We start from the raw sequence: 47,317 nt of genomic DNA on the forward strand, positions 1-47,317 counted from the left end.
GGTGCCAATGAACAGAATCTGCAGCGCCTGGCTGCAGAGGTGGTGCACTAAATGGGAATAAAACCAACCCTCTGTGCCATCGCGCTATTCCTGATGTGCAGCTTGGCATGTGCTGCACCCACAGCAGCCCCGGTGCGGGCAGAAATCGATGCCCTGCTGGGCAAACTGCAAGCCAGCGGCTGCCAGTTCAACCGCAATGGCTCTTGGTACAGCGGCGCAGAGGCCAAAGACCATTTGCTGCGCAAGCTCGCGTACTTCGAAGACAAGGGCACCGTGCTAACCACGGAACAGTTCATTGAGCTGGCTGCGTCCAAAAGCAGTTCGTCAGGTAAGGCCTACCAAGTGAAGTGCGGAACGGAAGCTGCCGTGGACAGTGCGCAATGGCTGACCCGGCAGCTCGCCGCCCTTCGCGCCCGTTAAGCTGTCCGCCACCCCATCCACAGCGTCCACACCGCCGTCAGCACCAGCAGCCCGCCCAGCCAGTGGCTGAAGGCGGTCTGGCTGGCGGAGCTGCCACGCAGCCAGATGCGTAGCTGTGCAGCGGCCAGCGCCACACCGCCATACACCGCAATTTGCGCCGCAGCAGTGATGGCACCCAAGGCCACAGACTGTGCGGCGATGTTGCCCAAGTGAGGCCGTATGAACTGCGGAAACACGGCCAGCATGAAGATGTAGGCCTTGGGGTTCATCAGGCAGGTGAGGGCGGCTCGCACAAAGGTTTGATGCAGCGACCGCGAGGGCTGGTCCTGCACCTCCGAAAGCGCCTGCGTATTGCGCAGCAGGCCATAGCCCATCCACGCCACATACAGGCTGCCGGCGAGCAGCAAGACGTTAAAGGCCAGGGGCACATGCTGCAAGAGCAGGCCCACGCCCAGTGCGCCCATGGCGGTGTGCACCATGCCGCCCAGCACAATGCCCGCCACGGCTGCCGTGCCGGAGCGCTTGCCATCCACCAGCGTGCTGGCCAGCACAAAGGCCATGTCCATGCCGGGCAACACCACGATGCCAAAGACCAAAACTGCGTAGAGCCAGAGGTGTTCCATATCCATTCCTTTTTCAGTGTGTGAAGACGGAATGGAGTGTGTATAGCAATAGCTGCCATCGAGTGTCAGCTTTTATGAGTACCATGCAACGATGCGTGCCAGCCGCCTCCTGACCATCCAGATGCTCCTGCAGACCCGCGGGCGCATGAGTGCGCAGGCGCTGGCCGAGGTGTTGGAGGTATCGGTTCGCACGCTATACCGCGATGTGGACCAGCTCACTGCCGCCGGTGTGCCCATCTATGCAGAGCAGGGGCGCAACGGAGGCTTTCAACTGGTGGAGGGCTGGAAGACCACGCTGACGGGCTTTACCGCCTCCGAGTCGCAGGCCGTGTTCATGAGCGGGCTGGCCGGTCCGGCCGCCGAGTTGGGCCTGGGCCAGCAGGTGGTGGATGCGCAGCTCAAGCTCATGAGCGCACTGCCCGCGCACCAGCGCGGCGACGCGCAACGCGTGCAGAGCCGCTTTCATTTGGACCCGGCCGACTGGTACCGTGAAGCCGACCCCGTGCCGCATCTGGCCACGGTATCTGCCGCTGTATGGCAAGACCGGCAGTTGACCCTGCGTTACGACAGCTGGAAGGCCGAGGTGCAGCGCACCGTGCACCCGCTGGGCCTGGTGCTGAAAGCCGGCGTCTGGTACCTGGTGGCCAGCAGTGACGCCAAACCGCGGACCTATCGCATCTCCAACATTCTGGGTGCGGAGCTGCTGGACAGGCCGAGTACGCGGCCCAAGCGCTTTGACCTGCCGGCGTACTGGACCGAATCCATCCAGCGCTTTGAGGCCGGGCTGTACCAGGGCCACGCCGTGGTGCAAGCCACAGCCGGTGGCGTGAAGCAACTGCGCCAGCTCAGCAGCGCCGTAGCCAAGGCCGTGGCGGCGCAGATGCCCCTCGCGCCAGTGGATGGCAAGGTGCGGATCAAGATACCGATTGAAACGCTGGAGAACGCCAGCTACCAGCTGCTGCGCATGGCGCCGGACGTGGAGGCGCTGTCACCTGTGGCCTTGCGCCGGGCCATCGTTCAGCGCTTGCAGGCCATTCAGGCTTGTTACGCTGACGATTCACAGTGAAATTGGCCTCTAGCCCTCGTCAATAGTGCGCGAGAAGCTATTGATTCGATAGCAAATGGCTCAGCGCAGTCCCGCACCTTCCGCAGCTTCCGCCCGTTGGATCAGCTCGATCTTGTAGCCATCTGGGTCCGTCACAAACGCAATCACCGTGGTGCCGCCCTTCACAGGGCCGGCTTCGCGTGTCACATTGCCACCGGCTGCCTTGATCTTCTCGCAGGCAGCGTAGGCGTCGGGCACGCCCAGGGCAATGTGGCCGTAGGCGGTGCCCAGCTCGTAGCTCTCCATGCCCCAGTTGTAAGTCAGCTCGATCTCGGCCTGGCCAGGGTTGCCGCCCGCAAAGCCCAGGAAAGCCAGGCTGTACTTGTATTCCGGGTTCTCGGAGGTGCGCAGCAATTGCATGCCCAGCACGCCAGTGTAGAAATCGATGGAGCGCTGGAGGTTGCCAACGCGCAGCATGGTGTGGAGGAATCGCACGGGAATGTCTTTCGGGAAAGGAAGGGCGAAGCATAGCGCGCCCGCCTTTTCCGTAGCCCTGTCTCGGGTATCAGACGCGCTGAAACACCAGTGTGCCGTTGGTCCCGCCAAAGCCGAAATTGTTTTTGACAGCCACGTCGATCCGCAGGTCCCGTGCGGTGTGGGCGCAGTAGTCCAAGTCGCATTCCTCGTCCGGGTGGTGCAGGTTGATAGTGGGCGGAACCACCTGGTGGTGCAGCGCCAGCACGGTGAACACCGACTCTACCCCGCCCGCGCCGCCCAGCAGGTGGCCGGTCATGGACTTGGTGGAGCTGACGACAAAGCGGTGCGCATGCTCGCCAAACACCTGCTTGATGGCCCGGGTCTCGTTCAGGTCGCCCGGTGGTGTGGAGGTGCCGTGGGCATTGAGGTACTGCACATCTGTGGGGTCGAGCTGGGCGTCGCGCAGTGCGGCGCGCATGGAGCGGCTGGGGCCGGCCACATTGGGCAGGGTGATGTGGTGGGCGTCGCTGGACATGCCAAAGCCTGTCAGTTCCGCGTAGATGCGCGCGCCGCGGCGCTTGGCGTGTTCGTAGTCCTCCAGCACCAGTACGCCCGCGCCTTCACCCAGCACAAATCCATCGCGGTCCTTGTCCCAGGGGCGGGACGCTGCGGCGGGGTCATCATTGCGGGTGGACAAGGCCTTGGCAGATGCAAAACCGCCCACGCCCAGCGGCGTGATCTGTCCCTCGGTGCTGCCGGCGACCATGGCGTCTGCATCGCCGAACGCGATCATGCGCGCGGCTTCGCCAATGCAATGCAGGCCCGTGGTGCAGGCGGTGGCAATGGCCAGGTTGGGGCCGGTGAAGCCGTAGCGGATGGACACATGGCCCGAGATCATATTGATGATGGACGCCGGCACGAAGAAGGGCGAGATGCGCCGCGCCCCGCGCTCCAGATACTCCTGGTGCGTTTCTTCGATGACAGGCAGGCCGCCAATGCCCGAGCCAATGAGGGTGCCTATGCGTTCGGCTTCTTCTTCCTTCAGTGCGTCACCCGTGCACAGTCCGGCGTCTTCCACCGCCTGCACAGCCGCCGCCAGACCGTAGTGAATGAAGCGGTCCATATGGCGGGCTTCCTTGGCCGAGAGGTAGGGCTCGGTGCTGAAGTTCTTTACTTCGCCCGCGAAGCGGGTGCTCAGGGCGGAGGCGTCAAAGCGCGTGATGGGCGCAATGCCGGAGCGGCCCGCAGTCAAGTTGGCCCATGCCTCAGCCACGGTGTTGCCCACCGGGCTGACTACGCCCAGGCCAGTGACGACAACGCGGCGACGTTCTACCAGGCGGCTCATCGCGCGCCCTCGCTCTTGCCGGCGGCAGTGGGCAGCTTGAGGTCAAACACCAGGCAGGTGGTGGTGGCATGGGCGTAGAGCGTGCCGTCGGGGCCGACGATGCGGGCCTCGGCCGTGGCCAGCTGGCGGCCGCAGTGGATGACGCGGCCTTCGGCGCGCACGCGCGCTGTCTTGGTGGGGTGGATGGCCTTGACCAGGTTCACACCCAGCTCGGCCGTGGTGTAGCCGCGCCCGGGCGGCATCAGCGTGTGGACTGCGCAGCCCAGGGCCGAGTCCAGCATGGTGGCGTACCAGCCGCCGTGGATGCCACCCATGGGGTTGAGGTGGGCCGGGCCGGGGCTGCCCTGGAACACGGCGCGGCCTTCGCCCACTTCGATGATGGTGAAGTCCAGCGTCTTGGCAATGGCGGCGTAAGGCAGCTCCCCGCGCAGCATGGCCTGCAGCAGCTCCATGCCACTCAGGTGCGCCACCTGCTCGGGGCGGGCTACGCCGGGGCCGGGACCTGCGTTGAGGCGCTCCAGCACGGCGGCTTCTTCGGCCAGCCAGGCTTCAAGGGAGGAGGGCGTGGTGTTGGCAGTGTTCATGGCTAGGTCGGCATCAGGGTGATTGAAAATCATATTGTTGCATATACAACTGATGTAGCTACAATAATTGGCATGAAAACCCTTGTCAAGCCAGCCGAGCCGGTGGACATCCTCAAACCGCAGGGCTGCACCAACCTCAAGTTGCGCCAGCTCATGCGGCGCGTGGCCCAACATTACGACGCCGAGGTCGGCAAGACCGGCCTCAAGGGCACGCAATACTCGCTGCTGTCCCATGTCGTCAAGCTAGGGCCCATCCGTGCGGTGGATCTGGCCGCGGTGATGCGGGTAAGCACCTCAACGCTGTCGCGCAACCTGCAGCCGCTCATCGCCGCGGGCTGGATCGAGGTCAACCCGGGTGAGGACGCGCGCAGCCGCCTCATCAGCGCTACCGAAGCCGGCCAGACCAAACGCACCGAGGCGCAGCGCAAATGGCGCATCGCGCAAGAAGGCATCAACGCCACGCTGGGCGCCGAGCGCGTGGTGGCATTGCATGCCCTGATTGACGAATCCCTCGAACTACTCTCTCCGTTGGAAGCTGAAGATGACGAATCCTGAAACCCAAAACCATTCACCCCGGACGTGGGCTGTGTGGATTGTTCTGCTGGCCGCGGCTGGCACCTTTGCCCTGACCATGGGCACGCGCCAGACCATGGGCCTGTTCCTGAGTTCGCTCAACACGGCTACGGGCCTGGGCGTGGGCAGCATCAGCCTGGCCTTTGCGTTTGGCCAGCTCTGGTGGGGGCTGACGCAACCCTTCGCCGGTGCCTTTGCCGACCGTGTGGGCGCAGGCCGCGTGCTGCTGCTGGGTGTGGCGCTGGTGGCCCTGGGCACTTTCATCACGCCCTTTATGACAACGACGGTCGGACTGATCTTTGCCATTGGTGTGTTGGCTGCCGGTGGCGCCGGCATGGCCGGTCCTGCCGTGCTGATGGCCGCGACCACACGCCTGTTGCCGGCCAACAAGCGCGGCATGGCCACGGGCATCGTCAACGCGGGCGGTTCTTTCGGCCAATTCATCATGGCGCCCATCGCCGGCGCGTTGATGGTCAGCGTGGGCTGGGGCAATGCCATGCAGGTCATGGCGGGCTTGGTGTTGATCGCGCTGCCCGCAGCCTTCTTTCTGAAGGGCAACAACGTGCAGGTGGCAGCGCCTGGTGCCAAGACCATGACTACGGGTGAAGCGGTGCGCCTGGCGCTGCGCACGCCCAGCTTCCTGCTGTTGGCAGCGGGCTTCTTTGTGTGCGGCTTCCACGTGGCGTTTCTGGCCACGCATTTGCCGGGTGTGGTGGCCGCGTGTGGCCTGCCTACGCAGTGGGGCGCTTGGGCGCTGGGCATTCTGGGCCTGTTCAACATCGTGGGCAGCATTGCCATGGGCTGGGCCGTGGGGCGTTGGCGCATGAAGTCGCTGCTCTCGCTGGTCTACAGCGTGCGTGCGCTGGCCGTGCTGGTGTTTCTGCTGGCACCCAAGACCGGCCCCGTGGTGCTGGTGTTTGCCGCGGTCATGGGTGTGAGCTTCCTGTCCACCGTGCCGCCCACGGCGGGCCTCGTCGCCAAGTTCTTTGGCACGGCGCATATGGCCACCTTGTTTGGCCTGGTGATGCTGACGCACCAGATCGGTGGATTCCTGGGAGCCTTTCTGGGCGGCAAGATTTTCGATGCCACCGGCAGCTACAACTGGGTCTGGTATATCGACATCGTGCTGGCCGTGGGCGCGGCACTGATTCACCTGCCGATCAAGGAAGCCAAGCTGGCGCCCCAGCCCGCCTGAGTGGAGCAAAGCTTGGGGAATAATGGCCAGCATTGTTCCCCAACCGACCACCCCACACCATGGCCACTTTCACCAAAGTCATTCTGTTCACCGACACCGACGGGTTTGCCAAATTCCGTGAGGAAAGCATTCCCCTGGACGGCGGCACACCGCAGTCCATGCTGTCCGAGGTGTTTGCATCTGGGGGCTACCAGCTGCGCACCAGCCCGGTGGGTTTTCGCAGCCAGTTCCATTGCTCGGGCCACACGCAGTGGTGTTTCATCCTGCAGGGGCAGATGGAGATCGGTGTGCACGGCGAGTCGCGCATCTTCAAGGCCGGTGAGCACTTCTATTCCGCCGACTTGCTGCCCGAAGGCGCCACGTTTGACCCCGCCATCCACGGCCACTGGAGCCAGCAGGTGGGCGACCAGCCGCTGGTGACCCTGTTCGTGCGCGGGTAAGCGTGTCGAACTAAACGCGGCTGGCTGCGCCCTGTAGCTGGCCGGAGAGGATGCGCCGCACGCCGGGCTGCCCGGTCTTCACCGCCTGAATGAGGCCGGCAGCGACGTCCGTCACCTGAATGGAGCGGTAGTTCGCCGGAATCAGCGGCCCCAGCCAGCGCGACACCTTCAGCGCCCAGATCTCGCCATTGCGTACTGGCTGGTCCAGCGAGGCGCGGTTACCCGCCAGCATGGACGGCTGCGCGATGGAGACACTGGCGTAGCCAAGGGAGGACACCGCAGCCTCCATCTCGCCCTTGGTTCGGTTGTAGAAAATGCCGGAGTTGGCATCCGCGCCCATGGCGCTTACAACTCCTAATTTGCTAGCGCCTCGCGCAATGGCTGCGCGGGCTACAGCCATAACAGCCTCATAGTCGATTGCGCGGAAGGCCTCCTGGCCGCCGGCCACCTTGATGGTGGTGCCCAGACAAATAAAAACATCGTCGGTCCGCGGCAGCTCGGGGAGCGCCGCGAAGTCGACGATGTGTTGGGTCAGCTTGGGGTGGGTGAGGGGCAGCGTGCGCCGCCCCAGACTGTGTACCGCGCTGTATTGCTTATCGGCTAGAAGATCCGCCAGAACCTCGCGGCCCACGAGACCCGTTGCCCCCGCCACCATAGCCACCCGAGCGGCCACCGCCGCCGTAGCCTCCGCCACCACCGTATCCGCCGCCATTGCCGCCTCCGTTGCGGTTGCCACCGCCAAAGTTACGGCGTCCGCCGCGTCCGGCCATCATATCGACGCTGGTGCGCATGGGGTCAGGCTGACCACCGCCGCCCGCTGCGGGGCGGGGCGTCCGGCCCTCATGGGTAAAGCCGGCTGGCGGTTGGAACTCGGAATTGCCACCGCCCGAGCGTCCACGGCCCTGGCCACCTTGGGGGCGTGCGCCTTGCGGGCGGGGCTGCTGCTCGCTGCGGGGACCACGTCCACCGCCATTGCCACCACCGTTACCGCCACGGTTTCCACCGTTGCCGCCATTGCCGCCGCCGGAGCGGGCGCCCTGGCTGGCCTTGCTGTCGCGCACGCGCTGCAGCATCTCGGTACGTGCGGCCTTTGCAGCTGCCTGCATCACGTCGCGGCTCGGGGGCTTGCCTGCGCCACCCCAGATGGTCTGGCGGCCCATGGCGATGGGCTCTGCCTTTTCACCGGGTTCGGGCTGGAAGCCTTCCACCACTTTCACTTCGATCTTCTGCTTGGTGAAGCGCTCGATGTCCTGCATGAAGCCTTCTTCATCCAGGCACACCAGGTTGACCGCAGCACCTTCGGCGCCAGCGCGGCCGGTACGACCGATGCGGTGCACATAGTCTTCGCAGACGTTGGGGATTTCGTAGTTCACCACGTGCGGCAGGTCGTCGATGTCAATACCGCGTGCGGCAATGTCGGTCGCCACCAGTGCGCGCACATCGCCGCTCTTGAAGCCGGACAAGGCCTGGGTACGGGCGGCCTGGCTCTTGTTGCCGTGCAGGGCCATGGCGGTGATGCCGTTCTTCTCAAGGAACTCGGCCACGTTGTTGGCGCCGAACTTGGTGCGCGTGAAGACCAGCACCTGGCTCCAGTTCTGCTCGTTGATGATGTGCGCCAGCAGTGCTTTCTTCTTGCCGCGGCCGACAGGGTGAATCACCTGGGTGATGCGCTGCACCGTGGTGTTGCGGGGGGTGACCTGCACGCTTTGCGGGTTCTTGAGCAGGCCATTGGCCAGCTCGCGGATTTCGTCACTGAAGGTGGCGGAGAACAGCAGGCTCTGTTTCTCCTTGGGCACCAGGGCCAGCACCTTCTTCACGTCGTGGATGAAGCCCATGTCCAGCATGCGGTCGGCTTCGTCCAGCACCAGTATCTGTACCTGGCCCAAGTCCAGCATGCCTTGCTGCGACAGGTCCAGCAGGCGGCCGGGAGTGGCCACCAGGATGTCCACGCCCTTCTTGACCTTGGCGATTTGCGGGTTCATGCCCACACCGCCGAAGATGACGGTGGAGCTCAGTTGCAGGTACTGGCCGTATTGGCGTACCGACTCTTCGACCTGGGCGGCGAGTTCGCGGGTGGGGGTCAGCACCAGGGCGCGGATGCCGGTGCCGCCAAACTTGTTCTGGGCGCTGCGGCTCATGGAGAGGCGGTGCAGCAGGGGCAGGGTGAATGCAGCGGTCTTGCCGGTGCCGGTCTGGGCGCCGCCCAGCAGGTCGTGCCCTTCAAGCACGAGTGGGATGGCCTGGGCCTGGATGGCAGTGGGGGTCTCGTAACCCTGTTCGCGCACGGCTTTCAGGATGGCGGGTGCCAGTTTCAATTCGTCAAAATTCATGGGATAGATGCGTCCGTCCGGGACGCTTGGGAATCGGCCGTTCTGCAGGCATGTGGCCAGCAGTCAGTCAAAGGCAGATGGATTCAAAATGCGGGGCGCCAGGGATCTGGACCCCCCAGCAAGGTGCTGGGTTTGCGGGCTACTGAAGTCCCGCAACGGGGCGTATTGTCGCATGTCTTGGACACGGGGCCTTTTTGGGGGGTAACAAACTGTCTTGTGGCTGGCATCCGCGCCCGGCCCGGTGGAGAATGGGCGACCATGAAGAAATACCTGTTGCGGCGCCTGGGCGTTGCCCACGATCCGGGGACTAGCAAGCCTTCTTTGCAGGCCTGCATCGAGGCCGTGCTGGAACAGGCGGACGCCCTGGTTGAGGACTTGGTAACCGGCCTGGAGCTCGCTACCTCGGAGGAGCGCAACAAGGGTCTGCACGCACGCATGAACCCGCAGCGTCGCACGGTGGTGGAGGGCTTGGTTGCGCAGAAGGCGCAGCTCCAGCAGGTGTTCTCCGCCACACTGCGCGCAGCGGTCTATGGTGGCGAATCCCGGCGCAAGCCCAGTCCCGCCAAGGTGCGGTTTGACGATTTCCAGTTTCTCGAAGAAGAGCAGATCGACGCCAACATCGAACTGGCGATGACGGAACATGAGGTGATGCTGGCGGTGGAGTCGGTGTTGCCGGCACTCAACGGTCTGGTCAGCAGCCTGCTGGGGTTCAGTAGTGTGCAGCCGCAGTTGAACCCGCTGCGGCCCGAGAACTTTGTCCACGCTTTGCGCGAATCGTTTACGCAATGCATTCCGACGGACGAGGCCCGCGCCAGCGTCATGGGGCCGGCCGCGAGTCTGCTGGGTAGCGCCCTGGCCCAGCTGTACCGTGAAGTGGTGGACTGGATGCGCTCGCAAGGCGTGGAGTCTGTGGCCGGCACCACGGGTGTCGGCGCTTTCGGCGGGGCCAACAAGGCGACCGGCAATTCCGTGACGCGTACTTTGCTCACCTTTGACAAGCTGCGCCGTTTGCTCTCCGGTGAGCTCGATCCCCGTGGCGGAGCCCCGGGCGGGCAGGATTTCAGCCATACCGTGCCTGCGTCGCTCGAAGCGCTGGAGGACATGAAGCTGGTCGAGCCCATGATGAAGCGCCTTACCGACAGGGCCCGCAAAGCCGCCCCGGTGCTGGCGCCGGGCAAGGTGGGCGGCGAGGCGGCACGCGCAGCGCGCGAGACCGTGCGTAGCAAGGCCCTGGGGCGCCAGCTGGGCGAAGAGGTGGTGCGGCTCATGCTGGACAACCTGATGCAAGACAGCCGCATGCTGGCCCCCATACGCCACAACCTCAAGGTGCTGGAGCCAGTATTGCTGCGGTTGTCCTACACGGACCCGCGCTTTTTCAGTGACAAAAAGCACCCGGCCCGCCAGTTCCTCGATAAGTTCACTAACCGCAGTCTGGCGTTCACCTCGGAAGGGGAAGAGGGCTACGCCCGTTTCCAGAAGACGCTGGACAACGCCGTACAGGTGCTGGTGGGGGGCGAGGGCGATGCCAATGCCTTTGCCCGCTTGCTGCGCAAGCTCGAAGAAGGGTGGACGCAGGACGAAGCCCAGCACCGCCAGCGTGCCGAAGAGGCGGCGCGTGCGCTGCTGCATGCCGAGCAGCGCAACATGCTGGCCCAGCGCCTCACGGTGGATTTCATGGAGCGCGTGGGCAACAAGCGCGTGCCCGAACTGGTGGTCAACTTCCTGCGCGGCCCCTGGGCCCAGGTGGTAGCCGAGTCCCAACTGCGCGGAACCGACGGCACCCAGGACGCCGATGGCTATCTGGCCTTGGTGGACGACCTGATCTGGAGCGTGCAGCTGCGCCTGACCCGGCGCCACCGGGCCCGCCTGGTGGACATGGTGCCGCAGATGCTGGTCAAGCTGCGCCAGGGGCTGCAGCGCATCGACTACCCCGAAGACCGCATTCCGCCATTTTTTGACGGACTCATCAGCATCCATGAGCTGGCCTTTGAGGCCGGGCGCGGTGTGTCGCAGGAGTCCGGCGTTCCAGCCGATGTTGCGACCGAGGCGGGGCCTGTGCTGGAGGCCTTGCCCGACGACGGCTTCTGGATGGCCGACGAAGAGGCGGCCGATTCGGGCTTTATGCACGAGCATGCCGAGTTGCCGCCGCCCGTGTCCGGGGCACCCGAGGTGGCAATGCCCCCGGTGCGAGAGGATTGGACGGCCGAGAGCCTGGGTACTGGCTCATGGGTGAATCTGGCGCTCGATGGTGTCTTGGTGCGGGCGCAGCTCACCTGGGCTAGCCCGCACCGTACCTTGTTCATGTTTACGTCGGCTGGCGGGGCTGCGCACTCCATGTCGCGCCGCACCATGGATCGCCTGCGCAGCATGGGCCTGATCCAGCTGGTGTCGGACGGCCATGTGATGGACAACGCACTGGATGCCGTCGCCCAGGCCGCATTGCGCAACGACCTGGAAAAAGGCGCGGATCCGGTCTGAAACCCGGCTTGCGGGCGGATTTTGGGGTGAGGCAGTCGATAATGGCGGTTTATCGCTGAAAAATCGAATCGCAATGGCCCAATACGTTTTCTCCATGAACCGCGTCGGCAAGATCGTGCCGCCCAAGCGCCACATTCTCAAAGACATCTCCTTGAGCTTCTTCCCGGGCGCCAAAATCGGCGTGCTGGGTACCAACGGTTCAGGCAAGTCCACCCTGCTGAAGATCATGGCCGGTGTGGACAAGGAAATCGAAGGCGAAGCCATCCCCATGGCCGGCCTGAACATCGGCTACCTGCCGCAGGAACCCCAGCTCGACCCCACCCAGACCGTGCGTGAAAGCGTGGAAGCGGGCATGGGCAAGCTGTTTGCCGCCAAGGCCCGCCTCGAAGAGGTCTACACCGCCTACGGCGCCGAAGACGCTGACTTTGACGCACTGGCCGCTGAGCAGGCCGAGCTGGAGGCCATCATCGCCACCGCCGGTACGGATTCGGAGCACCAACTGGAAATCGCCGCCGACGCGCTGCGCCTGCCCCCGTGGGACGCCAACATCGGCGTGCTGTCCGGCGGTGAGAAGCGTCGCGTCGCACTGTGCCGCCTGCTGCTGTCCAAGCCCGACATGCTGCTGCTCGACGAACCGACCAACCACCTGGACGCCGAATCAGTAGACTGGCTGGAGCAGTTCCTGCAGCGCTATTCCGGCACCGTCGTCGCTATTACCCACGACCGCTACTTCCTGGATAACGCAGCCGAGTGGATTCTGGAACTGGACCGTGGCTCTGGCATTCCCTACAAGGGCAACTACTCTGACTGGCTGACCCAAAAGGGCGCCCGTTTGGAAGCTGAGCAAAAGGGTGAAGAAGCCCGTGCCAAGGCCCTGAAGAAGGAACTGGAATGGTCACGCCAGAACCCCAAGGCGCGCCAGGCCAAGAGCAAGGCCCGTCTGGCCCGTTTCGAGGAACTGAGCGACTACGAATACCAGAAGCGCAACGAAACCAACGAAATCTTCATCCCCGTGGCCGACCGCCTGGGCAGCCAGGTGATCGAATTCAAGGGCGTGACCAAGTCCTTTGGCGACCGCGTCCTGATCGACAACCTGAGCTTCAACATCCCTGCCGGCGCCATCGTCGGCATCATCGGCCCCAACGGTGCCGGTAAGTCCACGCTGTTCAAGCTGATTGCGGGCCGTGAGCAGCCGGATTCTGGCGAAGTCGTGATCGGCTCCACCGTCAAGATGGCCTTTGTGGACCAGAGCCGCGACAACCTGTCGGACGACAAAACGGTCTGGGAGGACGTGTCGGGCGGACTGGACATCATCAACGTGGGCAAGTTCCAGATGGCCAGCCGCGCGTACTGTGGACGTTTCAACTTCAGCGGTGGTGACCAGCAGAAGAAGGTCGGCATGCTCTCCGGTGGTGAGCGCGGCCGTTTGCACTTGGCCAAGACCCTGATCGCGGGCGGCAACGTGCTGATGCTCGATGAACCATCGAACGATCTGGACGTGGAAACCCTGCGCGCATTGGAAGACGCGCTCTTGGAATTCGCCGGCACCATGCTGGTCATCTCCCACGACCGCTGGTTCCTGGACCGCATTGCGACCCACATCCTGGCGGCCGAAGGCGACAGCCAGTGGACCTTCTTTGACGGCAACTATCAGGAGTACGAGGCCGACAAGAAGAAGCGCCTGGGTGAAGATGGAGCCGCACCGAAGCGGGTGCGCTACAAAGCCCTCAAATAAAAATACAAACCCCGTTGTTGGAACGCTGAAAGAAGAAGAGCCTCACCATGACCCAGCCCTCCGCACAATACGCCGCCCTCTACCAGGCCACCATAGAGGACGCGGCGGCGGGCGGGGAGGCCATCATGGGCAAGCTGGTTGGGGCCACGCGCAAGTCCCTGCACGAGCGCATGCTCAATGCACGCGACTTTCGTGAGCGTGAGCTCCATGAAAATGCGCTCAAGCTGCTCAACACGCGCGAGCCCGAGCTCTGCGAGCAATACCCGCGCGAACTGCTCAGCACCTTCAATGCACCTCTCGCACCAGCTAAAGCGACGGTGCTGAACATGGCCGATGTGCATTTCGACCAGCTCGAATTGATGGACGAGGCCCAGGTGCAGGAGAGCGTGACCATGGCACGCAACCAGCAAATGGCGCTGCTCGCGGCCGAGGCCAGCCTGGCCGAACTCAATACCCTGATTTGTTCCACGCTGGGGCTGGCCACGGTGCGCCCGGAGCGCAACCCGTTGCGCCCGGAGGCCTACCTGCAGGCGCTCAAGCGCGTGGTCGAACGCGCGCCGATTCCTTCTGGCCTGCGCGTGGACTGGCTCAACACCATGGGCGTGGCCCTCGGTGCCGAGTTGCGCGACCTCTACATCCGTCTGGCCGGGCGCATGCGCAGCCAGGGTGTGGTGGCCGCAGGCTATGCCGTCGTGCCCACGCCGGGTGGCGGTACAGCCAGTGGCAGCGCCAGTCGCGGCTCGGCCAGCACGATGTCGCAGGGCGCACCTGGCAGTGCCGAGCGTGAGGCACTCATCGCCAGTGAGATGGCCAATGCGCCACGCACACGCCGGCCGGCCGATCCTGCCTTGTTGACGCTGGACCGGCTGCGCCGCCTGCTGGCGGGTGAGCTGGATCAGCAGGGCACGCCGCACCGCATGGAAGCCTTTGCACGCCAGTTTGCGCGCGAGTTCGAAGGCGAAGACATGCTGGCCGCCCACGCCTCCCACGATGGCGATTACGCCGCCACGATGCCGGCTGCGCTGGAAGCACTGACCGAGATGAAGCAAGTGGACCGCGTGGTGCAACGCCTGGAGCAGCGCCGCAATGCGCCTGCGCGCCCGGCTGTGGCCGGTGGGACGCAACTCGTGAGCGAGGCGATACGTCGCAGCGCCAAGAGTGTGGCCCAGGCGCTGAGCCTGGAGGTGGTCAACCTCATGGTGGACAACATCGCGCGCGACCCGCGCCTGCTTCCGCCCATGCAGGAGCTGGTGCGCAGCCTGGAGCCCGCGCTGATGCGTCTGGCGCTGGTGGACCCGCGCCTCTTTACAGACAAGCAGCACGCAGCACGTGCGCTGATGCAGGAGCTGATTCACCGCAGCTTGGCATTCACATCGGAAAGTACCAACGGGTTCGCCGCCTTCTACCAGGAGGTGCGTGACGCCGTGGCCCCGATGGCTGAGGTGGATGTGCAGGGGCCGGAGCCCTTCGAGATCGTGTTGGGGCAGTTGCGTGCCTCTTGGGAGGCAGCGGCCCGAGTTCGCGAGGCCGCGAGTGCGCAGGCGGTACAGGCTCTGCAAAAGGCAGAGCAGCGCAATCTGCTGGCCGAGAAGATTGCACGCGATATTGACTCGCATCCGGATGCTGCCCAGGTGCCGGATGTGGTGATTTCCTTTTTGTGCGGGCCCTGGGCCCAGGTGGTGGCGCAGGCGCGGCTGCTGGGTGGCGCAGGCTCCAGCGCAGCAGACAAGTACCAGGCCCTGATCTCGGCCATGCTCTGGAGTACCCACCCGGAGTTGGCCCGCAAGAATGTGGCCAAGCTCACCCGTCTGGTGCCCTTGCTGATCAGCACCCTGCGGGAGGGGCTGGAGACCATTCACTACCCCACGACCAAGACCAGCGCCTTCCTGGAGTCCCTCATGGGGCTTCACCAGCAGATTTTCCGCTCTGCTGCGAAGTCCGAGCCCGCGCCGGAACCGGCACCGCCGGCTCCCAGTCTGCCCAAGGTCCGGCCGGTGGAAGATGGCGACCCCTGGGTGGCGCCGGAGGAAGCGCGCGATTCCAACTTCATCGAAATGCCGGACGTGCCCGAGTCCGAAGCGGCGGATGCCGCCACTCAGGAGCCCACGACGGTTCCAGACTCTGTGGTCGATACACCAGCCGCCGCACGCGGTGCGCTGCCGCTGGGCGCGTGGGTGGAGCTGATGACCAACGGCGAATGGGTGCGGACCCAGCTGACTTGGGCCAGCCCGCATGGCACCTTGTTCCTCTTTACCAGCGTGCAGGGCACCACCCAGTCCATGACGCGCCGTACGCACGACAAGTTGGTCGCTGCGGGGCAGTTGCGCGTGATCTCGGCGCAGCCGGTGGTGGATGGTGCGCTGGATGCCGTGGCCCAGCAGGCCATGCGCAACAGCGTGGACTCTACGCTGTAAGGAAGGCCCCCACGCTCCGCCGCGATGCGGGTCGCTGCCCCCCGAGGGGGCTAAGTCCGCTAGGGGCGGCCCGGCGCGGACTTGGCCTCTGTTGCGGGCTCGGTGCCCAGCAGGCGCTGGCGTACCAGTCCGATGTGGTGGCGCAGCGTGTACAACTCGTCGGTGTAGGAGAGCGGCACGATCACCTTCTCTACCCGGGCCTCCAGTGTGGCGAGTTCTTCCAGCAGCTCGGCGGCGCTGGCGTTTTGTTCGTCGAACCGCTCCTCGATCTCGCGCAATTGCGCATACCAGCGGAACACGCGTGAGCGCACGCGGAAGGCATACAGCGGTGGCGCAATCTTGCCCAGCGGCAGCAGCACTGCAATGATGATGCCCAAGGCCAGCCACATGCGCTCGATCAGGTTGGCCAGCGTGAAGGGCAGGTAGCGTTGCAGCGAGGGTGTGCCGGTGCGCATGGTGCGCTCTGCCTCGGGTGCGAGCGGGTACTCTGCATTGCCGGCGTTGGGGAACTCCCGTGTCTTGTTGAACCAGCCCGCCTGTCCGTGGAGCTGGGTGGCGGCCTGCGCGAGCAACTGGCGCAGGGCGGGGTGCAGGTCTTCGCGGGCGAGCATGCTGGTGGTGGTGGCAATCAGTCGCACATCGTGTGCGGGCAGCTTGCGTGCCAGATCCACGATGCCACTGGGCAGGGTGGCCGGACTCACAAAGGGCAGGCGGCGTGCGTAGGCCTCGTTCTGCTGGAAATCTAGCAGGCGGATACCCGGGGTCTGCAGCAGCATCTGCACCATCGGTGCTTCTGGGGCCGAGGCAAACACGATGGCATCAAGCTGGCCCTCCAGCAGCTTCACGGTAGCGGGGGTCTGCTCCAGCCGTGACAGTGTGATGCTCTTGGGCGCAACGCGGTTCATGTCCAGCAGGGTCTGCATCAGCGTGGGCACGCCGCTGCCGGTAGCCCCCACGTTGACACGCATGTGCGCCAGCTGGGTCAGCGAATTGAGCTGGCCGCTGGGCACTACGGCTTTGGCAGAGGCAGTGCGGTAGAACAGCCAGATCGGCTCTACGAACAGATTGCCCAGCGTCACCAGGGATTCGGCATCTTCGTCCTCTGTCAGAGCCGCACTGGTGCCACCTTGCACAAAACCGGCGTCGGCCTTGCCGGAGCGCAACAGTGCCAAGTTGGCCGAAGAGCCTTCTGTGGGCAGCAGTTCCACGTCGATGCCGCTGGCCTGCAGGATCTTGGCGTAGCGCTGGCCGAAATCGGCATAGGCGCTTTGCGCCGGGCCCGTGGCCAGCGTGATCTTCTTGGGCGGCATGGGATCCAGCCACCAGTAGGCCAGCCACAGCAGTGCGGCGGCAGCGATGACAAAAGGGCTGGCCGAGGTCAGCAGGTCGCGTAGCGCGAGCAGCACATAGCGCAGGGTCTTGGGCAGGTGCATGGCCTAGAGTGGGTGCTCGGTGTAAAAGCGTCCACCGTGGTAGAGCAGGGGAGAGGCGCCGGCCCGGTGGGCGCAACGCTCCACCTCACCCACGAAGATCACATGGTCGCCTTCTTCATAGCGGCTGCGGTTGAAGCACTCGAAGGTAGCGACGGCGCCAGCCAGCAGCGGTGCGCCGCTGGTGCCCAGTGTGTAGTCCACGCCCGCGTAGCGGTCGGTGTCGCGCGCAGCGAACTGGCGGGCCAGTTCCTGCTGCTCGGCGCCCAGAATGTTGATGGCGTAGTGCGAGCCCGCGCTGAAGGCCGCCATGGAGCCCGCGCTGCGTGCCAGGCTCCAGAGCACCAGCGGCGGCGCAAGGGACACGGAATTGAAGGAATTGGCGGTGAGGCCGACCAAGGCACCGCTGTCGGTGCGGGCCGTGACGATGGTGACGCCTGTGGCAAACATGCCCAGGGCCTGGCGGAACTCGGCAGGCGAAAACTCGGGCGGGCGCGCTTGCGGCGACAGGGTGGGAGAGCGCATCCCCGCAATTTAACTGCTTTTGGTGTGCAATTCGTCACACATGGGGGCGAAAGTGCGACCAGGTGTGCCACCTACAATGGCTGCATGCGATTTCAATTTCTGGCGCCGCTGCTGGTTGCTATGGTTTCAGTAGCTGCTCACGCAAATTCCACGCGGGCTTGTGCCGATTATTCTTCCAAAATTCCGAATGTAACGCCCGCCCTGTGCGAGGCGGCCAATATGCGTGACATGCAGGGCCGCTCGGTCAAGGGCCGCACGCTCTGGGGCACGGACATTCAGCCCGCCGAGGCGAACTTCCGCGTCCTCGTGGTGGGCGGTATCCATGGGGATGAAATGTCCTCCAGCTCGCTGGTATTCCACTGGATTGGCTTAGCCCAGAAGCCGCCCTCGGACATGTCCCTGAACATCCACTGGCGTTTCGTGCCCTCGCTCAATCCAGATGGTCTGTTTGCCAAACCTTCGCGGCGCACCAATGCCAATGGCGTGGACCTGAACCGTAACTTCCCTACCCCCAACTGGGCACGCGATGCCAAGGAGTACTGGGAGACCCGCACCAAACGCGACCCGCGTCGCTGGCCGGGCAACAAGCCACTGTCCGAGCCGGAGTCGCGCTTTTTGCTGGAGCAGATGGACAGCTTCAAGCCCAACCTCATCGTGAGCGTGCATGCGCCTTACGGCGTGCTGGACTTTGACGGCCCGTCCGTGCCCCCCAGCAAGCTGGGGCGTCTGTATTTGGACCAGGTGGGCATCTTCCCGGGCTCACTGGGCAACTACGGCGGCATCCACAAGCGGGTGCCGGTGGTGACCATCGAACTGCCCAGTGCCTCGCGCATGCCGCAGGATGCGGAGACGCGCCAGATGTGGATGGACCTGCTGCGCTGGACCAGTGAGCGCCTGGGCCCCAGCGTGACGGCGGCCCATTCCCACTAGGCCGTGGCCCCGGCTTTCATGCGGGCTGGAGCTGCCCGCCTGCTTTCTCCAGCCAGACCTGCAGGTTGGCCAGCAGGTCGGTCTGGCTGAAGGAGCAGCTTTCTTCGCTGAACAGGGCGCTGGATTCCAGCCGGTCCAGCAGCTGCAATAGCACCTCTCCGTAGCGCGGCGGCAAGGCGGCCAGCAAGGCATCCTGCGTGCGTGCCAGGGCCGACAGTGCATGCGGCGTCATGCTGCCGGCCTGCAACTGCTGCAGGGCCGTGGCCACGGTGGCCAGTTGGGCGTGTGCGGCGCTCACCGTCAGTGGCCCAGGATCTTGGAGAGAAAGTCCTTGCTGCGCTCGCTCTGCGGGTTGTTGAAGAACTCGTGCGGCGTGTTCTGCTCGACGATCTGGCCCTGGTCCATGAAGATCACGCGGTCGGCCACGGCCTTGGCAAAGCCCATTTCGTGGGTCACGCAGACCATGGTGATGCCCTGGTTGGCCATCTCGATCATCACGTCCAGCACTTCCTTGATCATCTCCGGGTCCAGCGCCGAGGTGGGTTCGTCGAACAGCATGATCTTGGGCTTGAGGCATAGGGCGCGCGCAATCGCCACGCGCTGCTGCTGGCCGCCCGAGAGCTGCAGCGGGTACTTGTCGGCCTGGTTGGCAATGCGCACGCGTTCCAGCTGGTGCATGGCCTTCTCCTCGGCTTCCTTCTTGGGCATCTTGCCCACCCACATGGGCGAGAGCGTGAGGTTCTCCAGCACCGTGAGGTGGGGGAATAGGTTGAACTGTTGAAACACCATGCCGACTTTCTTGCGCACGTCGTCGATAGCCTTGATGTCGTCGGTGAGTTCCACGCCATCGACCACGAGTTGGCCCTGCTGGTGTTCTTCGAGCCGGTTGATGCAGCGGATCAGCGTGGACTTGCCCGAGCCCGAGGGGCCGCAGACCACGATGCGTTCGCCCTTGGTGACGGTCAGGTCGATGTCGCGCAACACATGGAAGTTATTGCCATACCACTTGTTGACTTTGTTGAAGGTGATGATGGGTTCAGACATGGGAATCCTTGGCGTTCTTTAGCGTTGCTTGCTCTTGTTGACCTGTTTTTCAATCCACAGGCTGTAGCGCGACATGGAGAAACAGAATGCGAAGTAGATCAGGGCGATGAAGAGGTAGCCCTCGATCTTGTAGGGGCGCCAGTCGGCATCCGAGTTCAGGGCCAGGCTCATGGCGCCGGTGAGCTCATAGAGGCTCACGATGGTGACCAGGGAGGTGTCCTTGAAGGTGGAGATGAAGTTGTTCATGATGCCCGGCACCACCATGGCCAGGGCCTGCGGCAGCACGATCTTGCGCTGCGTTTGCCAGTAGGACAGGCCCAGCGTGGCCGCGGCTTCCACCTGCCCCTTGGGAACGGCCTGCAGGCCACCACGAATCACCTCGGCCATATAGGCCGCGGCAAACAGCGTGATGCCGGCCAGCACGCGCACCAGCACGTCGATGGAAAAGCCCTGCGGCATGAGCAGCGGGAACATGAACGACGCCATGAACAGCACCGAGATCAGCGGCACGCCGCGGATCAGCTCCACATAGATGGTGCAGAAGCTCTTGATGGCGGGCAGGCGCGAGCGCCGGCCCAGTGCGATCAGCAGCGCAATCGGGAAGGCCATGGCCATGGACAGCGAAGACAGCAGAAGCGTGAGTGGCAGGCCGCCCCAGCGGTCGGTGTCCACCCGGCTCAGGCCCAGTACACCGCCGTACATGACGACGAAGAAAAAGCCCAGCACGGCCACCCAGGCCAGGCCCAGCCAGGCCTTCCAGAAGGCGCGCATGCAGCTGCACACCAGGAGCGTGAGCAGCAGCAGTGTGGCGATCAGCGGACGCCATTGCTCCTCGAAGGGGTAGCGGCCAAAGATGATGATGCGGAACTTCTCCGCCACCACGCCCCAGCAGGCGCCCGCACCCTCGACGTGGCAGGCATCGAAATTGGGCACCCAGACCGCGTGCACCAGGGCCCAGCCCAGCAGGCGCGGCACAAAGGTGAGCAGGACGGCGAGCACGATGACCGTGCCCAGGGAGGTCTTCCAGTCGCCAAACAGGTTGTGGCGGATCCAGGCCACCAGCCCCTCGGTCTTGACCGGGGCCGGGCGTGCCGCAATGGGTTCAAAGGTGTGTGCGCTCATGGTTCAGCGTTCCTTGATGGCGGCGCGGGCGTTGTACCAGTTCATCGTGATCGAGGTGAACAGCGAGGTACTGAGGTAGACCAGCATGATGATGGCGATGCACTCCACGGCGCGGCCGGTCTGGTTGATGGCGGTGTTGGCAATCGACACCACATCGGGGTAGCCGATGGCCACGGCCAGCGAAGAGTTCTTGGTCAGGTTCAGATACTGGTTGGTGATGGGCGGAATGATCACGCGCAGCGCCTGCGGCAGCATGACCAGGCGCATGGTGTGGCCGCGCGACAGGCCCAGGGCGGCGGCAGCCTCGGACTGGCCCAGCGCCACCGACTGGATACCGCCACGCACCACCTCGGAGACAAAGGCCGCGGTGTAGACCGTCAAGCCCAGCAGCACGGAGAGGTACTCGGGGGTGAGCGCGCCGCCGTTCTCGATGGCGAACTCGCCCTGCACCGGCACGTTCATGGCCATGGGCGCGCCGCCCAGCAGCCAGCCCAGCAGGCCGGTTCCCAACACAATCGCCAGCGGCACCCAGAACATGCTCTTGGCCCGGCCTGTGGCCTCGAAGGCTGCGCGGGCCCAGCGGCGGTAGCCCCAGGCCAGCGCCATGCCAGCCAGCAGGCCCCAGGCGCCCCAGACATGGCCGGTAGTCCATTCGGGAATGGGGAAGTTGATGCCCCCCTTGCTCAGGAAGACGGGGCCGACTGACAGCGGTTCGCTGGAAGCGGGCAGCACCTCGGTGAACATCAGGTACCACATCAGCAGTTGCAGCAGCACCGGGATGTTGCGGAAGAATTCGACGTACGCGGTACACAGGCCGCGGATCAGCGCGTTGCGCGAGAAGCGGCCCACGCCGATCAGCGTACCCAGGATGGTGGTGAGGATGATGCCCACCACGGCCACACGCAGGGTGTTGACGAAGCCCACCAGGTAGGCGCGCCAGTAGGACTCACCCGAGTCGAAGGCAAACAGGCTCTCGCCAATGTCAAAGCCCGCCGGGCTGGAGAGAAAGTCGAAGCCGCTCTGGATGCCACGCAGCTTCATGTTGGTGGTGGTGTTGTGCGCCAGGTAGAGCACCGTGGCCAGCACCACCACGACGGCGATCACCTGGTAGAGCAGGCCGCGGAATGCCTGGCTGCGCCAGGACCACGACTTTTTGGGCGGAGGGGAAGAGGGAGTGGACATGGCAGCCCTTGGGTGAACGGGAAAACTCGCAAGCCTTGAAGAAAAGGGCAGCGCAAGGTGTTGCGGCTGCCCTTTTTCTATGCAAAGTCAGTCAGAAACCGCTTCGCAGATTCAACTCAGCGAACCGGAGGTGCGTACTGCACGCCGCCCTTGTTCCACAGGTTGTTCAGTCCACGCGGCAGTTGCAGTGCAGACTTGGGACCCACATTGCGTTCGAAGATTTCGCCGTAGTTGCCGGTGGTCTTGACTGCACGGGCCAGCCATTCCTTGTCCAGACCCAGCAGTTTGCCGGTGTCTTCGGTGGAGCCCAGCAGGCGGCCGATGACCGGGTCCTTGCTGCTGCCCTTGAGCTCATCCACATTGGCCTGAGTCACACCGTATTCCTCGGCTTCCAGCAGGCCATAGATCACCCACTTCACGATGGTGGTCCACTCGTCGTCACCACGGCGGACCATGGGGCCCAGGGGCTCCTTGGAGATCAGCTCGGGCAGGATGATGTGGTCGGCAGGGTTCTTGGCTACCTTGTTGCGGGTGGACGCCAGGCCGGAGGCGTCGGTGGTGTAGGCCACGCAGCGGCCGGAGAAGTAAGCGCCTTCGGCGGCTTCGAGCTTCTCGAACACGATGGGCTTGATGCCCAGGTTGTTGGCCTTGGAGTAGTCGGTCAGGTTCTTTTCGGTGGTGGTGCCGGACTGCACGCACACGGTCTGGCCCTTGAGCTGCTTGGCGCTCTTGAGCTTGCTCTTGACGGGCACCATGAAGCCCTGGCCGTCGTAGTAGGTCACGGCAGTCTGGGTCAGGCCCAGGGAGGCGTCACGGGTAAGCGTGAAGGTGGTGTTGCGCGACAGAACATCGATTTCACCGGACTGCAGCGCAGTGAAGCGGGCCTGCGCGTTCAGGGGTACGTACTTCACCTTTTCGCCATCGCCCAGGGTGGCGGCGGCCAGCGCACGGCAGACATCCACATCCAGACCGGTCCACTTGCCGCTGGAGTCGGCTGCGCCAAAGCCGGCCAGGCCGGTGTTCACGCCGCACACCACCTGGCCACGGGCCTTGATGGCGTCCAGCGTCTTGCCGGCGTGGGCGGGGGCGGCCAGCACGGCGCCCAGTGCGGCAACCAGGGTGGCCAGTGTTTTCAGTCGTTTGATCTGCATAAAAGTCCTCTCCATATGAATTGAGTTGGCGGCCTGCACCACTGTGGTGTGTGCCACCCGTTTCCGACGCTGAACTGTAGCGCCGTCATGGGGGCGGCCCATGCGGGTTTACCATCGGCGCAAATACAGAAAACTCATAATCTAATGCCTTGCGGCGCCCGCCCATAGTGCGTGGAATTAGCAGAATCCATGCCATGCGCGGTCACCGTGCAAGCCCGTACCAGCCCTGCGCCAACGGGTATCGCTTCCAAGGAGCCCCCATGTTTGAAACCGCCATCGCCGGCAGCCTGCCCAAACCCGCCTGGTTGTCCGAAACCGAAAAACTCTGGCCGCAATGGAAGCTGGCCGGCCCCGAGTTGCAGCAAGCCAAGGCCGACGCCACGCTCCTATGGATCAAGGCGCAGGAAGACGCGGGGCTGGACGTGGTGGGCGACGGTGAGCAAAGCCGCCAGCACTTTGTGCACGGCTTTCTGGAGCAGGTGGAGGGCATCGACTTCGAGAACAAGGTCACCATGGGCATCCGCAACAACCGCTACGACGCGCAGGTGCCCCAGGTCGTTGCGGAGCTGCGCCTCAAGGGCCGCGTGCATGCGTTTGAAGCGCAACTGGCGCGCGCCCACACCAAGAAGAAACTCAAGTTCACACTGCCCGGCCCGCTGACCATTGTGGATACCGTGGCCGACCGCTTCTATGGCGACAAGAAGAAGATGGCGTTTGCCTTTGCCGAGTTGCTGAACCAGGAAGCCCTGGCCCTGCAGGCCGATGGCGTGGACATCATCCAGTTCGACGAGCCGGGCTTCAACGTCTACATGCAGGACGCCGTGGACTGGGGGGTGCAGGCACTGGAGATTGCCGCGCGCGGCCTCACCTGTACGACGGCCGTGCACATCTGCTACGGCTACGGCATCAAGGCCAATAACGATTGGAAGGAAACCCTGGGCCAGGAATGGCGCCAGTACGCGCAGGTGTTCCCCGCGCTGGCCGCCAGCAGCATCCAGCAGGTGAGCCTGGAGTGCTACCACTCCCATGTGCCGCCGGATTTGATGGCGCTGCTGAAAGACAAGGACGTGATGGTGGGCGTGATCGACGTGGCCAGCGACGTGATCGAAACCCCCGAGCAGGTGGCCGACACCATTGGCCTGGCGCTGCAGCATGTGCCCAAACACCGCATCTTCCCCTGCACCAACTGTGGCCTCGCTCCCATGAGCCGGGAGGTAGCGGTTAAGAAGCTCGAAGCCCTGGCCCAGGGCGCCGCGCTGGCGCGGCAGCGCTACGGGGCATGATCAAGAGTATTTTAGGCCTCTAGCCCACGTGGAATATGCGCTGGTAGCTACTAAAACCGTAGCATTCCGCGCGGTGACATGTCTTAGCCCTTGGCCACTTCCAGCACCAGCTTGCCAAAGTTCTCGCCGTTGAAGAGCTTGAGCAGCGTGTCGGGGAAGGTCTGCAGGCCCACCACCACGTCTTCCTTGCTCTTCATGCGGCCGTCCTTCAGGTAGCCAGCCATTTCGGCCACGGCTAGGTGGTAGCGGTCGGCGTAGTCGAAGACCACGATGCCTTCCATGCGCGCGCGGTTCACCAGCAGGCTCAGGTAGTTCTTGGGGCCTTGCACGGCGGTCGTGTTGTTGTACTGGCTGATGGCGCCGCAGATGATGATGCGGGCCTTGCGGTTGATGCGGGCCAGCACGTCGTCGAGGATTTCGCCGCCCACGTTGTCGAAGTAGATGTCAACGCCGCCAGGGCAGTGTTCCTTCAGGCCTGCGCGTACGGCGCCGGGGCCGGCCTTGTAGTCGATGCAGGCGTCAAAGCCCAGCTCCTTCACCACCCAGTCGCACTTGGCCGGGCCACCGGCAATGCCGACCACGCGGCAGCCCTTGATCTTGGCGATTTGGCCCACGGTCTGACCCACGGCACCGGCCGCGCCCGACACCACCACCGTCTCGCCGGCCTGGGGCATGCCCACGTCCATCAGGCCAAAGTACCCGGTCATGCCGGGCATGCCCAGCACGTTGAGCCATTGGGTGAGGCTGCCGGCGCGCAGATCGATCTTGACCAGGCCGGCGCGCTTGAAGTCGGCCGGCGCCAGTGTGATGTATTCCTGCACGCCAAAGCCCGCGCTCACGTGGTCGCCCACGGCGAACTTGTCGCTCTTGCTGGCCACCACCACGCCCACGCCACCGGCGCGCATGACTTCACCAATGCCCACGGGCGGGATGTAGCTCTTGCCTTCGTTCATCCAGCCGCGCATGGCGGGGTCCAGGCTCAGCGCCAGGGTCTTGAGGGTGACGCCGCCCTCGGCCGGTTCGGCCACGGGTTCGGTGGTGTGGCTCCAGTTGGCGGCGGTGGGCATGCCCACGGGGCGGGCGGCCAGGCGGATCTGGTGGTTGACTAGGTTGGCGAGGGACATGGCAGGCTCCGTAAAAGGGGAGGCGGGCACGGGGTGCCGGCCGGGAGCGCATGGTAGCGCCGGCCCCTGCCTGCCGGGGGAACCTAGGTGACAAGCGGTGGGGAGCTCGCCCTAAAACAGTCCTGGATCAGTGCGCCATGTAGCGGCCCTTTTGGTGGTTGGTCGCCAGCGTCTGGTTCAGGAGTACGGCGCCCAGAACGCTCAGGGCAATGTGCTGCCAGTCGGTCACGGCAAAGGCCAGCAGCACGATGGTGGCGTCCAGCGCCATCTGGATGCGGCCGGCGCGCCAGCCACGGCTCTCCTGCAGGTACAGCGCCAGCACATTGAAGCCGCCCAGGCTGGCCCGGTGGCGGAACAGGATGAGCATGCCCGTGCCCATGAGCGATCCGCCCACCAGCGCGGCCGCCAGCGGCTGGAGCTGCGAGAAACCCATCCATTGGGGCAGCAGATTGGTCAGCAGCGTGAGCAGGGCCACCGCCGCAAAGGTCTTGAAGGTGAAGGCGCGGCCCATGCGTTTCCAGGCCAGTGCGTAGAAAGGCAGGTTGATGGCGAAGAAGATGAGGCCGAAATTCCAACCCGTGGCGTAGTGCAGCCAGAAGGCCACGCCCGCCGTGCCGCCCGTCAGCAGGCCCAACTGCTTGAACATCAGTACCCCCAGCGCCACAAAGGTGGTGCCCGTCAGCAGGGCCAGGATGTCTTCAAAAGGGCGGTGGCGCAGGGCGGCGGGGTCTATGGACATGGTGTGGGCAGGGGTCAGTGGGGGGCACAGCCACCGCTGCCGCACCCGTGAATCGCCTGCGCAGGCAGGCGTTCGGGCTGGGACAGCTGGCCGGTCGCCGGATCGTAGCCAGCCGAACGCAGGTGCAGTGCCAGCGACGCGTCCATGGTCTGCGCATGCTGGGGAAACCACAGGCCCAGCTCGTGCGCCATCTGGCGCACCACGGCCAGATCGCCGCCATGGCCGCGCGCCTCGCCCTCGCGCATCACCTGCAGAATGATCTTGTGCTGCGTGGCGTGGCAGTTGTTGGCGGCAAAACCGGTGTCGCGCATCCACTGGTCTTCGCGGTCAAAGTGGTCCTGCGTGTGGGCAATGAGTGCGGCCCAGCGCGGCAGCAGCAGCGCATCCGGAGCCTGCACCACCTCGGCCAGCAGCGCCACAAACTCCTGGTGGGTTTCGTCCATCACGGGCATGTCCAGGGCCAGCGCGTCGCTCCATTGCAGGGGCGCGTCTTGGGTATCGGGGATAGGTGCGGTCAGGGTCATGGGGCGTCTCCAGAAAGGGATGCGCCAGATTAGCCAGCCGCGCCGCAGGGCGTCTTGACCCACATCAGCCGCCATGCACTCTTCTGGGTCGATAATGCAGCGCAGCCCCTGTAGGGCAGTATGCTGATGCCCGCCATGACGCTTTCTTTTCCGCCCCCCGCCATCGCCGCCCCCCAGGACCTGGACGCCACCTTGCGTACCCAAGGCTATGCCGTCGTGGCACCGGCGCAGGTGGCCACGCTGGCCGGGCTGAACCTGGACACCCTGCTGGCCTGGCGCCCGCTGTGGGAAGAGCTGCCCCCCGACAACTACCTGCGCGACGGTGGCCGCTACCGCCGCCGCCGCCATGCCTGCTTTGTGGTGGAGGGTGCCGCCGTGACGCTGGCGCCGCACCGCCCGCACTGGCAGCCCGTGGAATACAACGCCCTGCATGGCGGCATGCAGCGCCATTTCGAGCCCATGCAGCCCGAGCTGGTGACGCAAGCCGCCTGGCAGCAACTGCTGGCCTGGCTGGGTCAGGTGGCCAGCGCGCTCAAGGGGCGCCAGCCCTGGTACACCGAGGCGCACCAGTTCCGCATCGACACCACCGACGGCATAGGCCGTCCCACGCCCGAAGGCGCGCACCGCGATGGCGTGGACCTGGTGGCTGTGTTCTTGGTCGGGCGCGCGGGCATCAAGGGCGGCGAAACCCGTGTCTTTGACGCCGCCGGGCCCAATGGCCAGCGCTTCACCCTGGTCGAGCCTTGGTCTCTGCTGTTGCTGGACGATGCGCGCGTGATTCACGAATCCACTCCCATCCAGCCGGTGGCCACCGTGGGCCAGCGCGACACGCTGGTGGTGACGCTGCGCGCCGGCAACTTCCAGGGCGAGCCGGCCCGCTAGGCGAATCGCCGCACACCGCATGGCCTGTACCCCCGAAGAGCTGACCAAGCGCTGCCAGGAGCTGGCCGCCAAATGGTCGGCCTGCGCACCGCAGACCGGGCTGGACGGCTTTGTCGAGTTTGCCGTGTCGGTTTCCAGCTTCACGCAATTCCTGGAAAGCCACGGCCTCTCCGGCTTGCACCAGAGCGCGCATGCGCTGGAGCAAAAGGTACTGGCGCTGATGGACCAGCTCATGGACCCTGCTGGCGGCGGCAGCCTGCCGCCCGAGGCCCGGCAGCAGGTGGGCACGCTGGTGCAGGAGCTGGGTGCCCGCGCCCAGGCCTTTGCGCGCGGTCACTCGTCCCAGCAGGCCGAGCGCCGCCATGTGCAGGACCCGGCGCCAGACGGCGCCTCGCTGAACACCTTGGCGCCGCCCAAAAAGATTGCCTTTGTGACTGATACGCCCGCGCTGTGGAAAGACCTGGTCGCCCAGGTCGGCTTCTTTCAGGTGCAGGTGGATCTGGTGGGCAGTGCGCAGGCGCTGCCCGCTGCGCCCGAACCGACCCTGGTGCTGGTGGATGCCGGCGGCCGGGTGCTGGCCGACTTTGTGGCCCAGGTGCAGGCGCTGCGCGGGCAGTTCTCGGCCAGCCACATCATGGGCCTGAACGTGGGCACGGATTTCGAGAGCCAGCACCAGGCCCTGGGCGCGGGCTGCGACGCCTGCTTTGCCACTGGCACGCAGCACGCCGCCATCATGGCGCGCATCGTCAAGCTCTGCAGCAACGAGGAGGAGCCACCTTACCGCGTGCTGGTGGTGGAGGACTCCAAGACCGCCAGCGCGCTGATCCGCCGCACCCTGTCCGAGAGCGATATTGAATCCCAGGCCATCACGCGCCCGCAGGACGTGCTGACCGCGCTGGCCTCGTACCAGCCCGATCTGGTGCTGATGGACATGTACATGCCCGGCTGCACCGGTGTGGAAGTCACGCGTGTGATCCGCCAGCATGCCGAGTTCCTGTCCACCCCCGTGGTCTACCTCTCGGGAGACAGCAATGTGGCACTGCAGGTGGACGCGCTGCGCCTGGGCGGTGACCACTTCCTCACCAAGCCTTTCAACCCGGTCATCCTCAACGCCGTGGTCAAGAGCAAGATCGACCGGTACCGCACCCTGCGCCGCACCATGCTGCAGGACAGCCTGACCGGCCTGCTCAACCACACCAGCTCCAAGCAGCAGCTGCAAAACGCCATCAACGCTGCGCGCCTGGACGGTAGCGGCCTGTGCGTGGCCATGGTGGACATTGACCACTTCAAGTCCGTCAACGACACCTACGGCCACCCCATGGGCGACCATGTCATCCGCAGTCTGGCCTGGCTGCTCAAGCAGCGGGTGCGCAAGAGCGATGTGGTGGGCCGCTACGGGGGCGAGGAGTTTGTGGTGGTGCTGCCGGGCTCACTGGCCGAGCAGGCCCACACCGTGCTGGACCGCATTCGCGTGGACTTTTCCCGCATCCGCCATCCGGTGGACGACGGCTGGTTCAGCAGCGGCTTTTCCTGCGGCATTGCACAGTGGGACGCCGATCTGGACTCGGAAAGCCTGCTCAAGCGCGCTGACGAGGCGCTTTACCAGGCCAAGCGCGCCGGCCGCAACCAGGTGCTCATATTGCAAGCGGGATTGCAAGGAAAATAGGCCTTCAGCCCGCGTGGATAGTGCGCGAGAAGCTCCTGAAATAATAGCAATTCAGCCGTCGGCCTCAAACTGGCGCCAGCCCATGGGGTGCCATGCCGGGCGTTAGCAGGCGCTGCATCAGCTCACGCACGCTTTTGATCTGATCGCCAAAGGGCAGGGTACCTGCGCCGCGGAAGAACAGGCCCTTTTTGGTGTCGCCGCGCAGCGCGGCCGCCAGCTGGTTGTCGATACAGAACTGGCCCCAGCCCTGCAGCCCATCGCGCAGGCCGCACTGGGCCAGGCAGTCAAAGCTCTTGGTGCAGCGCGCCTTCACCTGGGCCACGGCCTGCAGCTTGGGCTCGATCTTCAGGTAGGCGCGCAGCCAGGGCGTGCCCACGGCGCGCGCCGGCAGGCCCGCCACGCTGGTGAACTCCACCATGTCCTCGGGCCGGGCCTGGGCCAGCACGCGCTTGAACTCGGCATGCGCATCGCTTTCTTCGGTCACGGCAAAGGCCGTGCCCAGCTGCACTGCATCCGCTCCCAGCGCCTGCAGGCGGGCAATGTCCTCGCAGCTGCTGACGCCGCCGGCTGCAATGAGCGGAATGTGCTGCTCATAACCCGCGTCCTTGAAAAACTGGCGCACGGCGGGCAGCACGTTCTCGAAGTCAAAGCGTGTGTCGCCCAAGTCGGCAATGCGGGCCGCGCCCAGGTGGCCGCCGGCTAGGCGCGGGTGCTCAATCACCACGGCGTCGGGCAGGCGTTTCTTGCGCTCCCATTTCTTCACCAGCAACTGCACGCCGCGTGCGTCCGAGAGGATGGGGATGAGCGCGGCCTTGGGGTGATCTTTGGCCAGGTCGGGTAGGTCCAGTGGCAGGCCGGCGCCCACCACCACGGCGTCAATACCGGCCTCCAGCGCCCGCGTCACGTTGGCGGCGTACTCGCTCACTGCCCGCATCACGTTGATGGCCAGCAGGCCCCGGCCCCCGGTGCGGGCGCGGGCGGCCGCGATCTCGCGGTCGATGGCGATCAGGTTGGCAGCGTTGATGCCTGCTTTGGCCGCCTCGCCTGGCGCCAGCTCGCGGGTTTGCTCCATCAGGTCGGGGTGGTGGCGGCGCAGGTCCACGCTGGAGAGCGTGCCCACCCCACCCAGGGCAGCCACGCTGCCGGCCAGGCGGTTGCCAGAAATGCCAATTCCCATGCCACCCTGTACGATGGGAAGCAGGCTGCGGCCGGCCAGGCGCAGGGCGCCCAGGCCGCTGCGCTGCAGCCAATCGGCGGACTCACGGGCCATGGAAGAGGCCATATAGGGCAAAAGGGGGCTTGCTGGAGTCATGGGGTGCTCTAAGATAGGGGGCGGTGGGAAGTTGCACAGCTTAGAGGGCGCCCTCGGGCCCGGCTTTGAGGTGGGTCAAGTTGCTGTGCAGTCGGGGGTTGGAACCCGGCGCTAGTCAAGAATGATGAGGAAAACACCAGGAATGAATGCGCTTGTGCAAAGTCTGGCCGCCATGAGTGGTCTGCGTGACCGCGACGCGCTGGATGCTGCGCTGGTGCGCCTGGTGATGGACGGCAGCGATAGCCACCTGGAAAGTGCCTGCCTCATCCGTGTGGTGGGTGAGGGCGATGACCGCCGCTGCCTCGTGCAGGCCCGGCTGGAGCGGGGCCAGGCCCAGATCACCCACGACCTCATCTGGACCGACTGGACCACGCTGCCCCATGTTTCCGGTTTTCCCTTGCGCCTGCAGGCCCTGGCCGAAGGTGCCACCGTCCATGCCCTGGCCGCCAACCACACCACCGTCATTCCCCTGCAAACCCCGCAAGGCACTTGGGGCCTGCTGGAGTTGGGTGCCGATGCGGCGCTTTCCGCCCACAGCCTGGAGCTGCTGGACGGCATCCTCCAGACCTACCACAACGTGGTGGGCCTGCTGGACTACGGCGAGAAGGATGCGCTGACCGAACTGCTTAACCGCAAAACCTTTGACGGCGCCTTTTTCAAGGCCACGGCCGAGCAGCATGGCGACGAATTGCCCGAAGGCGGCGAGCGCCGCCACACCCACCCGGACGCCGGCGTCTGGCTGGCAGTGCTGGATATCGACCACTTCAAGCGCGTCAACGACACCTACGGTCACCTGATCGGGGACGAAGTTTTGCTGCTGCTGGCGCGCCTCATGCGCTCCAGTTTCCGCTTCCACGACTTGCTTTACCGCTTTGGTGGCGAGGAGTTCGTGGTGCTCATGCGCTGTGACAGTGTGGAGCATGCGCGCACTGCGCTGGAACGCCTGCGCGAGCGGGTGCAGGCCTATTCCTTCCCCCAGGTGGGGTCGATTACTGTGAGTATTGGTTTCTCAGTGTTGCTTGCGCACGACACTCCCAGTGGCGCTTTCGGACGTGCCGACAAAGCCGTTTACTACGCAAAGGAGCACGGCCGAAACCAGGTGTGCGACTACCAGGATCTGGTCAGCTCCGGTGCCATCGTTGAGCAGGTCGCCGAAGGCATGGACGTGGATCTGTTCTAGCCAGGCCCACGCCGCCCCTTTTATCGGGCGCGCTCAAAAATGGCGGCAATGCCTTGGCCGCCACCAATGCACATGGTCACCAGCGCGTAGCGGCCGTTGATGCGTTCCAGCTCATACAGCGCCTTCACCGTGATCAGAGCGCCGGTGGCGCCGATGGGGTGGCCCAGCGAAATGCCCGAACCATTCGGGTTGACCTTGGCCGGGTCCAGCCCCAGATCGCGCGTCACGGCGCAGGCTTGCGCGGCAAAGGCTTCGTTGGCTTCAATTACGTCCAAGTCGTTCACAGTGAGGCCGGCTTTTTTCAGCGCAGCTTGCGTGGCGGGCACCGGGCCAATACCCATGTACTTGGGGTCCACACCGGCGTGGGCATAGGCCACCAGGCGGGCCATCGGCTGCAGGCCACGGGCCTTGGCGGTAGCGGCGTCCATCAGCACCACGGCAGCGGCGGCATCGTTGATGCCCGAGGCGTTACCGGCGGTCACGGTGCCGTTTTCCTTAAGGAAGGCGGGCTTGAGCTTGGCCATGTCGGCCAGCGTGGCGTTGGCGCGGAAGTGTTCGTCGGTGGCGTAGGCCACGTCGCCTTTCTTGCTCTTGAGCATGACGGGCAGGATCTGGCTGGTGAAGTAGCCGGCCTCTGTGGCCTTTTGGGCGCGCTGGTGGCTTTCGACTGCGATGGCGTCCTGCTCTTCGCGGCTGATGCCCCACTTGGCCGCAATGTTTTCCGCAGTCACGCCCATGTGGATGGTGTGGAAGGGGTCATGCAGCGCGCCGATCATCATGTCCACCATCTTGGTGTCGCCCATGCGGGCGCCCCAGCGCATATTGAGGCTGGCAAAGGGCGCGCGGCTCATGTTTTCGGCGCCGCCACCAATGGCGATGTCGGCATCGCCCAGCGCGATGGTTTGCGCGGCGTTGACGATGGCCTGCAGGCCCGAGCCGCACAGGCGGTTCACGTTGTAGGCCGGTGTGCCTTCGGCGCAACCGCCGTTGATGGCCGCCACGCGGCTGAGGTACATGTCCTTGGGCTCGGTGTTGACCACATGGCCGAACACGACGTGGCCCACGTCCTTGCCGTCCACGCTGGCGCGCGACAGCGATTCGCGCACCACCTGCGCGGCCAGCTCGGTGGGGGGGATGTCCTTGAGGCTGCCGCCAAAGGTACCAATGGCGGTGCGCACTGCGCTGACGACGACGACTTCACGGCTCATGGGAGAACTCCTGCAAATGATGGATGGCGGCATCTTACGGCGCGCGGCGTCATGGATTTTTCACCAGTTTGTCACAACACTTCCCTAGGCTTGCGGGGTAAACCAGCCACTAGGAGTTGCCCGTGAGCGCCAGCGAAGACGAATTGATCCGCCGTATCCAGAACGACATGCTCGACAGCTATGACGAAGAACTGGAGATGGAGCTGGACGACCAGCACCTGGAGCGCCTGGCTGGCGGACAGGCACCGGACGCCGATGCGCGCGCTGCACGCCGCCAGTACTTCAAGGAGCTGTTCCGCATGCAGGGCGAGCTCGTCAAGCTGCAGGACTGGGTGGTGGCCACGGGCCACAAGGTGGTCGTGATTTTTGAGGGGCGCGATGCGGCCGGCAAGGGCGGCGCCATCAAGCGCATCACCCAGCGCCTGAACCCGCGCGTGTGCCGTGTGGCGGCACTGCCCGCACCGAATGACCGCGAGCGCACGCAGTGGTATTTCCAGCGCTATGTGAGTCATCTGCCGGCGGCGGGCGAGATCGTGTTGTTTGACCGCAGCTGGTACAACCGCGCCGGCGTGGAGCGCGTCATGGGCTTTTGCACCGACGACCAGCTGGAAGAATTCTTCCGCAGCGTGCCCGAGTTCGAAAAGATGCTGGTGCGCTCCGGCATCCAGGTCATCAAGTACTGGTTCTCCATCTCCGACGAAGAGCAGCACAGCCGCTTCCTGGGTCGCATCCACGACCCGCTCAAGCAATGGAAGCTCAGCCCCATGGACCTGGAGTCCCGCAGCCGCTGGGAAGACTACACCCGCGCCAAGGAAGTGATGCTGGAACGCACCCACATTGCCGAGGCACCGTGGTGGGTGGTGCAGGCGGTGGACAAGAAGAAGGCACGCCTGAACTGCATCCACCACCTGCTGCAGCAAATGCCGTATGAAGAGACGGAGCACCCGCCGGTAACTTTGCCGCAGCGCGTGCGGCATGAGGACTATGAGCGTCGGCCGGTGCCGCAGGACATCATCGTTCCGGAGATTTACTGACGCACATCGGCCACCGGCTGTGCGCCAAAGTCCGGCCGCGCCAGATAGCTCAGCACGCGGCGCGCCGCCTCCCCGGGGCTGCTGAGCTGGCCCTGGGCGTGCAGATTGGCAAAGCTCGCCTGGTCGGGGAAGTGCGTGGCATCCGAGCTGCGCAGCTGCAGCTGCATGTCGGTATCAATCACTCCCGGCGCCAGCGAGCACACCTTGGCACCATTGGCCGATAGCGCTTCGTCCAGTGCCAGACAGCGCGTGAAGTGGTCCATGCCCGCCTTGGCGGCGCAGTAAGCGGCCTGTGAGGCCATGGCGCGCCGGCCCAGGCCGGAGGAGATATTCAGCACCTTGCGTGGCAGCGTCCAATTGCGTGTGGCGCCCAGAAAGGCGGCGGTGAGCTGCATGGGCGCTTCCAGCCCGACGCGCAGGGCTTGGGCGAGTGCGCTGGGGTCGGATTCGGAGAGGGGCACCAGGGCCGGAATCACGCCGGCGTTGTTGATCAGGGTGGCGCCGGCCAGCGTGCCCGGGCTTTGCTGCGTCAGCCATTCGCGCAGCCGGGCCGCTGCGGTGGCACCGTCCGCCAGGTCCATCGGCCATTGCAGCAGCGTGGCGCCCACGCGTTTTGCCTGCTCCGTCAGGGCGGCATTTGTCTGGCGTGAGATGCATAGCAGCAGGGCATCGGGCGCCAGCAGTTGTTCTGCCATGGCCAGGCCCATGCCACGGGAGGCGCCGGTGAGGATGGTGAGGTGTTGCATGGTTTGCTATTGTATTGATAGCTGCTCGCGCAATATCAACAAGGGCTATGGCCAGAAACGGTATTTATCAGTCGCGCGGGCGGCGCAGCGCGATCCAGCCCGCGATGGCCGTGATGCTGACGATGAGCGCGACCACCACCCAGAAGCCATGCGGGTGGTCAGCCAGCGGGATGCCGCCCACATTCATGCCCAGCAGGCCGGCAATGATGTTGATGGGTAGGGCCAGCACGGTCACGATGGTCAGCACGAACAGGCTGCGGTTGTTGGCCTCGGCCACGCGTGCGGCAATTTCTTCCTGCAAGAGCTTGATGCGTTCCTGCAGCGCCGCCATGTCGCTCAGCGCCACGTTGAACTCTTCGGTGGATTGGCGCAGGTCTTGCAGGTCGTCTTCGCCCACCCAGTCCGGCGGTTTGCGCAGCAGGCGGAACAGGGCGGCCGGCTCGGGCGCCAGCAGACGCTGCAGGCGCACCAACAGTCGGCGCAGGCTGCCGAGGTCGGCGCGCTTGGTCTCCAGCCGGCCGGCCAGCAGCTTGTCTTCGATGTCGTCCACGCGTGCCGTGGTGTTGCGCACGATATTGATCAGGACATCGCCCTGGTCCTGCATCAGGTGCACCAGCAGCGCCACGGACGAGGCCAGTCGTTCGCCGCGGCGCACGGCGTCGCGCAGCCGGTCGATGGAGCGCAGCGGCTGCAGCCGCGCACTCACAACCAGGCGCGGCGCAACCGACAGCCAGAGCGTGGAAATGTCCGAGGGCTCAAACGCAAAGTCGTAGTGCACGTCGTTGACGACGGCAATCAGGGTGTCGTCGTCCAGCTCCACGCGGGTGGAGCGGGAGCCGTCCTGCAGCGACTCGTAGAACAGGTCGGACAGCTGCAGGTTCTCGCGCAGCCACTTGCCGGTGGCGGCTTGCGAGAGGTTGAAGTGCAGCCAGACAAAGCCTGGCTCCGGCGTGGCCTGATTCGTCTGCTGCTGCAGCCAGCGCAGGGCATCGGGCGTGTCCAGCGGGCTGCCCTTGCCATCAGGCCCGAACAGAAAGCCGCAGATCAGACCGGCGCTGTCGGCACCGTAGAGGCTGGGGGCGTTCATAGCCCCAAGCCCTGCGCCAGGGACGCTGCGGCATCCCACGTGAATTCACCGGCCTGCAAGCGCTGCAGCACCTCGGGCGCTGTCAGGCACAGGAATTCCTGCACCTCGCCGTCCTGGTTGTGCGGGCGTTGCGTGGCCTGCAGCGTCAGGTTGAGCACCAGCAGGCTCTCGTCGTGCCAGCCCTCGGGCTCGGCGCGCCGGGTGCGTACCCAGCCTGCAGAGTGGACCTGGCTCTCATCGGGCCAGTGCAGGCCGGCTTCTTCCCACAGCTCGCGCCTGGCGCAGCCCAGCGGCGACTCCCCGGCGGGCAGGCCGCCGGCCGTCACGTTGTCCAGCATGCCGGGGTCGGTGGCCTTGCGGGCGCTGCGCCGTCCGCACCACAGGGCGCCTTCGGGCGTGAAGCCATTGATATGAACCGCATGGCTCATCAGCCCCAGAAAGCGGAAGCCTGCCCGTTCCACGGCCAGCAGCGGGGGCTGGTCCGTCAGGGGTTCGGTGCAGCCATCAAACCAGAAGGCAAAGGCCTCATGGCGCCAGCCCGGCAGCAGGCCCTGGGTTTGGCAGTTCTGCAGAAAGCCTTGCAGTTGGGCGCTGCGTTCTGCGCTGCGCCAGGTGGTGCATTCCCATACGAGCTCGTCGCCGTCTTGCCGGCAGCCAGCCAGCCCGTTCAGCAGCAGGGCGGCACGCTCCGGCCGCAGCCAGCCCAAGGCCTGCTGCGGCGTGCGCCAGAGCACCCAGCCCGCAGGCGGGGGCAGGGCACAGCTGGCGCGCAGTTGCGCAAGCCAGGCGCGACCGTTGTGCCCCAGCGCGTCGTGGAAAGCCTGGGCGCTGGCGGGGAGGGGGTATTGCGGGTTCAGGGGTGGCCTCGGTGAGTGCGGCCCTCCATGGTACGCAGGGCCGCAGGGTGCGACATTTTGCGGCGCCCGGATGACAGAGGTATGACACGCCGGTGACCACCGGGGAAACCTTGGCAGAACTGTGGTGACTGGCCTTGCAGTGGCTGGCGGCGTACCATGCCACCATGCACATTCCGCGCAGAAGGGTATGGCGAGTCGTTGCGATGCTGGCGCTGGCAGTGCCGTGGGCGCACGCAGCCCCGCCGGAGACGGTGCGTATCGGCATCGGAGAGTACCCGCCATTCAAGGTGGAAAGCGAGCCTGGTGGCGGGCCGCTGACGGAGATCGTGGTGGAGGCCTTCAAGGCCTCAGGCCTGCGTTCCACCATGGAATGGGTCCCCAACAACCGCGCCATTGCCGGCGTCATGTCGGGCCGTTACGACGGCAGCTTTGGGTGGGCGCGCAGCGCCGAACGTGAAGAAGCCTTGCTGTTCTCCAGCCGCCCCATCCATACCTACCGCATGGTGTTTGTGCAGCGTGCCGGCGAGGCGCGGGACTGGGCCAGCCTGTCCGACCTGGGGCAGTGGCGCGTGGGCGTGACCCGCGGCAACTTCTATTCCCAGCCCTTTGCCGACCTGCAGGCCCAGGGCGTGCTGGCGGTGGACGAGGCGGTGGACGACGTGAACAACCTCAAGAAGCTCATCTACAAGCGCATCGACGTGTTCCCGCTCGAAGAGTCAGTGGCACGCTACCTGATTGCCAACAAGCTCGATCCCGGCGAGGCGCCGCTGTTGCAGGTGCAGAGCAAGAGCTTCTGGACGGTTCCCATTCACTTTGTGGTGTCCAAGAAAGTGGACAACGCGCAGGCCATCATGGACGCCTTTGACGCCGGCTACCGCGAGCTGCAGCGCAGCCGGCGGCTGGATGCACTGGAGCGCAAGCTGCGCAGGTAGCTATTGTTTTGGTAGCTGCTCGCGCAATATCCACGTGGGCCAGGAGCCAAAAACCTTTAAATCTCTGCGCCTTCGACCAGAAAACGCACGCGGCGCACACCCTGCCACTCGTCGGCATCCAGGCGGAAGGCCAGCGTCACGCGCGGGGGCAGGGGCTCAGTGTGGCCAAACCAGATGCCGTCCACCGGCTGGCCCTGGTGCTTGAGCTTGAGCGCGAGGTGTTTTTCACCGACCAGACGCTGGGACACCACTTCCACCTCTTCGCTGAAGGTGGGCGCCGCAAAGCCCTGGCCCCAGACTTCCTTGTGCAGCGCGTCCACCAGGTCCACGCGGCGGTATTCGGGGTTGAGGGGGCCGTCGGTTTCCATGCGGCGGGTCAGCGTGGCGGCGTCCAGCCATTCCTGCGCCACTTCGTTGAGGCCGTTTTCGAAGTCGTCAAAAAATTCTTCCGCCACCGTGCAGCCAGCCGCCATGGCGTGGCCGCCAAAGCGCAGCAGGGCCTGCGGGTAGCGTTTGGCCACCAGGTCCAGTGCGTCGCGCAGGTGAAAGCCCGGAATGCTGCGGCCCGAGCCCTTGAGCTCGTGCTCCTTGCCCGGCGCGCTGCTGGGCGCGAAGACGAAGGTGGGGCGGTGCAGCTTGTCCTTGATGCGGCTGGCCACGATGCCGACCACGCCTTCGTGGAAGTCGGGGTCGAACACGCAGACGGCGGGCGGGGGCTCATCACCCTCGTCAAACAGGCTTTCGGCAATCATCAGCGCCTGCTCGCGCATGTCGCCCTCAATCTCCCGGCGTTCGCGGTTGATGCCGTCCAGCGTTTTGGCCAATTCGTCGGCGCGGGCGGGGTCGTCCGTCAGCAGGCATTCAATGCCCAGCGTCATGTCGGAGAGGCGGCCGGCTGCGTTGATGCGCGGGCCCAGGGCAAAGCCGAAATCGAAGGTGGTCGCCACCTCCGCCTTGCGCCCCGCTGCTACAAAAAGACTAGCTAGACCCGCAGGCATGACTAGGGCGCGGACCCGTTTGAGGCCTTGGGCGACAAGGCGGCGGTTGTTGGCATCCAGCTTCACCACGTCGGCCACCGTGCCCAGCGCCACCAGGGGCAACAGGGCATCGAGCTTGGGCTGGGTCGCGGCATCGAACACACCGCGCGCGCGCAGTTCGGAGCGCAACGCCAGCAGGGTGTAGAACATCACGCCCACGCCGGCCATGGATTTGCTCTCAAACGTACAGCCGGGCTGGTTGGGGTTGACGATCACATCAGCGTCCGGCAACACGGCGGCGGGCAAGTGGTGATCGGTGACTAGCACCTGCAGGCCCAGGACCTTGGCACGGGCCACGCCGTCCACGCTGGCAATGCCGTTGTCCACGGTGATTAGCACTTCGGCGCCGGTTTGGGCCACGCGTTCGCTAATGGGCGCGGTGAGCCCGTAGCCGTCCACCACACGGTCGGGCACCAGGTAGTCCACCTGCTGCGCGCCCAGCAGGCGCAGGCCGCGCACGGCTACGGCGCAGGCGGTGGCGCCATCGCAGTCGTAGTCGGCCACCACGCAGAGTTTTTTGTTCTGTGCGACGGCGTCGGCCAGCAGCACGGCGGCGCGGTCCACGCCCAGCAGGGTGCTGGGCGGTAGCAGTTTGGCCAGGGCGTCGTCCAGTTCGTCAGGGCTGCTCACGCCGCGGGCGGCGTACAGGCGCGCGAGCAGGGGATGGATGCCGGCCTGCTCCAGTTGCCAGGCGGCGCGCGGCGGAATGTCGCGGGGAATGATGTTCATAGGGTTTGCAGCAATTCGTGCGGGGGCGGCGCGGTGAAGCGGCGCTGCAGGCGGTTCCACCAGGGGCTGCTCTGCAATATAAAGGTCGGGGCCATGCGTTCGCCGCAAAGGGTGATTTCCAGCGCCTGGTTGGCCTTGGCGCGGGTCAGCAGCTTGGCGATCAGGCCCTGGTCCAGCGCCTGCCAGGCCTGGGCCCAGGCGCGGCCGTCATCGCGCAGGGCGGCTGCGGCCAGGCTGTTTTCCATTTCCACGCGCTGGGCCGGGGCGCTGCGCGGGGTGGTGGGCAGGGTGCCGGTGCCGCTGATCCAGAAGGAGTTCACCGGCGGCAGGAAGCGGGCCTTGCGTGCGTCGTTGACCGGGTGGGTGTAGAGCAGCATCTGCATCTCGTTTTGCAGGCGGCGCAGGGGTTGGGCCTGTTCCTGGCGCGGCATCCAGCCGTCCACGCGGGCGCCGCGCGTGCGGTCCAGCGAGGCGGTGGGCAGGTCGGCCAGCGCAGCCCCTTGGGCCAGCCAGGTGGTGTCGTTGAGCGGGTGCAGGGTGATGCCGTCTTCGGCAAAGTAAGGCTGCATGGCGCTGCGCAGCGCGTCGGAGTCGTGTGCGCTCAGGTTCAGCGCCTGCGGGTCTTCCATCAGCACATGGTCCGCACCGATGCGCCAGTGGCAGGGCGTGATCCAGGCCCAGCCGCTGGTGCCGTGTTGCTTGGTCAGGCCCAGGTGCTCCGCATCCAGCGCAGCCCAGGGCACCAGGCCGTCGGCGCCCTGCAGGCCCAGGCTCTTGGCGTGCACGCGCTCGCCCAGCGGGGTGAGCGACTCGGCCGAACCCAGCAGCGGCGGGTTGGGTTGCAGCATGCCCAGCAACTGGGCCAGGTGGGGAAGCGCCAGATCCGCCAGGGCGGCCTGGCAGTGTGGTCCCGCAGGTGCGGCGTAGGGAATAACGGTGTGCATGGCGGCATTGTCCCGCATGGATGCCACAATCCGGGCACTTCAGCTCTTTCTGACCTTTGATGCGACTTCCCTACGAGCTCACCATCGGCTGGCGCTACACGCGCGCAGGCCGGGCTACGCGGCGCAATGGCTTCATTTCCTTCATCTCGGGAGTGTCCATGCTGGGCATTGCGCTGGGTGTGGCCGCGCTCATCATCGTGCTCAGCGTGATGAACGGTTTCCAGAAGGAAGTGCGTGACCGCATGCTGGGTGTGGTTTCCCACATCGAGGTGTTTGCCCCCGGCGGCCAAGCCCTGCCCGATGTGGACCGCACCCTGCGCGAGGCCAAGGCCAACCCGCAGGTCATAGGTGCGGCTCCCTTTGTGGCAGCGCAGGCGCTGGTGGCGCGGGGTGAAGAGATGAAGGGCGCCATGGTGCGCGGCATCGACCCGGCGCGCGAGCCCGAGGTGTCGGACGTGGCCACCGGTGCTCAGGCTGCGGTGCTGGCGCAGTTGGTGCCCGGCGAGTTTGGCGTGGTGCTGGGCGGTGAGCTGGCGCGCAGCATGGGCGTGGTCAAGGGGGATCGTGTCACCCTGATTGCCCCCAGCGGGCAGGTGACGCCGGCCGGCGTGGTGCCGCGCCTCAAGCAGATGACGGTGGTGGGGACCTTTGATTCCGGCCACTACGAATACGACTCGGCGCTGGTCTTCATCCACTGGGAAGATGCGGCCAAGATCTTTCGCCTGGAAGGCCCCACGGGCGTGCGCCTCAAGCTCAAAGATCTGCACCAGGCCCGCGAAGTGGCGCAGGAGCTGAGCCGCACCATGAGTGGGGACCTGCTGCTGCGCGACTGGACGCGCCAGAATCGCACCTGGTTTGCCGCGGTGCAGGTCGAAAAACGCATGATGTTCATCATCCTCACCCTCATCGTGGCGGTGGCGGCCTTCAACCTGGTGTCCACGCTGGTGATGACGGTGACTGACAAGCGCGCCGACATCGCCATCCTGCGCACGCTGGGGGCCAGCCCGGGCAGCATCATGGGGGTCTTCGTGGTGCAGGGCGCCATGGTGGGCGTGATCGGCACGCTGGCCGGCCTGCTGCTGGGCCTGGGCGTGGCCTTCAATATTGACGTCATCGTGCCTGCGCTGGAGCGCCTCTTGGGCGCGAGCTTTTTGCCGCAAGATATTTACCTCATCAGCCGCATGCCCAGCGACCCGCAGCAGAGCGACATCGTGCCCGTGGCCGTGATTGCGTTGCTCATGGCCTTTGTGGCCACCCTGTACCCCAGCTGGCGCGCCAGCCAGGTCAACCCTGCCGAGGCCCTGCGTTATGAGTAAGTCCCTGTCCCCCGTCGAACAGGCCCTGGCCGCTGCGCAGTACCAGCAGGTAGCCGATCTGGCCGAGCCCCCGGCGGCGCAGCCGGCGGGCGAGGTGGTGCTGCAGGTGCGCGGCCTGACCAAGCGCTTTCAGGAAGGCCGGCTCGACGTCACCGTGCTGCAGGGCGTGGACCTGCAGGTGCACCGGGGCGAGACCCTGGCCATCGTTGGCGCCTCGGGCTCGGGCAAGAGCACCTTGCTGCACCTCATGGGTGGGTTGGATGCGCCCACCAGCGGCAGCGTGGACCTGCTGGGCCACAAGCTGGCCGCGCTGCCCCCTGCGGCACAAGGCCGCCTGCGCAACCAGCACCTGGGCTTTGTTTACCAGTTCCACCACCTGCTGCCCGAGTTCAGCGCGCTGGACAATGTCGCCATGCCACTCACAATTCGGCGTGTAGCCCCCGCTGAATCTGCGCAAGCAGCTATGAAAATGCTAGCGTTGGTGGGGCTGGAGCACCGCATGCACCACCGCCCGGCCGAACTGTCGGGCGGCGAGCGCCAGCGCGTGGCGATTGCCCGTGCGCTGGTGACAAAGCCCGACTGTGTGCTCGCCGACGAACCCACCGGCAACCTGGATCGCAGCACGGCCGATGGCGTGTTCGAGCTGATGCTGCAGCTGGCGCGGGAGCAGGGCACGGCCTTTGTGCTGGTGACCCACGACGCCACGCTGGCCGCACGCTGCAGCCGCCAGTTGAAGCTGGTGTCGGGCCGACTGGCCTGACCCTCCGCCTGACTGGCGACTGGCTTGCGCTTTGCTGACAGGCAGGCGCGGGCCAAGGGTTGTTGCGGATGAGGGCAGGCGCGCTGCGGCCTAAGCTGCCGGCCATTGCCACTTCTCAGAGAGTTCGCCATGAACCGTCGTCGTTGGTTGCCCTGCGGGGTCTTGCTGCTGGTTTGCGCGTCAGTCGCCTTGGCCCAAAACGCCAAACCTCTGCGCATAGGCCTGGTCGGCCCTTTCACTGGCCCGTCTGCCGACTTTGGCATCCCCATGCTCAACGGTGCCAAGCTCGCGGTGGAAGAGATCAACGCGGCCGGCGGCTACCTGGGCCGCCCGCTGGAACTGGTCATCAAGGACGACACGGCCAACCCCGACGCGGGCCTTCTGGCCTCGCAGGAACTGTTGAAGGAGGAGGTGGTTGCCACCATCGGCTTCTGCAACACCGGCGTGGCCATGAAGTCGCTGGAGGTCTACCAGACCGCCAAGCTGCCGCTCATCGTGCCTTGCGCCACGGGCACGCCCATCACGACCAAATACCCGGCGCCCGAGAGCTACATCTTCCGCACCTCCGCGCGTGACGCCATCCAGGCGCCCTTTGTGGTGGACGACATCGTCAACCGCGGCTGGACCAAGGTGGCCATCTTTGCCGACAAGACGGCCTATGGCGAAGGCGGCATGAACGATGTGGTCAAGGCGCTGGCGGCCAGGAACCTGCAGCCGGTGCATGTGGCGCGCTTTGAGCTGGGTGTGAAAGACCTACAGGCCGAGCTGAAAGCCGCGCAGGCGGCCGGTGCCAACGTGGTGTTCAGCTACACCGTGGGGCCCGAGAACGCCGTCATCGCCAAGGGGCGCCAGGCCCTGAAGTGGAGCGTGCCGCAGGTGGGCGCCTGGCCGCTGTCCTTCCCGTTTTTCATTGATGGTGCCAAGGAGGCCGCCGAGGGCGCACTCATGGCGCAGACCTTCATTGCCGAGCCCAGCAATGAGCGGCGCATCTCCTTCCTGAGCGCCTACGCCCGCAAGTTCAACACCAAGAAAATCACCGTGCCTATGGCCGCCGCCCAGGCCTATGACACGGTCTACCTGCTCACCTACGCCATCCTCTCCATCCGCGACGGCAACCTCTCGGGCCCGTCCGTCAAGAACGCGCTGGAGAACATGCCCCGCGTCTACTACGGCGTGACGGCCACGCACGAGCGTCCTTTCAGCAAGGACGACAAGGACGCCATCACCAGCAACATGCTGGTGATGGGGCTGGTGAAGAACGGACTGGTTAGCTTCGCTTACCCTGAAGATCGCACCCGCAACCTGTTTGTGCAGCGCAAGCGCTAGACCCGTCTGGAGCCCCGACAATGGCGGCATGCGCTGGATAGACACCCACTGCCACCTTGACGCCTTTGCGGCGGGCCCGGAGCTGGACGCCGTGGAGCAGCGCGCGCGGCAAGCAAATGTGGTGCACTGCGTGATTCCCGCAGTGGAGGTGGGTAACCTGACGACGGTGCGCACACTGGCCCACGCGGGTGGCAACAGCTATGGCCTGGGCATCCACCCGCTGTACGTGCCCACGGCGCAGGACGATGCGTTGACCATGCTGGAGCAGCAGCTGCGCGCCCACCATACCGACGCGCGCCTGGTGGCGGTGGGCGAAATCGGGCTGGACTACTTTGTGCCCCAGCTCACGCAAAGCCCTTGGCGCGAGAAGCAGGAGGCGGTCTACCGCGCCCAGCTGAAGCTGGCGCGCCAGTTCGACCTGCCGGTGCTGCTGCATGTGCGCCGCTCGGCGGACCGTCTGCTCAAGCACCTGCGTGAGGTGGCCGGCCCCGGCGGGCGCTGGCAGGGCATTGCCCATGCCTTCAACGGCAGCGAGGTTCAGGCGCAAGAGTTCATCAAGCTGGGGTTCAAGCTCGGCTTTGGTGGCGCCGTGACCTTTGAGCGCGCCCACCAGCTGCGCCATTTGGCCCAGACCCTGCCGCTGGACGCCCTGGTGCTGGAGACAGATGCACCCGATATCCCGCCGCACTGGCTCTATGCAACGGCTGCTGAGCGCGAGGCCGGAAAGCCCCAAGGCCGCAACACGCCGGCTGAGCTGCCGCGCATCGCGCAGACGGTGGCGGAGCTCCGCGGCGTGCGCCTCGAAGCGCTGGCCAACGCCACGACGGAGAACGCGTGTAAAGCGCTGCCGCGCCTGGGGGCGCTGCTGTTATAAATCCCCATGGTTCGAAAAGCATCTCTCATCCTCCCCGAAGTCAATTTCTCCGAAGAAGGCCCCATCCGCCACCTGCACCTGGGCAGCGAATGGATACAAGGCTCCATGCTGGTGGAGGCGCCCACCGTGCTGGTGCACGAATACATCCAGCGCATGATGGCCTGGCTGCTGTTTGTGGATCCGCTCACGGTGCCCAAGCGCCAGGCGCTGCAACTGGGCCTTGGGGCCGGTTCGCTCACCAAGTTCTGCCACAAGGAACTGAAGATGAAGACCACCGCCATTGAGCTCAACCCGCAGGTGCTGCACGCCTGCCGTGGCTGGTTCAAGCTCCCGGCCGACAACAGCCGCATGCAGGTGGTGTTGGGTGATGCATCCGAGGAAATCAAAAAAGACAAATGGATTGGCGCCGTGGATGCGCTGCAGGTGGACCTGTATGACGAGGAAGCTGCGGCCCCCGTGCTAGACAGTGTTGACTTCTACGCCGACTGCCGTGCCGCGCTGACCGAAGAAGGCTGCATGACGGTCAACCTGTTTGGCCGCAGTTCCAGCTTCCAGGCCAGCGTGGACAAGATGGCGCAGGCCTTTGGTGACGAAGCCTTGTGGGCCTTCAAGGCTACACGTGAGGGCAATACCGTGGTCATGGCCCAGCGCGTGCCCAGCCGTCCCAAGCGCAGCGTGCTGCTGGAGCGGGCCGAATTCATCCAGTCCCACTGGGGGCTGCCCGCGGACAAGTGGGTCCGCGTTTTCAAACCGGTGCAAGCATGAGTACCCATTCCAAGAAGCCCTTGGCCCCTGTTGCCGTCCATGCGGGCCCGCTGGATTGGCGCCGCCTGGTCGAGTGGCTGCAGCAGGACAAGGTGATTGCCGACGACGAAGCCCAGCGCACCATTGCACGCTGTGCCCAGGCCGAAAGCGTCCAGCACCCGCTGGTGCGCCTGGCCAGCGTGTCCATGCGCCGTGCCTCGGACCAGAAGCCGCTGGACATTGAAATGCTGACGCAGTGGCTGGCCCTGCGCGCGGGGCTGGACTATTTGCGCATTGACCCGCTCAAGGTGGACGTGGGCAAGGTGGCCGATGCGATGAGTGCGGGCTACGCCGAGCGCCACCGCATCCTGCCCGTGGTGGTGTCGGGCAGCGAGATCACCGTGGCCACGGCCGAGCCCTTCATCAGCGACTGGGTGGCCGAGGTGGAGCGCCAGACGCGGCGCAGCGTCAAGCGCGTGGTGACCAGCCCGCAGGAGATTACGCGCTACACGGCAGAGTTCTATGCATTGGCCAAGAGCGTGCGTGCGGCCACCAAGACCGGCGCCAACAATGGTGCGAGCTTTGAACAACTGGTGGAGCTGGGCAAGAGCAACAAGCAGCTCGACGCCAACGACCAGGGTGTGGTGCAGGTGGTGGACTGGCTGTGGCAATACGCCTTTGACCAGCGCGCCAGCGACATCCACCTCGAGCCGCGCCGCGAGCAGGGCGTGATCCGCTTCCGCATCGACGGTGTGCTGCACCCGGTATACCAGATGCCCATGGGGGTGCTCAACGCGATGACGGCGCGCATCAAGCTGCTGGGCCGCATGGATGTGATCGAAAAGCGCCGCCCGCAAGACGGCCGCATCAAGACGCGCAACCCGCGCGGCGATGAAATCGAAATGCGTATCTCCACGCTGCCCACCGCTTTTGGCGAAAAGATGGTGATGCGGATTTTTGACCCCGACAATGCGGTCAAAGACCTGGACGCGCTGGGTTTCACCACGCACGATGCTCCGCGCTGGGAGCAATTGGTGCAACGCCCGCACGGCATCATTCTGGTCACCGGCCCCACGGGTTCGGGCAAGACCACCACGCTGTATTCCACGCTCAAGCGCGTTGCGACCGAAGAGGTGAACGTCAGCACGGTGGAAGACCCGATCGAAATGATCGAGCCCAGCTTCAACCAGACGCAGGTGCAGCCGCAGCTGGAATTCGGCTTCCCGCAGGGCTTGCGTGCGCTTATGCGGCAGGACCCGGACATCATCATGGTGGGCGAAATTCGCGATCTGGAAACCGCCGAGATGGCGGTGCAGGCAGCGCTGACCGGTCACCTGGTGTTCTCCACCTTGCACACCAACGACGCCCCGTCGGCGGTGACGCGCCTCATGGAACTGGGCATTCCGCCTTACCTGATCAACGCGACCTTGCTGGGTGTGCTGGCGCAGCGCTTGGTGCGCACGCTGTGCAAGCAATGCAAGGTGCGTGATGACGAGGCCAGCCGCGAAGCCCTGAGTGAGATGGTCAAACCCTGGCAGATTAACGGTGGCTACAAGCCTTACAAGGCCGTGGGCTGCGTGGATTGCCGCATGACGGGCTTTATGGGGCGCATGGGGTTGTATGAGCTGCTGACGGTGACTGAAGGCTTCAAGAGCCGTGTGAGCGGCGACCCGAGCATTGACGCCATGCGCCGCCAGGCCGTGAGTGATGGCATGCGGCCCCTGCGACTTGCCGGCGCGCTGCGTGTGGCCGAGGGGTTGACGGTGATGGAAGAGGTCTTGAGCTCGACGCCCCCCCTGCACGGGTAGGACGAAAACCCCTAGACAGAAACCCCTAAAAATGCAGGCAGAATGCGGAACCGCTTTCTGTGTAGGAGACAACGAGTGAATATAAAAAGCCAAAAAGACTTCTTCGCCGGGCTGATGTTCATGGGCGTAGGGGTGTCGTTTGCGTGGGGAGCCACGGGCTAC

At 65.2% G+C, this 47,317-nt stretch carries 45 protein-coding genes and 1 pseudogene (1 of these 46 cut by a window edge); 23 read left to right on the forward strand and 23 right to left on the reverse strand.

Annotated features, from left to right (window positions below; genetic code table 11):
* Together AC1RNN_RS18335 and AC1RNN_RS18340 are read left to right on the forward strand one after the other, a co-directional pair.
* On the forward strand, positions 1-51 hold the 3' portion of the coding sequence (locus tag AC1RNN_RS18335) for an SRPBCC domain-containing protein (RefSeq protein WP_493090757.1). Its footprint begins 384 nt before the window's first position; the window shows 51 of its 435 coding nt (coding positions 385-435); its start codon lies off the left edge, out of view; the stop codon is at positions 49-51.
* An 81-nt stretch (positions 52-132) separates the two neighbouring features.
* A complete protein-coding gene (locus AC1RNN_RS18340; RefSeq protein ID WP_493090756.1) occupies positions 133-420 on the forward strand; it encodes a DUF5329 family protein in 288 nt (95 codons plus the stop codon).
* Here AC1RNN_RS18340 and AC1RNN_RS18345 read toward each other — a convergent pair.
* On the reverse strand, positions 417-1,043 hold the full coding sequence (locus AC1RNN_RS18345) for a LysE family translocator (protein ID WP_493090754.1): 627 nt from the start codon (positions 1,041-1,043) through the stop codon (positions 417-419). The genes AC1RNN_RS18340 and AC1RNN_RS18345 overlap by 4 nt on opposite strands.
* 91 nt (positions 1,044-1,134) lie before the next feature.
* Between AC1RNN_RS18345 and AC1RNN_RS18350 the strand changes: the two genes are divergently transcribed.
* On the forward strand, positions 1,135-2,109 hold the full coding sequence (locus AC1RNN_RS18350) for a helix-turn-helix transcriptional regulator (RefSeq protein WP_493090752.1): 975 nt from the start codon (positions 1,135-1,137) through the stop codon (positions 2,107-2,109).
* A 60-nt stretch (positions 2,110-2,169) separates the two neighbouring features.
* Here the strand turns inward: AC1RNN_RS18350 and gloA are convergent, their stop codons facing one another.
* From gloA to AC1RNN_RS18365, 3 genes are all read right to left on the reverse strand, one after another.
* A complete protein-coding gene (gene gloA, locus AC1RNN_RS18355; protein WP_493090751.1) occupies positions 2,170-2,583 on the reverse strand; it encodes a lactoylglutathione lyase in 414 nt (137 codons plus the stop codon).
* 70 nt (positions 2,584-2,653) lie between these two features.
* The gene (gene fabF / locus AC1RNN_RS18360) at positions 2,654-3,910 is read right to left on the reverse strand and encodes a beta-ketoacyl-ACP synthase II (RefSeq protein ID WP_493090750.1); all 1,257 of its coding nucleotides are present in this window, start codon (positions 3,908-3,910) and stop codon (positions 2,654-2,656) included.
* Entirely contained in the window at positions 3,907-4,494 is a 588-nt protein-coding gene (locus tag AC1RNN_RS18365; RefSeq protein WP_493090749.1) for a PaaI family thioesterase, read from the reverse strand. The genes fabF and AC1RNN_RS18365 overlap by 4 nt, the downstream gene beginning before the upstream one ends.
* Before the next feature lie 72 nt (positions 4,495-4,566).
* Between AC1RNN_RS18365 and AC1RNN_RS18370 the strand changes: the two genes are divergently transcribed.
* Genes AC1RNN_RS18370 through AC1RNN_RS18380 form a run of 3 tightly spaced genes read left to right on the forward strand, consistent with a single transcriptional unit; the run spans position 4,567 to position 6,702 of the window.
* Positions 4,567-5,049 carry a MarR family winged helix-turn-helix transcriptional regulator gene (locus tag AC1RNN_RS18370; protein WP_493090747.1) on the forward strand — a complete coding sequence of 161 codons (483 nt, stop codon included), beginning with the start codon at positions 4,567-4,569 and terminating at the stop codon, positions 5,047-5,049.
* A complete protein-coding gene (locus AC1RNN_RS18375) occupies positions 5,036-6,262 on the forward strand; it encodes an MFS transporter (protein WP_493090745.1) in 1,227 nt (408 codons plus the stop codon). Before AC1RNN_RS18370 ends, AC1RNN_RS18375 begins: the two co-directional genes overlap by 14 nt.
* A 59-nt stretch (positions 6,263-6,321) precedes the next feature.
* Positions 6,322-6,702 carry a cupin domain-containing protein gene (locus tag AC1RNN_RS18380; protein WP_493090744.1) on the forward strand — a complete coding sequence of 127 codons (381 nt, stop codon included), beginning with the start codon at positions 6,322-6,324 and terminating at the stop codon, positions 6,700-6,702.
* 10 nt (positions 6,703-6,712) lie between these two features.
* Here the strand turns inward: AC1RNN_RS18380 and AC1RNN_RS18385 are convergent, their stop codons facing one another.
* Positions 6,713-7,333: a Rossmann-fold NAD(P)-binding domain-containing protein gene (locus tag AC1RNN_RS18385; protein ID WP_493090743.1), complete on the reverse strand. Its 621-nt coding sequence runs from the start codon at positions 7,331-7,333 to the stop codon at positions 6,713-6,715.
* On the reverse strand, positions 7,296-9,032 hold the full coding sequence (locus AC1RNN_RS18390; protein ID WP_493090742.1) for a DEAD/DEAH box helicase: 1,737 nt from the start codon (positions 9,030-9,032) through the stop codon (positions 7,296-7,298). The genes AC1RNN_RS18385 and AC1RNN_RS18390 overlap by 38 nt, the downstream gene beginning before the upstream one ends.
* Before the next feature lie 258 nt (positions 9,033-9,290).
* Here AC1RNN_RS18390 and AC1RNN_RS18395 point away from each other — a divergent pair, with 258 nt between their 5' ends.
* From AC1RNN_RS18395 to AC1RNN_RS18405, 3 genes are all read left to right on the forward strand, one after another.
* Positions 9,291-11,510 carry a DUF1631 family protein gene (locus AC1RNN_RS18395; protein ID WP_493090741.1) on the forward strand — a complete coding sequence of 740 codons (2,220 nt, stop codon included), beginning with the start codon at positions 9,291-9,293 and terminating at the stop codon, positions 11,508-11,510.
* Between the two features lie 73 nt (positions 11,511-11,583).
* Positions 11,584-13,245 (forward strand): energy-dependent translational throttle protein EttA, encoded by a 1,662-nt coding sequence (ettA, locus tag AC1RNN_RS18400; RefSeq protein WP_493090739.1) that lies wholly within the window; start codon positions 11,584-11,586, stop codon positions 13,243-13,245.
* Positions 13,246-13,292: 47 nt separating this feature from the next.
* On the forward strand, positions 13,293-15,659 hold the full coding sequence (locus AC1RNN_RS18405) for a DUF1631 family protein (RefSeq protein WP_493090737.1): 2,367 nt from the start codon (positions 13,293-13,295) through the stop codon (positions 15,657-15,659).
* Between the two features lie 59 nt (positions 15,660-15,718).
* Here the strand turns inward: AC1RNN_RS18405 and AC1RNN_RS18410 are convergent, their stop codons facing one another.
* Entirely contained in the window at positions 15,719-17,086 is a 1,368-nt protein-coding gene (locus tag AC1RNN_RS18410; protein ID WP_493090893.1) for a TAXI family TRAP transporter solute-binding subunit, read from the reverse strand.
* Positions 17,087-17,095: 9 nt separating this feature from the next.
* The gene (locus tag AC1RNN_RS18415) at positions 17,096-17,614 is read right to left on the reverse strand and encodes a flavin reductase family protein (RefSeq protein ID WP_493090736.1); all 519 of its coding nucleotides are present in this window, start codon (positions 17,612-17,614) and stop codon (positions 17,096-17,098) included.
* A gap of 219 nt (positions 17,615-17,833) precedes the next feature.
* Between AC1RNN_RS18415 and AC1RNN_RS18420 the strand changes: the two genes are divergently transcribed.
* Positions 17,834-18,544, forward strand: coding sequence for a M14 family murein peptide amidase A (locus tag AC1RNN_RS18420; RefSeq protein WP_493090734.1), 711 nt, complete (start codon positions 17,834-17,836; stop codon positions 18,542-18,544).
* Between the two features lie 16 nt (positions 18,545-18,560).
* Here AC1RNN_RS18420 and AC1RNN_RS18425 read toward each other — a convergent pair whose 3' ends face one another.
* The 5 genes from AC1RNN_RS18425 to AC1RNN_RS18445 form a co-directional block, all read right to left on the reverse strand.
* Positions 18,561-18,842 (reverse strand): hypothetical protein, encoded by a 282-nt coding sequence (locus AC1RNN_RS18425; protein WP_493090732.1) that lies wholly within the window; start codon positions 18,840-18,842, stop codon positions 18,561-18,563.
* Between the two features lie 2 nt (positions 18,843-18,844).
* Positions 18,845-19,588 (reverse strand): amino acid ABC transporter ATP-binding protein, encoded by a 744-nt coding sequence (locus AC1RNN_RS18430; RefSeq protein ID WP_493090730.1) that lies wholly within the window; start codon positions 19,586-19,588, stop codon positions 18,845-18,847.
* An 18-nt stretch (positions 19,589-19,606) separates the two neighbouring features.
* Entirely contained in the window at positions 19,607-20,710 is a 1,104-nt protein-coding gene (locus AC1RNN_RS18435; protein WP_493090728.1) for an amino acid ABC transporter permease, read from the reverse strand.
* A 3-nt stretch (positions 20,711-20,713) separates the two neighbouring features.
* Positions 20,714-21,892, reverse strand: coding sequence for an amino acid ABC transporter permease (locus tag AC1RNN_RS18440; RefSeq protein WP_493090726.1), 1,179 nt, complete (start codon positions 21,890-21,892; stop codon positions 20,714-20,716).
* Positions 21,893-22,008: 116 nt separating this feature from the next.
* On the reverse strand, positions 22,009-23,043 hold the full coding sequence (locus AC1RNN_RS18445) for an amino acid ABC transporter substrate-binding protein (protein ID WP_493090724.1): 1,035 nt from the start codon (positions 23,041-23,043) through the stop codon (positions 22,009-22,011).
* A 260-nt stretch (positions 23,044-23,303) separates the two neighbouring features.
* Here AC1RNN_RS18445 and AC1RNN_RS18450 point away from each other — a divergent pair, with 260 nt between their 5' ends.
* Positions 23,304-24,326 (forward strand): methionine synthase, encoded by a 1,023-nt coding sequence (locus AC1RNN_RS18450; RefSeq protein WP_493090722.1) that lies wholly within the window; start codon positions 23,304-23,306, stop codon positions 24,324-24,326.
* Positions 24,327-24,409: 83 nt separating this feature from the next.
* Here AC1RNN_RS18450 and AC1RNN_RS18455 read toward each other — a convergent pair whose 3' ends face one another.
* The 3 genes from AC1RNN_RS18455 to AC1RNN_RS18465 form a co-directional block, all read right to left on the reverse strand.
* Positions 24,410-25,450 (reverse strand): NADP-dependent oxidoreductase, encoded by a 1,041-nt coding sequence (locus AC1RNN_RS18455; protein ID WP_493090720.1) that lies wholly within the window; start codon positions 25,448-25,450, stop codon positions 24,410-24,412.
* Between the two features lie 127 nt (positions 25,451-25,577).
* A complete protein-coding gene (locus AC1RNN_RS18460) occupies positions 25,578-26,189 on the reverse strand; it encodes a YitT family protein (protein WP_493090718.1) in 612 nt (203 codons plus the stop codon).
* 14 nt (positions 26,190-26,203) lie between these two features.
* Positions 26,204-26,713, reverse strand: a complete 510-nt coding sequence (locus AC1RNN_RS18465; RefSeq protein ID WP_493090717.1) for a hemerythrin domain-containing protein — start codon at positions 26,711-26,713, stop codon at positions 26,204-26,206.
* A gap of 135 nt (positions 26,714-26,848) precedes the next feature.
* Between AC1RNN_RS18465 and AC1RNN_RS18470 the strand changes: the two genes are divergently transcribed.
* Entirely contained in the window at positions 26,849-27,595 is a 747-nt protein-coding gene (locus AC1RNN_RS18470) for a 2OG-Fe dioxygenase family protein (RefSeq protein ID WP_493090715.1), read from the forward strand.
* Between the two features lie 19 nt (positions 27,596-27,614).
* Positions 27,615-29,261, forward strand: a complete 1,647-nt coding sequence (locus AC1RNN_RS18475; protein ID WP_493090713.1) for a GGDEF domain-containing response regulator — start codon at positions 27,615-27,617, stop codon at positions 29,259-29,261.
* Positions 29,262-29,325: 64 nt separating this feature from the next.
* On the opposite strand, the gene AC1RNN_RS18480 is transcribed toward AC1RNN_RS18475, so the two are convergent.
* Positions 29,326-30,531, reverse strand: coding sequence for an NAD(P)H-dependent flavin oxidoreductase (locus AC1RNN_RS18480; RefSeq protein ID WP_493137490.1), 1,206 nt, complete (start codon positions 30,529-30,531; stop codon positions 29,326-29,328).
* A gap of 184 nt (positions 30,532-30,715) precedes the next feature.
* On the opposite strand from AC1RNN_RS18480, the gene AC1RNN_RS18485 reads away from it, so the two are divergent.
* A complete protein-coding gene (locus AC1RNN_RS18485) occupies positions 30,716-31,753 on the forward strand; it encodes a GGDEF domain-containing protein (RefSeq protein WP_493090711.1) in 1,038 nt (345 codons plus the stop codon).
* A gap of 20 nt (positions 31,754-31,773) precedes the next feature.
* Here the strand turns inward: AC1RNN_RS18485 and bktB are convergent, their stop codons facing one another.
* On the reverse strand, positions 31,774-32,961 hold the full coding sequence (bktB, locus tag AC1RNN_RS18490) for a beta-ketothiolase BktB (protein ID WP_493090709.1): 1,188 nt from the start codon (positions 32,959-32,961) through the stop codon (positions 31,774-31,776).
* Positions 32,962-33,128: 167 nt separating this feature from the next.
* On the opposite strand from bktB, the gene ppk2 reads away from it, so the two are divergent.
* On the forward strand, positions 33,129-33,995 hold the full coding sequence (gene ppk2 / locus AC1RNN_RS18495; RefSeq protein WP_493090891.1) for a polyphosphate kinase 2: 867 nt from the start codon (positions 33,129-33,131) through the stop codon (positions 33,993-33,995).
* Here ppk2 and AC1RNN_RS18500 read toward each other — a convergent pair.
* The 3 genes from AC1RNN_RS18500 to AC1RNN_RS18510 all read right to left on the reverse strand — a co-directional run bounded on the left by AC1RNN_RS18500 (position 33,989) and on the right by AC1RNN_RS18510 (position 36,562).
* Positions 33,989-34,741, reverse strand: coding sequence for an SDR family NAD(P)-dependent oxidoreductase (locus tag AC1RNN_RS18500; protein WP_493090707.1), 753 nt, complete (start codon positions 34,739-34,741; stop codon positions 33,989-33,991). The two genes, ppk2 and AC1RNN_RS18500, sit on opposite strands and share 7 nt — an antisense overlap.
* Positions 34,742-34,808: 67 nt before the next feature.
* Positions 34,809-35,828: a transporter gene (locus tag AC1RNN_RS18505; RefSeq protein ID WP_493090705.1), complete on the reverse strand. Its 1,020-nt coding sequence runs from the start codon at positions 35,826-35,828 to the stop codon at positions 34,809-34,811.
* The gene (locus AC1RNN_RS18510; protein ID WP_493090704.1) at positions 35,825-36,562 is read right to left on the reverse strand and encodes an NUDIX hydrolase; all 738 of its coding nucleotides are present in this window, start codon (positions 36,560-36,562) and stop codon (positions 35,825-35,827) included. The genes AC1RNN_RS18505 and AC1RNN_RS18510 overlap by 4 nt, the downstream gene beginning before the upstream one ends.
* Positions 36,563-36,888: 326 nt before the next feature.
* Here AC1RNN_RS18510 and AC1RNN_RS18515 point away from each other — a divergent pair, with 326 nt between their 5' ends.
* Positions 36,889-37,617: a substrate-binding periplasmic protein gene (locus tag AC1RNN_RS18515; RefSeq protein ID WP_493090703.1), complete on the forward strand. Its 729-nt coding sequence runs from the start codon at positions 36,889-36,891 to the stop codon at positions 37,615-37,617.
* Positions 37,618-37,673: 56 nt separating this feature from the next.
* On the opposite strand, the gene recJ is transcribed toward AC1RNN_RS18515, so the two are convergent.
* Both recJ and AC1RNN_RS18525 read right to left on the reverse strand, forming a co-directional pair.
* Complete coding sequence (gene recJ, locus AC1RNN_RS18520) at positions 37,674-39,383, reverse strand: single-stranded-DNA-specific exonuclease RecJ (RefSeq protein ID WP_493090701.1); 1,710 nt, start codon at positions 39,381-39,383, stop codon at positions 37,674-37,676.
* A complete protein-coding gene (locus tag AC1RNN_RS18525; protein WP_493090700.1) occupies positions 39,380-40,327 on the reverse strand; it encodes a phosphoglycerate mutase in 948 nt (315 codons plus the stop codon). The genes recJ and AC1RNN_RS18525 overlap by 4 nt, the downstream gene beginning before the upstream one ends.
* A 59-nt stretch (positions 40,328-40,386) precedes the next feature.
* On the opposite strand from AC1RNN_RS18525, the gene AC1RNN_RS18530 reads away from it, so the two are divergent.
* From AC1RNN_RS18530 to AC1RNN_RS18560, 7 genes and pseudogenes are all read left to right on the forward strand, one after another.
* Entirely contained in the window at positions 40,387-41,643 is a 1,257-nt protein-coding gene (locus AC1RNN_RS18530; protein ID WP_493090698.1) for a lipoprotein-releasing ABC transporter permease subunit, read from the forward strand.
* Between the two features lie 94 nt (positions 41,644-41,737).
* Positions 41,738-42,403 carry a lipoprotein-releasing ABC transporter ATP-binding protein LolD gene (gene lolD / locus AC1RNN_RS18535; RefSeq protein WP_493090889.1) on the forward strand — a complete coding sequence of 222 codons (666 nt, stop codon included), beginning with the start codon at positions 41,738-41,740 and terminating at the stop codon, positions 42,401-42,403.
* Between the two features lie 129 nt (positions 42,404-42,532).
* Positions 42,533-43,729 carry an ABC transporter substrate-binding protein gene (locus tag AC1RNN_RS18540; RefSeq protein ID WP_493090697.1) on the forward strand — a complete coding sequence of 399 codons (1,197 nt, stop codon included), beginning with the start codon at positions 42,533-42,535 and terminating at the stop codon, positions 43,727-43,729.
* A gap of 28 nt (positions 43,730-43,757) precedes the next feature.
* Positions 43,758-44,603, forward strand: a complete 846-nt coding sequence (locus AC1RNN_RS18545; RefSeq protein WP_493090695.1) for a TatD family hydrolase — start codon at positions 43,758-43,760, stop codon at positions 44,601-44,603.
* Positions 44,604-44,609: 6 nt separating this feature from the next.
* Positions 44,610-45,368 carry a class I SAM-dependent methyltransferase gene (locus AC1RNN_RS18550; protein WP_493090694.1) on the forward strand — a complete coding sequence of 253 codons (759 nt, stop codon included), beginning with the start codon at positions 44,610-44,612 and terminating at the stop codon, positions 45,366-45,368.
* A complete protein-coding gene (tfpB, locus tag AC1RNN_RS18555) occupies positions 45,365-47,155 on the forward strand; it encodes a type IV pilus assembly ATPase TfpB (RefSeq protein ID WP_493090693.1) in 1,791 nt (596 codons plus the stop codon). Before AC1RNN_RS18550 ends, tfpB begins: the two co-directional genes overlap by 4 nt.
* 75 nt (positions 47,156-47,230) lie before the next feature.
* Positions 47,231-47,317 (forward strand): annotated as a pseudogene (locus AC1RNN_RS18560) (tripartite tricarboxylate transporter TctB family protein); the annotation flags it as partial.

The sequence above is a fragment of the Rhodoferax sp. GW822-FHT02D07 genome (assembly GCF_058802405.1).

Bases quoted from the DNA above. Each gene is read 5' to 3' on its own strand.
- AC1RNN_RS18405 (WP_493090737.1), top strand. From the start codon at position 13,293: ATGACCCAGCCCTCCGCACAATACGCCGCCCTCTACCAGGCCACCATA.
- AC1RNN_RS18505 (WP_493090705.1), bottom strand. From the start codon at position 35,828: ATGAACGCCCCCAGCCTCTACGGTGCCGACAGCGCCGGTCTGATCTGC.
- AC1RNN_RS18390 (WP_493090742.1), bottom strand. From the start codon at position 9,032: ATGAATTTTGACGAATTGAAACTGGCACCCGCCATCCTGAAAGCCGTG.
- AC1RNN_RS18440 (WP_493090726.1), bottom strand. From the start codon at position 21,892: ATGTCCACTCCCTCTTCCCCTCCGCCCAAAAAGTCGTGGTCCTGGCGC.
- AC1RNN_RS18445 (WP_493090724.1), bottom strand. From the start codon at position 23,043: ATGCAGATCAAACGACTGAAAACACTGGCCACCCTGGTTGCCGCACTG.
- AC1RNN_RS18350 (WP_493090752.1), top strand. From the start codon at position 1,135: ATGCGTGCCAGCCGCCTCCTGACCATCCAGATGCTCCTGCAGACCCGC.
- ettA (WP_493090739.1), top strand. From the start codon at position 11,584: ATGGCCCAATACGTTTTCTCCATGAACCGCGTCGGCAAGATCGTGCCG.
- AC1RNN_RS18450 (WP_493090722.1), top strand. From the start codon at position 23,304: ATGTTTGAAACCGCCATCGCCGGCAGCCTGCCCAAACCCGCCTGGTTG.
- AC1RNN_RS18395 (WP_493090741.1), top strand. From the start codon at position 9,291: ATGAAGAAATACCTGTTGCGGCGCCTGGGCGTTGCCCACGATCCGGGG.
- AC1RNN_RS18420 (WP_493090734.1), top strand. From the start codon at position 17,834: ATGCGTGACATGCAGGGCCGCTCGGTCAAGGGCCGCACGCTCTGGGGC.
- AC1RNN_RS18545 (WP_493090695.1), top strand. From the start codon at position 43,758: ATGCGCTGGATAGACACCCACTGCCACCTTGACGCCTTTGCGGCGGGC.
- AC1RNN_RS18515 (WP_493090703.1), top strand. From the start codon at position 36,889: ATGCTGGCGCTGGCAGTGCCGTGGGCGCACGCAGCCCCGCCGGAGACG.
- AC1RNN_RS18480 (WP_493137490.1), bottom strand. From the start codon at position 30,531: ATGGCCCGTGAGTCCGCCGATTGGCTGCAGCGCAGCGGCCTGGGCGCC.
- AC1RNN_RS18485 (WP_493090711.1), top strand. From the start codon at position 30,716: ATGAATGCGCTTGTGCAAAGTCTGGCCGCCATGAGTGGTCTGCGTGAC.
- AC1RNN_RS18530 (WP_493090698.1), top strand. From the start codon at position 40,387: ATGCGACTTCCCTACGAGCTCACCATCGGCTGGCGCTACACGCGCGCA.
- bktB (WP_493090709.1), bottom strand. From the start codon at position 32,961: ATGAGCCGTGAAGTCGTCGTCGTCAGCGCAGTGCGCACCGCCATTGGT.
- AC1RNN_RS18455 (WP_493090720.1), bottom strand. From the start codon at position 25,450: ATGTCCCTCGCCAACCTAGTCAACCACCAGATCCGCCTGGCCGCCCGC.
- AC1RNN_RS18375 (WP_493090745.1), top strand. From the start codon at position 5,036: ATGACGAATCCTGAAACCCAAAACCATTCACCCCGGACGTGGGCTGTG.
- recJ (WP_493090701.1), bottom strand. From the start codon at position 39,383: ATGAACATCATTCCCCGCGACATTCCGCCGCGCGCCGCCTGGCAACTG.
- AC1RNN_RS18380 (WP_493090744.1), top strand. From the start codon at position 6,322: ATGGCCACTTTCACCAAAGTCATTCTGTTCACCGACACCGACGGGTTT.
- AC1RNN_RS18525 (WP_493090700.1), bottom strand. From the start codon at position 40,327: ATGCACACCGTTATTCCCTACGCCGCACCTGCGGGACCACACTGCCAG.
- AC1RNN_RS18500 (WP_493090707.1), bottom strand. From the start codon at position 34,741: ATGCAACACCTCACCATCCTCACCGGCGCCTCCCGTGGCATGGGCCTG.
- AC1RNN_RS18540 (WP_493090697.1), top strand. From the start codon at position 42,533: ATGAACCGTCGTCGTTGGTTGCCCTGCGGGGTCTTGCTGCTGGTTTGC.
- AC1RNN_RS18460 (WP_493090718.1), bottom strand. From the start codon at position 26,189: ATGTCCATAGACCCCGCCGCCCTGCGCCACCGCCCTTTTGAAGACATC.
- AC1RNN_RS18370 (WP_493090747.1), top strand. From the start codon at position 4,567: ATGAAAACCCTTGTCAAGCCAGCCGAGCCGGTGGACATCCTCAAACCG.
- AC1RNN_RS18435 (WP_493090728.1), bottom strand. From the start codon at position 20,710: ATGAGCGCACACACCTTTGAACCCATTGCGGCACGCCCGGCCCCGGTC.
- AC1RNN_RS18465 (WP_493090717.1), bottom strand. From the start codon at position 26,713: ATGACCCTGACCGCACCTATCCCCGATACCCAAGACGCGCCCCTGCAA.
- AC1RNN_RS18550 (WP_493090694.1), top strand. From the start codon at position 44,610: ATGGTTCGAAAAGCATCTCTCATCCTCCCCGAAGTCAATTTCTCCGAA.
- AC1RNN_RS18430 (WP_493090730.1), bottom strand. From the start codon at position 19,588: ATGTCTGAACCCATCATCACCTTCAACAAAGTCAACAAGTGGTATGGC.
- AC1RNN_RS18475 (WP_493090713.1), top strand. From the start codon at position 27,615: ATGGCCTGTACCCCCGAAGAGCTGACCAAGCGCTGCCAGGAGCTGGCC.
- tfpB (WP_493090693.1), top strand. From the start codon at position 45,365: ATGAGTACCCATTCCAAGAAGCCCTTGGCCCCTGTTGCCGTCCATGCG.
- ppk2 (WP_493090891.1), top strand. From the start codon at position 33,129: ATGCTCGACAGCTATGACGAAGAACTGGAGATGGAGCTGGACGACCAG.
- AC1RNN_RS18365 (WP_493090749.1), bottom strand. From the start codon at position 4,494: ATGAACACTGCCAACACCACGCCCTCCTCCCTTGAAGCCTGGCTGGCC.
- AC1RNN_RS18470 (WP_493090715.1), top strand. From the start codon at position 26,849: ATGACGCTTTCTTTTCCGCCCCCCGCCATCGCCGCCCCCCAGGACCTG.
- AC1RNN_RS18345 (WP_493090754.1), bottom strand. From the start codon at position 1,043: ATGGAACACCTCTGGCTCTACGCAGTTTTGGTCTTTGGCATCGTGGTG.
- fabF (WP_493090750.1), bottom strand. From the start codon at position 3,910: ATGAGCCGCCTGGTAGAACGTCGCCGCGTTGTCGTCACTGGCCTGGGC.
- AC1RNN_RS18415 (WP_493090736.1), bottom strand. From the start codon at position 17,614: ATGCGCTCTCCCACCCTGTCGCCGCAAGCGCGCCCGCCCGAGTTTTCG.